This window comes from Streptomyces sp. NPDC004647, from assembly GCF_040609575.1.
In the GTDB taxonomy this organism is placed as follows: domain Bacteria; phylum Actinomycetota; class Actinomycetes; order Streptomycetales; family Streptomycetaceae; genus Streptomyces.
In genome coordinates this window covers 1-56,962 of sequence record NZ_JBEXKU010000014.1, presented here as the reverse complement: position 1 = coordinate 56,962, position 56,962 = coordinate 1, and the positions used below count along the sequence as shown (strand labels likewise).

The window sequence follows — 56,962 nt, the reverse complement described above, 5'->3', positions numbered from 1 at the left end:
GGACGCGATGCTCGCCGAGCTGCTGGTCGGCATCAGCGGCCGGCTGCTGGCGGGCGGCAAGCGATGCGTCACCGGGGCCGCGGGTCCGCCCGCGGCCGTACTCGACTCGCTCATCGAGGGCCATATCGACTTCGCTCTCGACGACCGCTCACTGATCACCCTGCACGACCGCGAGCTGGACCGCCTCCGGGACAGCGACCGGAAGCTGGTGCGCCAGCTCCAGCGGCAGTACGTGGAGCTGTGGGTCGAGGTCGTACGCGAGGTCTACCCCGGGCTGGCCGAGAGCGAGGTCCGGGCGTGCGTGCACGCCGTCTTCGGCCTGCTGAACTCGACCCCGCACCTGGGCCGACCAGGCGCGCTTCCGGGCCGGGCGGCGACCGCGGCCCTGCTCCACCGCCTCGCTCGCGGCGCCTTCGCCGCGGCGTCCGGCTCGGCCGACGGCGGCGCTCCGGACCCCCTATCGCCGAAGGTCTGACCCGGCTCACCGCCAGGTCGGCCGAGTGGTGCCGTGAGATCCGTCACTGGACAGGTCAGCTGACCGCCGGGTAACTTTTGCTGAGCAAGCGCTTAGACAGTGAGAGAGACGGCTGCTCGGCCGGTCAGCAGAGGGAGGCGCACGGATGCGGCGCACGGTGTTCAACGAGGACCACGAGGCGTTCCGGGAGACCGTCCGCGCCTTCATCGAGGCCGAGGTCGTGCCGGTGTACGACGAGTGGTTCGCCGCGGGCCAGGCGCCGCGCGACTTCTACTACAAGCTCGGCGAGCTGGGCATATTCGGCATCAACGTCGCCGAGGAGTTCGGCGGCGCGGGCCTGGACACGCACAAGTTCGAGGCCGTGCTCTACGAGGAGACCTCGCGCGCGGGTGTGAACTTCGGCGGCTCAGGCGTTCACGTGCTGCTCGCCCTGCCGTACATCAAGACGCTCTCCACCGACGAGCAGAAGAAGCGCTATCTGCCGAAGTTCGTCACCGGCGAGGAGATGTGGGCGCTGGCGATGACCGAGCCGGGCACCGGCTCCGACCTCGCGGGCATGAAGACCACCGCCAAGCTCTCCGAGGACGGCACGCACTACGTCCTCAACGGCTCCAAGACCTTCATCACCGGCGGCGTCCACGCCGACCGCGTGATCGTGTGCGCCCGCACGTCGGCCCCGCGCGAGGACGACCGCCGCTTCGGCATCTCCCTGTTCGCGGTGGACACCAAGTCGGAGGGCTACTCCATCGGCCGCAAGCTGGACAAGCTCGGCCTGCGCACCTCCGACACCGCCGAGCTGGCCTTCGTCGACGTCAAGGTCCCCGTCGAGGACCTGCTCGGCGAGGAGAACAAGGGCTTCTACTACCTCGGGCAGAACCTGCCCTCCGAGCGCTGGGGCATCGCGTTCGGTGCGTACGCGCAGGCCAAGGCCGCCGTCCGGTTCGCCCAGGAGTACGTGCAGGAGCGCACGGTCTTCGGCAAGTCGGTCGCGTCCTTCCAGAACACCAAGTTCGAGCTGGCCGCCTGCCAGTCCGAGGTGGACGCTGCCGAAGCCGTCGCCGACCGCGCCCTGGAGGCCCTGGACGCGGGCGAGCTGACCGCCGCCGAGGCCGCCTCCGCGAAGCTGTTTTGCACCGAGGTCGCCCACCGCGTCATCGACCGGTGCCTCCAGCTGCACGGCGGCTACGGCTACATGAACGAGTACCCGATCGCGCGTCTGTACGCGGACAACCGCGTCAATCGCATCTACGGCGGCACCAGCGAGGTCATGCGCTCGATCATCGCCAAGTCGATGGGCCTCTGAGGGGCCAGTGAGGACCGGTACCTCCGCCAGATGAGTGCACCACTGCAGAGCCTCCTCGATTTGCTCGACGTCGAGCGGATCGAGGAGGACATCTTCCGCGGCGACAGCCGCCCCGCCGTCGTACCCCGCGTCTTCGGCGGGCAGGTCGCGGCCCAGGCCCTGGTCGCCGCGGGGCGCACCGTCCCGGAGGACCGTACGGCGCACTCGCTGCACGCGTACTTCCTGCGGATCGGCGACCCCGGGGCACCGATCGTGTACACGGTCGACCGGATTCGCGACGGCCGCTCCTTCACCACCCGCCGCGTGGTCGCGGTCCAGCACGGCCAGCCGATCTTCCACCTCTCCGCGTCGTTCCAGACGTACGAGGAGGGTCTGGAACACCAGGCTCCGATGCCGTCCGCACCCGACCCCGAGTCGCTGCCGACGGCCGCCGAGATGCTGCCCCGGCACGCCCATCTCTTCCGGGACCCGGGGGTGGGGGAGCGGCTGCTGGAGGCGCGCGCGGCGGTCGATCTGCGGTACGTCGAGGAGCCGCCGTACGCCACCGCGGCGCAGGGGCCGCGTGAGCCGAAGTCGCAGGTCTGGTTCCGGACCAACGGCAAGCTGGCCGACGATCCGCTGCTGCACGTCTGCCTCGCCACGTACGTCTCCGACATGACGCTGCTCGACTCGGTGCTCCTCGCCCACGGCCGGGGCGGCTGGGCGGTCGGGGACGTCGTCGGCGCCAGTCTGGACCACGCCATGTGGTTCCACCGCCCCTTCCGGGCCGACGAATGGCTGCTCTACGACCAGCACAGCCCGTCGGCGTCCGGTGGCCGCGGACTCGGTCAGGCCCGGATCTACACCGCCGACGGGAAGCTGGCGATCTCCGTCATCCAGGAGGGCGTGATCCGGGTTCCGCGCACCGAGGGCGCACGCGGGCCCGGCGGAGCGCAGGAGCAGTAGATCCGGCCCCAGCGAGGGACCCTACGCTCCCCGCTCCTGCCCGATGGGCGAGTCAGCGGCAGCAGGCAGAGGTAGCAGCGGCGGCAGCGGCAGCGGCGGCAGTGGACCGGTCGGTTCCTGGGATGGGCTCGTCGCCGTTCCGGCCACCAGCCGCGTACGGCTGCGTTGCGCCGCCGCCGCGGATCCGGCCGACGAAGCCGGCCCGGCACCCACAGGCCGCGGCCCGTCCCGGTGCGCCGCCGGGACCCGACGCCCGCACCCGGGGCTCTCGCGCAGGGGTCAGGGCTGCGCCGTGAGCCCCGCCGCGTCGATCACGTATGCGGTCATCGGGTCGTAGTAGCGCGGGTCCACCACGTGGTCGTCCAGCGGGACCGTGACGGCCAGCGTGCCCTCTGCCTCGCCGATGAACAGCGCCGGGTCGTTGCAGTCCGCGAAGCCCACCGCGTCGATCCCGCGCTGCCCCGCGCACCCGGCCCAGCCGTGGTCGGCCACGACCAGATCCGGCAGCGGCCGCCCCTCCCGCGCCAGCCCGTCCAGAATCGCGGCCATCGGCTCGGGGGAGTGGGTGTGCCACAGCGTCGCGCCGCGCTCGAGCATCGCCACATCGCAGAACTGGAAGACATAGCCCCCGTCGGCCTGCAGCCCGGACGGGATCACCATGATCTCGCAGCCCGCGGCGCGCAGTGCGGCCGCGACCCCGTGGTGGACATCCAGCAGTCCGCCCGGGTGGCCGGTCGCGAACAGCACCCGCTGCCCGCCCTCGGCCGCCTTGCGCAGTACGGTCGCCATCCGGTCCAGGGCGTCCACGGTCAGCTCCGGGTCGATCGTGTCCTGACCCGTCCGGTGCTCGGGGTCGTCGACCACACCGCAGCGCTCCGCCATGACCGCCAGCACGTCCTGCTCGTCGGTCCACCGGTCGCCCAGCTCCAGGCCCAGCCAGTAGTGACGGTCACCGTTCGCGAGTTTGCGGTAGTGGGAGAGGTTGTTGTCCCGGGGGGTGGCGACGTCGCCCGCGATGCGCGTACGGACGAAGTGGTCGATCAGTTCGGCACGGCTGGGTATCGGTGGCATGCGTTCATTGTGGCGTGAACCGGAGCGCGATGGACGCGGTGTCCAAATAGCGGGGCCCGTCCGTCGGGAACGTACATGTGCGGAATCCGCGGCCCTGCCTACCCTCGGATCCGTACACCCTTACCCCGCACCGCCGAGAGGCAGCAGCCGCATGAGCACCGAGTCCCGCACACCAGTGGGCCCCATCGACTCGTCCCGTATCCCGCGCTACGCCGGCCCCGCCACCTTCGCGCGGCTGCCCCGGCTCGACGAGGTCGGGAACGCCGACGTAGCCGTGGTGGGCGTGCCGTTCGACAGCGGTGTCTCCTACCGGCCCGGCGCCCGTTTCGGCGGCAACGCGATCCGCGAGGCCTCCCGCCTCCTGCGCCCGTACAACCCGGCGCAGGACGCCTCCCCCTTCGCGCTCGCACAGGTCGCCGACGCCGGTGACATCGCCGCGAACCCGTTCAACATCAACGAGGCCGTCGAGACGGTCCAGGCCGCGGCCGACGACCTGCTCGACACCGGCGCCCGGCTGATGACCCTCGGTGGCGACCACACCATCGCCCTGCCACTGCTCCGCTCGATGGCCCGCAAGCACGGCCCGGTCGCGCTGCTGCACTTCGATGCGCACCTGGACACCTGGGACACCTACTTCGGTGCCGAGTACACCCACGGCACCCCGTTCCGGCGGGCCGTCGAGGAGGGGATTCTCGACACCTCCGCGCTCTCCCACGTCGGCACCCGCGGCCCGCTGTACGGCAAGAAGGACCTCGACGACGACGAGAAGATGGGTTTCGGCATCGTCACCTCCGCCGACGTGATGCGGCGCGGTGTCGACGAGGTGGCCGACCAGCTCCGCCAGCGCATCGGCGACCGGCCCCTCTACATCTCCATCGACATCGACGTCCTGGACCCGGCCCACGCGCCCGGCACCGGAACCCCCGAGGCGGGCGGCATCACTTCCCGCGAGCTGCTGGAGATCCTGCGCGGTCTCGCCTCCTGCAACCTGGTCTCCGCCGACCTGGTCGAGGTCGCCCCCGCGTACGACCACGCGGAGATCACCTCCGTCGCCGCCTCCCACACGGCGTACGAACTGACAACGATCATGTCCCGGCAGATCGCGGAGTCCCGGGCCGGCGCCTGACCGCCACGCGAGCCGAGCAGAGCCGCAGAGCCGAGCAGAGCCGCAGAGCCGGCCGGACCGGGGCCGGGCGGGCCTGGGCGGGGCCCGGGCGGGGGCTCCTGGACCCCGCCTAGGTCCCCGGACGGACGCCGTGCGCGACATATTGCGTATGCGCTGCTGAAACAAAACAAGGGACGCCCGGCGTTCTTGATCGTGGCGCTGCGGACTTCCGTAGCGCCATGAGGGCAGGGACGACGGAGGCAGCCGGTGGGCACCAGTGACGAGAGCGATCGGCGGGCGGGCGGCTGGGCGCGCCGGCTGAGCCGGTACGCCTGGCGCTACCGCCGCCATGTCCTGCTCGCCCTCGGCTCCTCGCTCGCGGGTATGGGCGTCATGGCCCTCATCCCCCTCGTCACCAAGCTGATCATCGATGACGTCGTCGTCGCCCACACCCGCGACCTCGCCCCCTGGGCGGCGCTGCTGGTGGTCGCCGCGATCGGCGTCTACCTCCTCACTTACGTCCGCCGCTTCTACGGTGGCCGGCTCGCCCTCGACGTCCAGCACGACCTGCGGACCGAGATGTTCCGTTCGCTGTCCGGGCTGGACGGCAAGCGGCAGGACGAGCTCAGCACCGGCCAGGTCGTCGGCCGCGCCACCAGCGACCTCCAACTGATCCAGGGCCTGCTCTTCATGCTGCCGATGATGATCGGCAACGTCCTGCTCTTCCTGATCTCGCTGATCGTGATGGCCTGGCTGTCGCCGCTGCTCACCGTCGTGGCCCTGGCCGTGGCCCCCGCCCTGTGGATCATCGCCTTGCGCAGCCGTAAGCGGCTCTTCCCGGCCACCTGGTACGCCCAGGGGCAGGCCGCCGCCGTGGCGGGCGTGGTCGACGGGGCCGTCACCGGGGTCCGCGTCGTCAAGGGCTTCGGCCAGGAGGAGCAGGAGGGCGGCAAGCTCCGGGAGGTCAGCAGAAAGCTCTTCGCGGGGCGGCTGCGGACCGTTCGCCTCAACTCCCGCTACACCCCCGCCCTGCAGGCCGTGCCCGCTCTCGGCCAGGTCGCGATGCTCGCGCTCGGCGGCTGGATGGCCACCCGCGGCCAGATCACCCTCGGCACCTTCGTCGCCTTCTCCACCTACCTCGCCCAGCTCGTCGGCCCGGTCCGGATGCTCACCATGGTCCTCACCGTCGGGCAGCAGGCGCGGGCGGGCGTCGAGCGGGTGCTGGAACTCATCGACACCGAGCCCGCGATCAAGGAGCGGGCGGACGCGCACGAGCTGCCGGCCGATGCCGCCGCGACCGTCGAGTTCGACTCCGTGACCTTCGGGTACGACCCGGAGCGCCCGGTCCTGTCCGACTTCTCGCTGCGCGTCGAGGCGGGCGAGACCGTCGCCGTCGTCGGCACCTCCGGCAGCGGCAAGTCCACCGTCTCGCTGCTGCTGCCGCGCTTCTACGACGTCACGGGCGGCGCGGTACGGGTCGGCGGGCACGACGTACGCGACCTGACGTTCGACTCGCTGCGCGCCGCCATCGGGCTCGTACCGGAGGACAGCTTCCTCTTCTCCGACACCGTCCGCGCCAACATCGCCTACGGACACCCGGAGGCGACGGACGAGCAGATCCGTCTCGCCGCGCGGGCCGCCCAGGCCGACGGCTTCATCTCGCAACTGCCCGACGGATACGACACCACTGTCGGGGAGCAGGGGCTCACCCTCTCCGGCGGCCAGCGCCAGCGCGTCGCCCTCGCCCGGGCCATCCTCACCGACCCCCGGCTGCTGCTCCTGGACGACGCGACCTCGGCTGTCGACGCCCGCGTGGAGCACGAGATCCACGAGGCGCTGCGGGGCGTGATGGCAGGGCGTACGACCGTGCTGATCGCCCACCGGCGCTCCACTCTCTCCCTCGCCGACCGCATCGTGGTCCTCGACGGCGGGCGGCTGGTGGATGTGGGCACGCACGAGGAACTGGAGCAGCGCTCCGCTCTGTTCCGGCGGCTGCTCACCGACCCGGACGAGCTGGCGGACGTGGAACACGACCCGGTCGGCCGCCTCGTCGACGCGGCCGCGGAGTCCCCTGCCGGAGACGCCGGAGCCGCCGGGGCTGCCGCGGGCGATGTGAGCGCCGGGGGCTTCGGGGGCGAGGCGTCGGCCACCGGGCTCGTCACGCCGGAGATCGACGGGGCGAAGCCGCGCCCCGACGGGCCGGGCGGCAGCCGGCCGGGCGACGCGGCCGGCGGTCGCTACGGGACATCGGATCTCGCCCGGAGATTCCCCCGTGTGACCGGGATGCCGGTCCGCGGTTCCGACGAGCGCGACCTCGATGTCGACATCGAGTACGAGGCCGAGATCGACTGCGAGCCGGTCAACGCGCGGCGGCGCGTCGTCGACGGCGTGACACCGGAGCTCTGGGGCCGTGGCGACGGCTCCCGTACGGATCTGCGCAAGGGGCCCGGAGCGGGCGGCGCCGCGGCCCCGGACAAAGATGCCGGTACCGCAGCACCGGCCGAAGATGCCGGCACACCGGCCTCGAAGCCGACCGCTGATGCTCCCGCCGGAACCCGCCCCGGCGGAGCCGCGGTCGCCCCCGCCGCACCCCCCGCCGCACCCCCCGGGCCTCCCGCGGCAGGTTTCGCCGGCGCGCTCGCCGGGATGCCTGCCACCCCCGAGCTGCTGGCGCAGGTCGCCGCCCTGCCACCCGCCACCGACGTCCCCGACGTCGACGAGGACCGGGCCGCCCACCCCGAAACGGCGTACGGGCTACGGCAGTTGCTGCGCGGATTCCGCACCCCGCTGCTGCTCAGCCTGCTGCTCGTGTCCCTCGACGCACTCGCCGGACTGCTGCTGCCCGTCCTCATCCGGAACGGAATCGACGACGGGGTCCAGCGGCTCGCCCTCGGCGCCGTCTGGACCGCGTCCGGACTCGCGCTCCTGGTCGTCCTCTCCCAGTGGGCGGCACAGATCGGCGAGACACGTATGACCGGCCGCACCGGCGAGCGCGTTCTCTACAGCCTGCGCATCAAGATCTTCGCGCAGCTCCAGCGGCTGGGACTCGACTACTACGAGCGCGAGCTGACCGGCCGGATCATGACCCGGATGACGACGGACATCGACGCGCTGTCCACCTTCCTCCAGACCGGTCTGGTCACCGCCCTCGTCTCCGTCCTCACCTTCTTCGGCATCCTCGTCGCACTCCTGGTCATCGACGTCGAGATGGCTCTGGTCGTCTTCGCGACACTGCCGGTGCTGGTGATCGGGACGGTCTTCTTCCGCAGGAAGAGCGTCAAGGCGTACGAGCTCGCGCGCGAGCGCATCAGCGCGGTCAACGCCGACCTCCAGGAGAGCGTCGCGGGGCTGCGCATCGTGCAGGCCTTCCGCCGCGAGGGCAGCGGTGCCCGGCGGTTCGCCGAGCGCAGCGACAGCTACCGGCAGGCCCGGGTGCGCGGCCAGTTCCTGATCTCCGTGTACTTCCCCTTCGTCCAGCTGCTGTCCTCCGTGGCCGCCGCCCTCGTCCTGATCGTGGGCGCGGGCCGGGTCGGCGAAGGCAGCCTGACGGCGGGCGCGCTGGTCGCGTACCTCCTCTACATCGACCTGTTCTTCGCACCCGTGCAGCAGTTGTCCCAGGTGTTCGACGGCTACCAGCAGGCGACGGTATCGCTGGGCCGTATCCAGGAGCTGCTGCGCGAGCCCACGACGACGGCGGCGGCGGACCGGCCGCGCAAGGTCCAGTGGTTGCGCGGCGAGGTCACGTTCGAGGATGTGCACTTCCACTACGGGAGCGCAGAGGAGACGGAGGCCCTGTCCGGGATCGGGCTGAGCATCCCGGCCGGCCAGACGGTCGCCTTCGTCGGCGAGACGGGCGCGGGCAAGTCGACCCTCGTCAAGCTCGTCGCCCGCTTCTACGACCCGTCCTCCGGCGCCGTACGCGTCGACGGGACCGACATCCGCGAGCTCGATCTCACCGGCTACCGGCACCGGCTCGGTGTCGTACCCCAGGAGCCGTACCTTTTCCCGGGCACCGTGCGCGATGCCATCGCCTACGGCCGCCCGGACGCGACCGAGGCCGAGGTGGAGGCGGCGGCCCGGGCGGTCGGGGCGCACGAGATGGTCGCCTCCCTCGACGGCGGCTACCTCCACGAGGTCTCCGAGCGGGGCCGCAACCTCTCAGCCGGACAGCGGCAGTTGATCGCACTGGCCCGCGCGGAGCTGGTCGACCCCGACATCCTGCTCCTCGACGAGGCCACGGCCGCACTCGACCTGGCGACCGAGGGCCTGGTCAATCGGGCCACGGACCGGCTGGCGGGCAAGCGTACGACGCTGGTCGTCGCGCACCGTCTGACCACCGCGGCACGTGCGGACCGGGTGGTGGTCATGGACCACGGCCGGGTCGTCGAGGACGGCACCCACGCCGAACTCCTCGCCGCGGACGGCCATTACGCCCGCCTGTGGCGCACTTTCGTCGGCGAGCCGGAGGCCACGGCGGTCTGAGTGCCGGGCGTCATCTGCCACGCGGAACGCAACGCTCAGCATGCGGCACGCGACGCGCAGCACGGACCAGGAACCACCGTCCGCCCCCCGGGAACCAATACCACCTTCAGCCGCGTGTAGCTTGTCGATCGCCCGTATGTCCGAACTCCGGGCGCATGACCCATAGGAGGCTGAGGTGCGTGGTGCCGCGGCACGCCGTCGAATAGCTCTGGGGGCAGCGTTCGTCGTGGCCTTCGGCATGGCCGGGCTGGCCAGTCCCGCTTCGGCCGACGCAGCCGAAGCGCGGTGCAACGGCCGCAAGATGAAGACGCTGAACTTCGCCGCCGGCCGGGTCCACGTCTACAAGAGCAACGCCGTCATGTGCGCCGTCACCGTCGCCAAGAACCCTGGCGCGAAGCGGGAGATGAGCGTCAGCATCCAGGCGCGCGGCAGCCGCCCCCGCTCGGACAGCGGCCGGTACACGCGCCACGCGGGCCCGGTCCGGGTCACGGTGGGACACCGGTGCGTCTTCATCCGGGGCTCGGTGGGGAAGAGTTCCGTCAGTTCCGGCTGGACTCTTTGCTGACTCCGCCCTTATCGAACACATTCGCTCTTGAGGTCTGGCGGCGGCGGGAGTTGCGCCGGTAGGTTCGCGGCGACCTTTGCGAACCCAGGGGAGGGCGCATGCGCAAGTCGCTCAGATGGCTGCTGTCGCTGGTGCTGCTCATAGGCACACTCGGCATCAGTGGCGCGTCGGCAGGTGCGGCCACAGCCGCGAAGCCGGAGAGCACCGACATCAAGGACCGGATCCTCGCGATAGCCGGTATGAGCTTCATCGAGGAGAAGCCGGACGGATACCGGTACTTCGTCCTCAACTACACCCAGCCGGTCGACCACCGGCACCCGTCCAAGGGCACCTTCAAGCAGCGGATCACCCTGCTGCACAAGGCGACCGACCGCCCGACCGTGTTCTACACCTCCGGGTACAGCGTCTCGACGAACCCCACCCGCAGCGAGCCGACCAAGATCGTGGACGGCAACCAGGTCTCGATGGAGTACCGCTTCTTCACCCCGTCCCGCCCGGAGCCGGCCGACTGGTCCAAGCTCGACATCTGGCAGGCCGCCAGCGACCAGCACCGCGTCTTCAAGGCCCTGAAGAAGGTCTACGGGAAGAACTGGCTGGCGACCGGTGGCAGCAAGGGCGGGATGACCGCGACCTACTTCCGCCGCTTCTACCCGCACGACATGGACGGCACTGTCGCGTACGTCGCCCCGAACGACGTCGACAACCGCGAGGACTCGGCGTACGACCGTTTCTTCTCCAAGGTGTCCACCCAGGAGTGCCGTACGGCCCTCGACGCGGTCCAGCGTGAGGCGCTCGTACGCCGCGGTGAGATGACCGACCGCTACCGCAAGTGGGCCGACGAGAACCACACCACCTTCAAGACGGTCGGCAGCCTCGACAAGGCCTACGAGAGCGTGGTCCTCGATCTGGTGTGGGCGTTCTGGCAGTACAGCTCCGAGAAGGACTGCGCCGACGTTCCGAAGCCGACCGCCTCGACCGATGCCCTCTACGCCTTCGTCGACAAGATCTCCGGCTTCTCCTTCTACACCGACCAGGGGCTGGAGCCGTACACGCCGTACTACTACCAGGCCGGCACCGAACTGGGCGCCCCGACCGTCGAGTACCCGCACCTCAAGGGCCTGCTGCGGTACCCCGGATACTTCACTCCGCGGGCGTACGTGCCGCGCGACATCCCGATGAAGTGGAAGAACGGCGCCATGCGCGACGTCGACCGCTGGGTCCGCCACCGCAGCGAGCAGATGCTTTTCGTCTACGGTCAGAACGACCCGTGGGGCGCCGAGCCGTTCCGGCTCGGCAAGGGCTCCGACGACTCCTATGTCTTCACCGCGCCGGGTGCCAACCACGGAGCGAAAATCGACGGTCTGACGGCCGACCAGAAGGCCAAGGCCACCGCCGAGGTACTGGAGTGGGCGGGCGTCGCACCGGCCGCCGTGGAGCGGGGCGGGGCCGCGCCCAAGCCGCTGGCGAAGTCGGACGCGAAGCTCGACCGGCAGTCCAACGTGCGGGACCTGCGCCCGTAGCGGGACTTGTGCCGGTGGCGGGGACTGCGCCGTGGCGGAACCTGCGCCGTAGCGGAACCTGCGGCTGAGGCGGCCCGGTGACCCGACCATGGGCCCGCCGCACGCAAGACAGGCCGGCCGGCCCACCGACATCCTCGTCGGTGGGCCGGCCGGACGCCTTTCGGGCCGGGTCCGCCTCCGACACCGTTCGGGTCCGCCTCCGGCACCGTTCGGGTCCGCCTCCGGCACTGTCGGGGCCCGTGTCCGGCACCGTTCGGGCCCGCTTCCGGTGCTACACGCGCCGGGCACACCCGACAGGTGTCCCGCCGCCCAGCTGTACGTACAGCGCCGTCGCCGGCGGGCACTGCGCACGTGTCCGCACCGCCGCCGTCACCCTGAACCGCGGCTCCTCCCGCCCGGACCCGTCGCACGCGGTCTCCCTCACCCGGCCGCGCCGGGAGCCCGCGCTCTCGTCGAGTGACGCGACGCAGTCCCCGACGACCGTGCGCGGACCGCCTCCTCCGCCCGGGTCGCCCGGGTGCGGCTCCTCGAGGTTGCGCATGCAGGCGTAGCCCTGCCGTACCGCGCCGTCGCCGTCCTCGTCCACATCCGGCCGGTTCTCCGAGATGTGCAGCACGAAGTCGGTACGGGGCGGGCAGCGCGGACCGGCCGTCGGCCGTTCGCCGTGCCGGGCCAGCACTCTCGCCACCGCCTTCTCGCTCGAGCAGGACACCTCCAGGAAGTCTGTCCGGTCCCGGGCGGCCCGGGTGCCGCACTCGCCCTGCGCGAGGAAGGCCGCGCCATAGCCGGACGGACTCGGCGATCGGCTCTCCCCGGCCGGGCTCCCCGGCCCCGCGAAGCCCTGGTGCTGCTGGCACGCGGCCAGCGCCAGCAGCGCCGCGCACACCCCGACGGAACGCCAACCGCGCATGCCGAACCCCCGACCCCGTACCCCCGAAAAAACACACCCAGCGTGACCCGCGAAAGCGGGGCCACGCCAGGTGTGCGAGGCGCTTTGCGCCGGTTGGCGGTGGTGCGCGGGGGGCGCACCGTAGGGTCAGTACGACAGTCCGTAGCCGATCGGGTACAGCACCTGGGCCGGGTCGTCCGCCCGCGGTACGGGCACCGGCAGCCGACCCGCGGGATCGGCCTTGCCCGCGATGACCCGGGCGGCGGCGCGCAGTTCGACGTCCGTCCAGGAGTAGCCGGCCAGCGACGCCCGGAGGCCGGTGCCGCCGAGCCGCGCGATGTCGTACGGGTTGCGGATCGCGAGGTGCACCACGGGCACGCCGGTCGCCGCGAGTTGCGAGACCAGGGTCCGCTGCGAGGACGTGCCGGAGACGTTGTACGTCGCCACCACCACCGCGTCCCGGCCCTTCGCCGCCGCGACCGCCTCGTCGATCTTCGCCTGTGTCGGGTTGGGCTGGGTGCCGGTGGAGGTCGACAGCGCGGTGGCGGTGAAGCCCAGTGCGGTCAGAGACTTGGCCAGGACGGTGGTCGGCGGGCCGCCGGTGCCGGACGGCGCGGCCGGATCGACGCCGACGACCAGGATGTTCCGCTGTTTCTGGCGGGACAGCGGCAGCAGTCCGCGCTCATTGACCAGCAGGGTGGTGGTGCGTTCGGCGATCCGGTCGGCGGCCGCGAGATGAGGCCGGACGCCGACCGTCCGGTCCACGCCCTGGTGACTGACGTACGGATCCCGGAACAGCCCCCGGCGGGCCTTGAGTTCGAGGATCCGCAGCAGGGACACGTCGAGCCGCTTCTCCTCGATCTCGCCCTCGCGCACCGCCTTGACGACGGCGTTCCAGGCGACGGGCAGGTCCGGCGGGTTCAGCAGCTGGTCGACGCCCGCCTTCAGCGCCAGCACGGGCACCCGGTCGTCGCCGTACTTCTGCCGGACGCCCGCCATGCCGAGCGAGTCCGTGACCACCACACCGTCGTAACCGAGCTTCTCGCGCAGGATGCCGGTGAGGATCGGCCGGGAGAGCGTGGCCGGGTCGTCGGCCGGGTCGAGCGCCGGGAAGAGCAGGTGTGCCGTCATGACCGAGTCGATGCCGGCGGCGATCGCGGCCAGATACGGCGGGGCGTCCAGCCGCTCCCACTCCTCCGCGCTGTGGGTGATCAGCGGAAGGCCGTAGTGGCTGTCGGTGGCGGTGTCTCCGTGGCCGGGGAAGTGCTTGGCGGTGGCCGCGACTCCGGAGCTCTGGTAGCCCTGCACCTGGGCGGCGACGAGACGGGAGACCGCCTCGGGGTCGGCGCCGAAGGACCGTACGCCGATCACCGGGTTGGCCGGGTTCACATTGACGTCCGCGACCGGCGCGTAGTTCTGCTTGATGCCCAGCGCTGCCAGTTCGGCCCCGGCGATCCGCGCGGCCGTACGGGCGTCGGCCCGCGAGGCGTGCGCGCCCAGCGCCATCGCCCCGGGCATCAGGGTGGCAGGCGCACCGACCCGGGCCACTATTCCGTGCTCCTGGTCCGTGGAGATGAGCAGTGGCACGGGCGTGGGCTGGGCGAGTCCGGCCTTCTGGATGCCGTTGGACAGATCGGCGATCTGGTGCGGGTCGCGGGTGTTGTGCGCCCAGGAGAAGTAGATGATGCCGCCGACGTGGTACTTCGCGATGAGCTCGGCGGCGTTGGAGACGCCGATCTCCTTCTGGTTCAGGGCGACGTCGGCGGGGTCGGGGTGGGCGGCGGAGTGCCCGTAGACCCGCATGACGAACAGCTGTCCGACCTTCTCCTCCAGGCTCATCCGGGAGATGAGCCGGCGCAGTCGCGCGCGGTCGATGGGGGTCTCGGTTCCTGCGGCGTGGGCGGTGGTTCCGGTCGCGGCCAGTGAGGCTGCGGCAGTGACGGCGGTGGCTCCGGCCAGTACGGAACGTCTGGACGGTCTCGGTCCGGCGGCTTCTTCGTGGTGCACGTGCACTCCTTCCGGGAGGAGGTGCGTGGCCCTCGGGGGCGGGGTGAAGGAAACTTCCAAGAATGGCCCGAAGACACCGATAGCCGGAAAGTTATCGCCAGTCAATGGGAAGCGCCGGGCGCGGCGCCGCCACCGGCGCTGTCTTGAGGGGTGCGCGCCGGTGGCGGTGTGCTGCCGGCCGCAGGCGGTGGAGAGGGGTCATCGGCCGACGCGGCCGGCAGCGCGAGGCCGATACCGCTCTGCGGTGACTCACCGGCAGTACGGCGCTTGGACGGAAGGCGTCGCGCCCAGGTTCCTCACATTTCCCTGATTCCGGGGAAATGGTGCAAGAGGGGATTACTGGGTCTTGGGAGTCGCGTGGCGCCGGGCCGGCAGACGCATCGTCAGCAGCTTGGCGCGCGGGGCCAGGCGGCGGCCCATCGCGAAGACCGAGTCCGTACGGGACCGGTCCGCGTCGAGCACGGTGAAGAGGTTCACTCCGAGGTAGAAGGCGATCGCGGCATTGGCCAGCTCCCGGGGCGGGGTGAGCCGGGCGAGCGCGGTGCCGCCGATCACCCGCTCCAGGGTCGCCTCGACGAACGCCAGCCAGGGCTCGGCCCGCTCGGCCAACGGCTCGCGCAGTTCGGGCTTGGCCACGGCGGCGGCGACCAGCTCGGAGAAGAGTGCGATGTACCCGCCGTCGAGGTCGTCGTGGTAAATCCGGTTCGCGGCCTCGGCCAGCTCCTCGAGGGTCCGGACCTCGGCGATGGTGGCGGTGTGCCGGGCCATTCGATCGGCGGAGGAGCGATCGAGGGCGGCGAGCAGCAGCGGGTCCACTCCGCCGAAGTGATAGAAGACCAGAGCCGAGTTGACTCCGGCCTCCTTGGCGATCGTGCGGGCGCTGGCACCGCCGTAACCATGGGCCCTCAGGACAGCTGTCGCCGCCGTGACCAGCCGGTCCTTGGTATCCGTCGTCATGGAACCCCCCTCGCCGAGGATTCATCATACGGTTTGATCGAGTGGTTAATCGGCTGATGCCGATGTTGGTGGCAGGGGGTGCGCGAGTGACGCGTCGCGGTCTGACCGACTCGAGTTCGCGGCTTACAGGGGCTGGTCCGGAGAGTCCAGCACCTGCCCCTCCGAACCGACGGTCAGCCCGAAGCGCTCCGGACCCGGTTCGCCCGCCCTCCGCCACCATCGGTACGTGGCTTCGACCTCGTCCCACAGCCGGCGGGCCCCGTGCTGCCACACCGTGAACCGGTCTCTGAGCTCCCCGTCCCAGTCGACGGCTGCCCACGAGGTGGCGTCGGTGGTGGCAAGCCACAGCCGGGACTGCACGCCGTCGACCTCCGGATCGTCGTGCCAGGCGTTCCAGACGTCGACGAGCCGCAGGCCGACGGCGAACCGGAGGGAATGGCCATCGCCCGAGACCGCCCACGGTGACAGCCCAGTGGCCGACTCCTCAGGGACATGTTCGTCGCGGACGACGTCACGGAAGATGCGGAGGCCGGTGCGCTGCCCACGCATGAGCATGAACGCCGAGTGCGGAGAGAATCGGCCGGATGCGGTGCCGTTCCCGCCTACATGGAGCCGCAGCAGGCCGTAGCAGAACCACGGCGTCTCCCACGGCGTAAGGATCATCATTGGGACAACCGGTCGGAGTGGTGGCGCCCGTTCCACCAGCAGATCGCGGACGCGGTTGCCCGGGGTGTCCACGTACGTCGTGCGCGGATCATCTCGGAGCCTGTCAGCGCGTACATCCGCTGGGAGCACTACGTCACCTCGGCCAACATGGCGGCTGGCGAGCAGGTGCGTTGGCTGCCGCGTCGCCGCACGTCGGACCTCATGCTGCCGGGCAACGACTGGATCTTCGACGACGCGGTTCCCACCTCCATCACTTCTCTGGAGACGGAGACATCGTGGAGCACGAGGTGACAGACGAACCCCGGCTCGTGGGGCCGTGCGCCTCCGCGTTCGAGGCGGTGTGGAAACGCGCCACGCCGCATGAGGACTACGAAATCCACTAGCGCGACCGTCAGGCAACACAACCATGCTCCCTCCCTTCCCGTCGTCCAGCGTTGGTGCAGCGCGGCAGGCACTTGCCGCGCGGCTGAGGGAGATTCGGCTGGACGCAGGGATTACCAAGCGAGAGATCGCCGCCCAGTGCGGCTGGAGCGATGCGAAGTCCTCGCGCATTGAGAACGCACGCACGGCACCCTCTGATGCGGACATCCGCCTCTGGTGCCGTGCGTGTGAGGCAGAGGATCAAGCGCCGGATCTCGTCGCGGCAAACCGCCAGGCCGACTCCATGTACGTTCAGTGGAAGCGGCTCCAGCGCACCGGGCTGCGGCAACTCCAGGAGTCCAGCGTCCCCCTCTTCGAGCGGACCAAGCACTTCAAGGTCTACTGCTCCAACGTGGTGCCCGGCTTCCTCCAGACTCCCGGATACGCCAAGGCCCTGCTCACATCCATCGCCGTTTTCCGTGGACTTCCCGATGATGTGGCAGCGGCCGTCGACGCACGCATGAACCGCTCCCATGTCATCCGCGAAGGAGATCACCGGTTTGCGATCGTCGTCGAGGAAACGGTACTGCGCTACCGCATCGGGGATGCCGGTGTAATGGCTGGCCAGCTGGGATATCTTCTGTCCGCGATGAATCTGCCGTCTGTTTCGCTGGGTATCATCCCGGCCACGGTCGCACGTCCGATGTGGCCTCTGGAGACGTTCACGATCTTCGACGACCGCCGGGTGGACCACGAACCACTGTCAGCCTCCGTCAAGATCACCGCGCCGGGCGAAGTCTCGCTTTACTTGAAGGCGTTCGGGAAGCTGTCACACCTTGCGGTACACGGTGCCGAGGCGCGGGGGCTCATCGTAAAGGCCATCGAGGCACTGGAATGACAGGGCTGTTGAGTTCGCCATCAGGTGGCAGCCCCCGGCGGGGTGCACGCCGGGGCCGCCTTGAGGTGGTGGTGTCAGTCGACGGCCGGAAAGTCGCCTGACTTCACGCCCGCTATGAATGCTGTCCACGATTCTGCGGGGAAGGCCAGTGCGGGGCTGTGCGGGTCCTTGCTGTCCCGGACGGGGACGATGCCGGGGAAGCCGTCGGCGACCTGTACGCACTCCCCTCCCGCGTTGTTGCTGTAGCTGCTCTTGCGCTCCAGGATTAGCCCTCAGTTCCGGGATGGTTCGCAAGGCTTGCAGTCCTCCATTGCCGCTCGGATCACCGCCTCGGGGTCGTGAGGCGAGAGGTCAAGATCCCCCGAGGAGGCCGTAGTCAACGCTCTTCTGCTACCACTGTCCCTACCCGTCGGGTGGGCCCGGTTCCGGCACTTGGCGCTAATGAGAGGCGACTTCCGGGGAAGCTTCGACCGGAATGCTCCGGGACCACAGTTCCTCGGCATGTTCCAAGAATCGGGAGAACATTCCTCGGTCACCCAATCGCCGCAGATGCAGGAGTGGCGAATCATGGCCGACAAGTCTCGCCAAATGCGGCGTCACGAGTGCTTCGTCATCGAAGCTGAAGACAGACAGGGAGACGTGATTCATAGCGTCGACCGGCGCCGAGAACCGCGTTTCCAGCCCTTCCACCTCCCCCATCTTGGCGAGCTGTTCCAGGGTCATCCTGATGCGTGTGGAGACCGTGAGGGTGACATCCTCGATTTCTTCCCGCTGGCGGGTCACCGCTCCATCAGGGTCGCCGAGGAGGAAGCGGACTCGGCAGCCGCTCGCCGCCTTCCGGCGCAAGACGTCAGGAAGGGCGGGCACTTGGGTCCACAGGAAGTAGGACGTGAAGCCACCGAAGAGTAGGTCATCGGTTGCGTCGCTGATGAGATCGCCCCACACCGTAGATGGACACGCGGACCGATACGGATAGCTTTGAACAATTTCCCGGTCGCCACCGGTCTTAAGCCGGTCTCTGACCGCCTTCGGCCACAACATCTCTGCTTCCACTCCCAACGCCATCGAGGCGTCTTCCCGGTTTCTGGCGTGCGGGATCAGGTCTTCATCCGCAATCCACCGTTCTACCGTCTTGCCGGAGACCCCCAGGCGGACCGCCAGCTGTCGTGGTGACAAGCCAGCATCCCCCATAGCTGATCGTAGGGCCTTATTCAAGGTTCCCCCTGTGGACGTTTGGGCGTTCTTCGACAGTAGCGCCCAAACGACCCAACTGTCCCCGCAAGGACGCAGATACGTCCATCACGGACCGGCAGGCTCTCGCTGCAGAGAACCCCGGCGACCGCGCGACCGGCTATGGGGTATGGCCAACGCTTGCTGAGGAGCGTCGATATGGCGGAGCATATTGTCCATTGCCTCGACTGGGTGAGGACCGTTCTCACCCCGCATGGACCCGGGTGCCACTGGGTCACCCCATGGAGCCATATGCCCCGTGCCGGCCGCACGTTCATCGTGCGGGCCTGGGACCCGCCGCGCCTTCACGGCGCCCGCCGCAGGCCGCCTGAGCAGCCGATCGCTGGTGACGCCACCGTCATGGTGCGTCCCTACGTAATTGCCGACGAACTGCGGCGCCGCGACTTGGTGTCGGCCGCTATGGGCGGCGATGCCGCGGGGCCGTACTGGATCCATCGCGAGGAGGTGGCCTGACGGATGAGTGCCGCCAGGCAGCCTGTGCCCGTCCGGATGTGCGTCCGCTGCGAGCGGATGACCACTGCGCCCGTCCTCGTCCGCGAGGTGCACAGCAACAGCGGCCCCGGCTGGAACGTGTACGCCTGCCCCGACTGCGCACCGTACTTTCCGCCCGGGCCGGACCCGCTGGAAGTCATCGAGGCCGCGCGGCGCCGCCGTGCCGAGGAGGCGGACCGGCGAGTGATCAGTCGGCGAAGGCCAGGTCCCGATGACCCGAGCCCGATGACCCGAGCCCGGTAACCGGCCTGTCGTCGGGCTTCCCTCAGCCTTCCTCGTCGGCGGTTCCGGACAGCACTGCCCAGGAACAGGTGCCTGACGGGACCTGGTACACCCCGTGATCCTGGGCGAGGGCGCCAACGAGGAGGAGCCCTCGGCCGCTTTCCGCGACGTCGTTGTCACCGGGCGGGACCGGGTCCCGCCACACTCCGTTGTCGACGGTCTCGATGCGTATCTGCGTACCGGACCGGGTCAGCCGAAGGCTGACGTCCGGGGCGCCGCTGTGCAGGATCGTATTCGTGACCAGTTCCGAGACCACGGTGCAGGCTGCGAACGTCACGCCGTGGCCGACCTGCCAACTGGCCAGTTGCGCTTCGGTGAAGGACCGGGCCCAGGACGCCGCGCGCCGTTCAGTGGGCAGCACGCACCGCGCGACGGCACTCGGGCTCTCCGGCTCATGGATGGGAGCCGGAGCGGTCGCGGCGGCGGGGGCCGGTTCACCGGCTCGCGGTGATTGGCCGGGATGCGCGGCTTCGGGGGAAGGGATGCGAGCGGTCATACGTCCGTCCTCCCGTCCGCCGCCCCCTCCTGCTCCCGTCGCTGTCGGCCGGGGGATGGAGCGGGGGGTCGGCGGGGCGGGGCGGTCAGCGGTGACAGAGCGGCGAGACGCGTGGAGATCGGGAGTCGGTCCGCGAAGGGGGAGAAATCCGTGGGAGTACATGCGGCCCTCCCTTAAGGGTTTGGTCAGACCATAGATTGAGTAGTTCACGACGTTAGTCAGGGGGATTCGCATTGTCCAGACTCTGTGTGAAAAAATTGAGATTGGTCTGACCAATGAATAGGCGCCTGTAAAGGGATCCCAGGTGGGAGCGGCTGCGTCCGCCCTCCTCGGAGCCCCGGCCGTCAGATCACCGTTGGAGGCGGCAGAGGCGGCAGAGGCGTCGGAGGCGGCAGAGGCGGTGGATCCAGCAGGGGCGCCGCGCGCCTCACGCCGCGAGGAGTGGATAGCGCTCACGCAGGACGCGGACGGCCTCGATGATGGCCGGGCGGCGGGCCGCTCCCGGCCGCCACAGCGCATACAGCCGCCGGAGCGGCGTCGGTTCGAGGGGGAGGGCGACCGCCCCGTCCGGCAGCGCGCCGCGGCCCAGCCGCGGTACGAGCGCGACACCGAGACCGGCCGCCACCAGCGCCAGCTGGGTCGAGTACTCGGCCACCTGATAGGCGAGATCCGGCTCGTGCCCGGAGGAGCGCAGGGTCCGTACGAGCCAGTCGTGACAGACCGAACCGGAGGGCTGGCAGATCCACCGCTGCCCCGCCAGATCCGTACGGCGCAGGCTGCCGCGCTCCGCCAGCGGATGGCCGGCGGGAACGACCACGTCCGACGGGTCGTCCCCGATCATCGTCCGCTCGACCCCCTCGGGGGCGGGCAGCGGCGAGATATCCCAGTCGTGCGTCACCGCCAGATCCACGACGCCCTGGGACACCAGGCTCGGCGAGAGATGAGGGTCCACCTCGGTGAGCCGGGTGTCCAACGACGGGTGGCGCTGGGCGAGTTCCGCCAGGACGCCCGGCATCAGACCGCGTGCCGCCGAGGCGAACACCGCCACGAGCAGCCGGCCCGTGGGCTGCCCGCGGTGCTCCTCGAGCGTGGTCTCCGCCCGCTCGACGATGGCCAGTAGCTGCTCGGCGGTGGCGGCCAACTGCTGGGCCGCGTCAGTCAGTACGATCCCGCGGCCCTGCCGTTCCAGCAGCGGCGTACGGGTTTCCCGTTCGAGCTTCGCGATTTGCTGTGACACCGCGGACGGGGTGTAGCCGAGCGCCAGCGCGGCGGCGCCCACCGAGCCGTGCACGGACACCGCGTGCAGGGCCCGCAGCCGGGACAGATCCAGCATCGTTCCCGCTGCCTCTCTCTGCGTCTCCCCTGAACTCTTCAGCGTTGCTGCATCCAACCATGAAGAGATCGGTGCTGGTGCTTCACGGTCGTGGCCCGGGATCCTCGACCCATGCGACCTGCACACATCGCCCTGGCCGTCCTCGTCGCCGCTGTCTGGGGCGTCAACTTCGTCGTCATCGAGATCGGACTCGACCACTTCCCGCCGCTGCTCTTCAGCGCGCTGCGCTTCCTGGCGGCCGCGCTGCCCGCGGTCTTCTTCGTCCGCCGTCCGCCGATCGCCTGGCGGTGGATCCTCGCGGTGGGCCTGGTCCTCGGCGTCGCCAAGTTCGGACTGCTGTTCACCGGTATGCACCTGGGCGTGCAGGCCGGGCTGGCCTCTCTCGTGCTGCAGATCCAGGCGGTGTTCACCACGGTCGTCGCCGCGCTGGTACTGGGCGAACGCCCGGGCCACGCGCGCGTGGCGGGCATGGGCGTCGCGCTCGCGGGCATCGCGGTGGCCGCCGTCGACGAGGGCGCCTCCGGCCCGCTGCTCGGCTTCGTCCTGTGCGTCGCGGCCGCCGCCTTCTGGGGGGCGTCGAACGTCATCACCAGAATCGCCGCCCCGCCCGACGCCCTGGCCTTCATGGTCTGGGTCAGCCTCGTCCCGGTGCTTCCGCTGCTCGCCCTCTCCCTGCTCCTGGAGGGCCCGGACGCCGATCTCGAGGCGCTGCGTTCGATCGATTGGAGCGCCGCCGGGACGATCGTCTACGTCGCCTGGGCCACCACCGTCTTCGGCTTCGGCGCCTGGGGCTTCCTGCTCCGCACCTACCCCGCCTCGTCCGTCGCGCCCTTCTCGCTGCTCGTGCCGGTGTTCGGGATGTCATCCGCTGCGCTGCTGCTCGGGGAGGGGATGAGCCTCCTGCGGTGGTGCGCCGCGGGCCTGTTGGTCGGCGGAGTCGCCGTCACCTCGCTCGGCGGGAGGGGGCGGCGGCCCGGGATCAGGCGGACTGTGCGAGCAGCCAGGACAGATGGTCGCGGGCCGGTTCCAGCAGCCCGTCGAGCTCCGGGACTTGCGGGTACCAGCGCTTCTCGTACTCCCAGCACAGCCAGCCGTCCCAGCCCGCCCGGCTGAGGAGTTCGATGCTCTCGGCCAGCGGCAGGATGCCCGCGCCGAGGGGCAGCGGGGTGGTGTCGTCGGCGGAGGCGATGTCCTTCACCTGGACGTAGCCCAGGTGCGGGGCGAGCACGGCGTATGTGGCGGCGGGCTCCTCTCCGCCCAGCCAGGGGTGCATCACATCCCAGACCGCACCTACGCTCCGGTGACCGACGGGGCCCAGCACGCGGGCCGCGTCCACCCCGCGGCGGTGCGAGTCATGGGTCTCGAGGAGCAGCCGTACGCCCAGGTCGGAGGCGTGCGGGGCGGCGGCTGCGAGGCGGCGGGCGGCGATCGCGTCCGCATCGTCGGCGGGCTGGTCGCCGCCCCCGGCGAAGACCCGTACGTACGGGGCACCCAGGTCGCGGGCGAGGGCGAGCAGCGCGTGCAGCTCGTCGATCACCGGCTCGTCGTCGCCGGGCTCGGCGACCTTCACGTAGCCCGCGACGGCGAGGATCTCCACCCCGGCGGACTTGAACTGCTCGACCACGTCCACGCGTTCGTCGAGCCCGATGCCCGGGTGCACGGGCTCCTCGGGGTGCGCCCGCAGTTCCACGCCGTGATAGCCGCGGTCGGATGCCAGCCGTACCACGTCGGTGACGGGCATGCCGGGCACTCCGAGGGTCGAGAAGGCGAGTTTCACGGCTACTCCAAGGCGGGCGGGGTGGGCGGGCAGGGCGGTGGCGGCGATTCCGCGGGACGGGTGGGGCTTGTGGGACGTGGGCTTGTGGGACGGGTGGGCGTGGCTTGCGGGCTGCCTGTGGCTGGTCGGGATGCTCCGGGGGGGCGGACCCTGGCAGCGACGGACTGTACGGGTCAACCCTGCCGGGCCACGGTACGCAGCGCATCCGGACTGGGAGCCTGCCCCGCAGAGGCCGGTTCACCGGCCTGGTTGCCTACAGGTTTCGGCGCCCGCCCGTATGGGTTCTACAACGGCCCGCGTGTCCGGTCCCTGCGGTGTGCGACTCCTACGTGTCACGCTGCTGCCGGGGCCGGGCTCCCGGGGGTTCATACGGGGTCGGGTCCTGGCCCTGCCCTGGTCCTGTCCTGTCCTGTCCTGTCCTGTCCTGCAGAGTCAGGCAGGCCTACAGAATCAGGCGCCAGTCCTGGCCCACAAGATCGGCGCCGTAGCTGTGATGCGGTTTTTCGGCGACGAGCACGAAGCCCGCCCGGGTGTAGATCTTGCGTGCCATGGTGAGGACATCGTTGGTCCACAGCACGAGCTCCCGGTAACCGGCCTCGCGGGCGAAGCGGACGCATGCGTCGACAAGCCGGTCCCCGAGGCCGTGCCCGCGCGCGGAGGGGTCGACGAGCAGCAGCCTGAGCCGGGCTGTGGCCGGCGCCGTGTCCCGTACGCACATCACGCAGCCGGCAGGCCTGCCGTCCAGCTCGGCGATCCACACCCGTTCCAGCAGGGGGTCGTGGTCCTCCGCGAAGTCCGCGACGATACGGGCCACCAGGGCCTCGAAGCGGGTGTCCCAGCCGTACTCGGCGGCGTACAGCGCGCCGTGCCGCTGCACGATCCAGCCGAGGTCACCGGGCTCGGGCTCGCGCAGTACGGGAGGCGCCGGCCGGGCGGGCTCTGCGGTCGTCATACCGGCTGCCCGCCGCTCAGCGGGGCGGCGCCCGCCGACGCGTCCCGCGCGCCGTCTGCCGTCGGGGCATGCATACGGCCTCCTGTAGCCGTCACCGGAACCCGTGTGCCGGGGGCGATCGAGGTGGCTCCACCGTAGCGCGGGGGTAAGCCCGGAGCGGGAGGGCCGCAGGGGAGGAACGTGGTCGCTCTCCGCCGCCGGGCGGGCCGGTGGCACGGACGAGAGGAACCCGCGTGACACGCGAGACGGTGCGGATCGCCATGAACGGCGTCACCGGCCGCATGGGCTACCGCCAGCACCTCGTACGCTCCGTCCTGGCCATCCGGGAGCAGGGCGGCGTCGACCTGGGCGAGGGCACCGTGCTGTGGCCCGAACCGGTGCTCGTCGGCCGCCGGGAGCACGCCCTTCGGGAGCTGGCCGACCGGCACGGTCTGGAGCACTGGTCCACCGACCTCGACGCCGTCCTCGACGACCCGTCGGTCGACATCTACTTCGACGCGCAGGTCACCTCCGCCCGCGAGGAGGCGCTCCGGAAGGCCATCGCGGCGGGCAAGCACATCTACTGCGAGAAGCCGACGGCCACCGGCCTGGAGGGCGCGCTGGAGCTCGCCCGGCTCGCCCGCGCCGCCGGGATCAAGCACGGCGTCGTCCAGGACAAGCTCTTCCTCCCGGGCCTGCTCAAACTCAAACGGCTGATCGACGGCGGCTTCTTCGGACAAATCCTGTCCGTGCGCGGGGAGTTCGGCTACTGGGTCTTCGAGGGGGACTGGCAGAAGGCGCAGCGCCCGTCGTGGAACTACCGGGCCGAGGACGGCGGCGGCATCGTGGCGGACATGTTCCCGCACTGGGAGTACCTCCTGCACGAATTGTTCGGCGCCGTACGGACCGTGCAGGCACAGGTCGTCACCCATGTCCCGACGCGGTGGGACGAGGGCGGCAGGCCGTACGACGCGACGGCCGACGACGCGGCGTACGGGATCTTCCAGTTGGAGGGCGGGGCGGTCGCTCAGATCAACTCCTCCTGGGCGGTGCGGGTGAACCGCGACGAGCTGGTCGAGTTCCAAGTGGACGGCACGGAGGGCTCGGCCGTCGCCGGGCTCCGCGGCTGCCGGGCGCAGCACCGCTCCGCGACGCCCAGGCCGGTCTGGAATCCGGACCTCCCGGTCACCGACCGGTTCCGTGAGCAATGGCAGGAGGTCCCGGACAACGCTGTATTCGGCAACGGCTTCACGGCGCAGTGGGAGCTCTTCCTGCGTCATGTGGCGCTCGATGAGCCGTGGAGCTGGGACCTGCTCGCCGGTGCCCGCGGGGTGCAGCTCGCGGAGCTGGGTCTCAGGTCCTCGGCGGAGGGCCGCCGGCTGACCGTCCCGGAGCTGGCGCTGTGACGGGCACTCGCGCGTGCACGTGGGCTCTCGTCACGCGTGCGCACCGCCTGTCTTCACGCGTGCGTGCCCGTGGCCCGTCCTCACGCGCGCGTGCCGGCCGCCTGTGGCCGGACCGCTGATCAGCCGCTGTCCCAGGGAGCGAAGGAGGATGCGCTGTGATCCGACTGCCGGACGCCCGAGGCCTGTTGCGGGTCTACGAACCGCGCCGTGAGCCCGCGCCGTCCACCACCCGGTCACCCGCGGAGAGCGCGACACTCGCGTGCCGCACGGTGTTCTCGGCCGCCCACGTCGTCGCCGACCCCTTCGCCGACACCATGCCCGACGGCCCCGCCGCCGTCGACTGGGAAGCCACTCTCGCCTTCCGCCGCCACCTCTGGTCGTACGGGCTCGGCGTCGCCGAGGCGGTGGACACCGCGCAGCGCGGTATGGGCCTGGACTGGGCCGGGGCCGCCGAGCTGATCCGGCGCTCGTCGGCCGAGGCGAAGACGGTGGGGGGCCGTATCGCCTGCGGCGCGGGAACCGACCAGCTGACCCGCCCCGACCCCCCGCTCGCCGACGTACGCCGGGCCTACGAGGAGCAGCTCGCGCTCGTCGAGGAGAGCGGCGCCCAGACGATCCTGATGGCCTCCCGCGCGCTCGCCGCCACCGCCCGCGGCCCGGAGGACTACCTCGAGGTCTACGGTCATCTGCTCCGGCAGGCCACTGCGCCCGTCATCCTGCACTGGCTCGGCCCGATGTTCGACCCGGCGCTGACCGGCTACTGGGGCAGCGACGACCTCGACACCGCAACGGACACCTTCCTGGAGGTCGTCGCGGCGCACCCGGACAAGGTGGACGGCGTCAAGGTCTCGCTGCTCGACGCGGAGCGCGAGACCGCCCTCCGCCGCCGGCTGCCGAGCGGCGTGCGCTGCTACACCGGCGACGACTTCAACTACCCCGGGCTGATCGAGGGCGACGAGTACGGCTTCAGCCACGCCCTGCTCGGAATCTTCGACCCACTGGGCCCGCGCGCCGCCGAGGCGGTAAGGGTCCTCGGCACCGGCGACTCCAAGGGCTTCCGCGAGCTCCTCGACCCGACCGTCGAGCTGTCCCGGCACCTTTTCCGGGCCCCGACGCGCTTCTACAAGACGGGCGTGGTGCTCCTCGCCTGGCTGGCCGGCCACCAGGAGCACTTCACGATGGTCGGCGGCCTGCAGTCGGCGCGCTCCCTGCCGCACCTCGCGCGGGCCTACGAACTGGCGGACGGGCTCGGCCTGTTCCCCGACCCGGCGCTCGCCGAGGCCCGTATGAAGTCCCTGCTCACGGTGTACGGAGGAGTGGACGCGTGAGCGGCCTCGCCAGGTTCAGCCTCAACCAGGAGACCATCAAGCAGTGGTCGCTCCCCGAGCTCGCCAGGGGCTGCGAGGGAGCGGGCGTGCCCGGGGTGGGCCTGTGGCGCACCCCGGTCCAGGAGTACGGCGTCGAGCGTGCGGCCCGGCTCGTACGGGACGCGGGTCTGGCGGTCACCAGCCTGTGCCGCGGCGGCTTCCTCACGGCGATCGACCCGGCCACGCGCGCGGTGGCGCTGGACGACAACCGGGCGGCGGTGGACGAGGCCGCGACGCTCGGCACGGACACCCTGGTCCTGGTCTCCGGAGGCCTCCCGGACGGCAGCCGCGACCTGCCGGGAGCGCGGGAGCGGATCGCCGACGCGCTGGGGGAGTTGGCGCCGTACGCCGCCGAGCGGGGCGTCCGCCTGGCGATCGAGCCGCTGCACCCGATGTACGCCTCGGACCGCTGCGTCGTCTCGACCCTCGCGCAGGCACTCGACCTGGCCGAGCGCTTCCCGCCCGACCGGGTGGGCGTGGTCGTCGACACCTACCACGTGTGGTGGGACGACACCGTGGCCGCGCAGATCGAACGCGCGGGACGGGGCGGCCGGATCGCGGCCTTCCAGCTCGCGGACTGGATCACGCCCCTACCGGAGGGCGTGCTGCTGGGGCGCGGCCGGCTGGGGGACGGCTGTGTGGATCTGCGCTGGTTCCGGGAGCGGGTCGACGCGGCGGGCTACGACGGCCCCGTCGAGGTCGAGATCTTCAACCCGGGGCTGTGGGCACGCGACGGCGCCGAGGTGCTGGCCGAGGTCACCGGCCGCTACTGCCTGCACGTCCTGTAGACCGGCCGCTGGACCGGCCGCGCTCCTCCCGGTGGCGCTCGGCGAGCACCGACAGGACGACGGGGAGCAGGAGTTCGAGAGCTCGGGAGACATCGGCGAACGGCAGTCCGGTCCGCGACGACACGGCCTTGGCGGTGGGAGCGGTGAGCCTGTCGAGGACGCCCGCCAGCGTGCCGTCGCCGATGGGGCCGGGCAGGGCGGCGACAGTGGCCTCGACGAACGTGACGGCCCCGGCGGCGCTCGTGCCGAGCTCCCGGGCCAGCTCCTCGATGCGGTCGTCGCCGAGCTCGTCCAGCACATCCTTTTGCAGCGATTCATCGCTCATGCGGCAAACGCTACGACTCGCCCGGCTTATCGGCACGTCGGGTAAAGCACGAATAACTGCGAGGAACCGTGCAACCCTTCCGCCGGATCGAGGGTCGTACAGGGCATCAGGCTTCCCCACGGGGGACCCGGGGGGATCCGGGGAGGCCTGCCGAGGGGGGACCCGCGAGGGGGCCCGGTCCACGGACCGGGCCCCCTCGATTTACGTTCAAGGAGGTCGGGGTCCTTCCCCCCACTGCGGCAGGCCGCAGCCGAACAGCAGCTTCGCCTACGGGACACGTCTCACCCGTACGGACCACCACCGAAGGTGCCTGCCCGTCCCTTGATCAGGGTTCCGGCGCCCCATCAGGGGTTCCGGCGCCCCATCAGGGGTTCCGGCACCCCCTCAGGTTCCGGCACCTCAAACCTCTCCCCAGGGCTCCGGCAGCTCCTCCGCAGCCGGGAACGACGCCTGCGCCCCCGGCCGGGTGACCGCCGCCGCCCCGACCCGCACGGCGAACCGTACGGCCGTCTCCAGATCGTCCCCGGCGCCGAGCCGCCAGCCGAGGGCCCCGGTGAACGCGTCGCCCGCGCCCGTGGTGTCCACCGCCCTCACGGGAGGGCTCGGCACCCGTACGGACGACCCGTCCGCGGTGGCGACGAGCGCACCCTCCGCACCGAGGGTCACCACCACCGAGCGCGGGCCGCGGGCAAGCAGCGCCGCGGCCCACGCCTCGGGAGTCGAACTCCCGGCCGCCGCCGGATCGTCGCTCAGCAGGAACCGCGCCTCGTGCTCGTTGACCACCAGCGGGTCGCACAGGGCCGGCACACCGTCGGGGAGCGGAGCGGGCGGCGAGGGGTTGAGCACCACCCGGGCGCCCGCCTCCGCGGAAGTACGGACCGCCGCCGCCACTGTGTCCGGCGGGATCTCCAACTGGAGGGAGACCACCCGGGCCGCGGCGAACAGCGCGCCGGCGTCCCGTACATCGTCGGGGGTGAGACGGGCGTTGGCGCCGGGGGAGACGACGATGCTGTTGTCGCCGGACGGGTCCACGGTGATGAGCGCGACTCCGGTGGGCGCGCCGCCGACCAGCACGCCGGCGGTGTCGACCCCCGCCGCGCGCTGCGCGTCCAGCAGCAGCCGTCCATGGGCGTCGTCGCCGACCCGGGCGAGCAGCGCGGTCCGGGCACCGAGCCGGGCGGCGGCGACCGACTGGTTGCCGCCCTTGCCGCCCGGGTGGACGGCGAGATCCGAGCCGAGAACGGTCTCGCCGGCCGCCGGGCGGCGGTCCACACCGATCACCAGGTCGGCGTTGGCCGATCCCACGACCAGCAGGTCGTAGCCGTGCATCCGGGTTCCTTCCAGGTGGCGGCACTCGCAGAGGCACCATGTTGTACGGAGACGGCAGCGCCCATTTCCACCGGGACCGAAAAACAGTGCGCCGGGGGAGTCGTCCACGTCCACAGGGCCGGACGGGGTGTCGGTGCGCGGCGGTACCGTCACTCCATGGTGCAACCGGCGGTGGTCGAAGGTGTTCTGGAGCGGATCACCTACGCCAATGAGGAGAACGGGTACACCGTCGCACGGGTCGACACGGGCCGGGGCGGCGGAGACCTGCTGACGGTCGTCGGCTCGCTGCTGGGCGCGCAGCCCGGCGAGTCCCTGCGCATGGAGGGCATCTGGGGCTCGCACCCGCAGTACGGCCGCCAGTTCACGGTGGAGAACTACACGACCGTGCTGCCCGCCACGGTCCAGGGCATCCGCCGCTATCTCGGCTCCGGGCTGATCAAAGGGATCGGGCCGCGGATCGCCGAGCGGATCGTCGAGCACTTCGGCATCGACACCCTGGACGTCATCGAGCAGGAGCCGAAGCGGCTCATCGAGGTCCCGGGCCTCGGCCCCAAGCGCACCAAGCTGATCGGCGCGGCCTGGGAGGAGCAGAAGGCCATCAAGGAAGTGATGGTCTTCCTCCAGGGCGTCGGCGTCTCCACCTCCATCGCCGTCCGCATCTACAAGAAGTACGGCGACGCCTCCATCTCCGTCGTCAGGCGCGAGCCGTACCGGCTGGCCGCCGACGTTTGGGGCATCGGCTTTCTGACCGCGGACCGGATCGCCCAGGCGGTCGGCATTCCGCACGACAGCCCCGAGCGGGTCAAGGCGGGCCTGCAGTACGCCCTCTCGCAGTCGGCCGACAGCGGCCACTGCTATCTGCCCGAGGAGCAGCTCATCGCGGACGCGGTGAAGCTCCTCCAGGTGGACACCGGACTCGTCATCGACTGCCTGGGCGAACTGGCGGGCGAGGAGGAGGGAGTGGTCCGCGAGACGGTGCCGGGCGGGGCGACGGGAGAGCCGGTCTCCGCGGTCTATCTGGTGCCCTTCCACCGCGCCGAGATCTCCCTGGCGAGCCGGCTGCTGCGGCTGTTGCGCACCGAGGAGGACCGGCTGCCCTCCTTCGGGGCCGTGGAGTGGGACAAGGCGCTGGCGTGGCTGGCGGACCGTACGGGCGCGGATCTGGCGCCCGAGCAGCAGCAGGCGGTACAGCTGGCCCTGACCGAGAAAGTCGCGGTGCTGACCGGCGGCCCGGGCTGCGGCAAGTCCTTCACGGTGCGGTCCGTGGTCGAGCTGGCGCGGGCCAAGAAGGCCAGGGTGGTCCTGGCCGCCCCGACCGGCCGTGCGGCCAAGCGGCTGTCCGAGCTGACCGGAGCCGAGGCCTCCACCGTTCACCGGCTGCTGGAACTCAAGCCCGGGGGCGACGCGGCGTACGACGCGGACCGGCCGCTGGACGCCGACCTGGTGGTGGTCGACGAGGCGTCGATGCTCGATCTGCTGCTCGCCAACAAGCTGGTGAAGGCGGTGCCGCCGGGCGCTCATCTGCTGATGGTGGGAGATGTGGACCAACTCCCCTCCGTGGGCGCCGGAGAGGTGCTGCGGGATCTGCTGGCGCCCGACAGCCCGGTGCCGGCCGTCCGGCTCACCCGGATCTTCCGGCAGGCCCGGCAGTCGGGCGTGGTGACCAACGCGCACCGCATCAACTCGGGGGCGCCGCCCATCACACAGGGGCTGCCCGACTTCTTTCTGTTCGCCGAGGACGACACCGAGGAGGCGGGGCGGCTGACGGTCGATGTGGTGGCCCGCCGCATCCCGGCGAAGTTCGGCCTCGACCCGCGCCGGGACGTACAGGTGCTCACTCCGATGCACCGTGGGCCCGCCGGGGCCGGTGCACTCAACGGGCTCCTCCAGCAGGCCGTCACCCCTGCCCGCCCCGACCTGCCGGAGCGGCGCTTCGGCGGCCGGATCTTCCGCGTCGGTGACAAGGTCACCCAGATCCGCAACAACTATGACAAGGGCGCCAATGGGGTCTTCAATGGCACCGTGGGTGTCGTGACCTCGCTGAACACCGTGGACCAGCGGCTGACCGTCCTCACGGACGAGGACGAGGAGATCCCGTACGAGTTCGACGAGCTGGACGAACTCGCGCATGCCTATGCGGTGACGATCCACCGCTCGCAGGGCAGTGAGTACCCGGCCGTGGTGATCCCTGTCACGACAGGGGCGTGGATGATGCTGCAGCGCAACTTGCTCTATACCGCGGTGACGAGGGCGAAACGCCTGGTCGTACTGGTCGGCTCGCGCAAGGCACTCGGCCAGGCGGTGCGTACGGTCTCGGCGGGACGCCGCTGTACGGCCCTGGACCACCGACTCAGCGGGGTGGTCGGAGGTGGCTCCATGGCCCGCCGCGTTTCCTAAACGGAGCGAAGGGGAGCAGGATGGGGCCGCGCGCGGCACTGCGTGCCACACATGGGCCTCGCGGCCGACCCCGAGTGCACGACAGCGTGCCAAATGGGGGAAGGTAGAGATAGTCAGGGCACCTCGAAGAAGAGGCACAACGTCGGTGAGGGATGACGTGAGCGACAACTCTGTAGTACTGCGTTACGGGGACGGCGAGTACAGCTACCCGGTGGTCGAGAGCACGGTCGGTGACCAGGGCTTCGACATCGGCAAGCTCCGGGCCGAGACCGGTCTGGTGACCCTGGACAGCGGGTACGGCAATACCGCTGCGTACAAATCCGCGGTCACCTACCTCGACGGCGAATCCGGCATCCTGCGCTACCGCGGCTACCCCATCGAGCAGCTCGCCGAGCGCAGCACCTTCGTCGAGACCGCATTCCTGCTGATCAACGGCGAGCTCCCGACCGTCGACGAGCTGGCGGCCTTCAAGAACGAGATCACCACCCACACGCTGCTGCACGAGGACGTCAAGCGGTTCTACGACGGCTTCCCGCGCGACGCGCACCCGATGGCCATGCTGTCCTCCGTGGTCAGCGCGCTGTCCACGTTCTACCAGGACAGCCACAACCCGTTCGACGAGCAGCAGCGCCACCTGTCGACGGTCCGGCTGCTCGCCAAGCTGCCGACCATTGCCGCGTACGCCTTCAAGAAGTCGGTCGGCCACCCGATCGTCTACCCGCGCAACGACCTCGGCTACGTCGAGAACTTCCTCCGGATGACCTTCTCCGTGCCGGCCGCCGAGTACGACCTGGACCCGGTCGTCGTCAGCGCCCTCGACAAGCTGCTGATCCTGCACGCCGACCACGAGCAGAACTGCTCGACCTCGACGGTGCGCCTGGTCGGCTCCTCGCAGGCGAACATGTTCGCCTCGATCTCCGCGGGCATCAGCGCCCTCTGGGGCCCGCTGCACGGCGGCGCCAACCAGTCGGTGCTCGAGATGCTCGAGGGCATCAAGAACTCCGGCGGCGACGTCGACACCTTCATCCGCAAGGTGAAGAACAAGGAAGACGGCGTGAAGCTCATGGGCTTCGGGCACCGCGTCTACAAGAACTTCGACCCCCGGGCGAAGATCATCAAGGCGGCGGCGCACGACGTCCTCTCGGCGCTCGGCAAGTCCGACGAGCTGCTGGACATCGCGCTGAAGCTCGAGGAGCACGCGCTGGCCGACGACTACTTCGTCTCCCGCAAGCTCTACCCGAACGTGGACTTCTACACCGGTCTGATCTACCGGGCGATGGGCTTCCCGACGGAGATGTTCACCGTGCTCTTCGCGCTCGGCCGGCTCCCTGGTTGGATCGCCCAGTGGCACGAGATGATCAAGGAGCCGGGTTCCCGTATCGGCCGCCCGCGCCAGATCTACACCGGCGTCGTCGAGCGCGACTTCATCCCGGTCGAGCAGCGCTGACCGGCCGTGGTCGGTAGCCGGCGGCCGGGCCCGTAGCCGGCACCGGCGGCTGACGTCGGCAGCCCACGTCCGTGACCGCGCCGGTGCAGCCCGCGTCCGCGCCGGTGCAGCCCCCGCCGGGCAGCGGACGGCCTTGGCAGCCAGGCAGCAGGCACACGGAAAGCGCCCCGCGATCGATCCCCCCACGGGTCGATCGGCGGGGCGCTTCCCTTCCCCGGTTCGGATTCCCCCCACGGGATCCGGCCGGGCGTCTGCTGGCCGCAGAAGCTCAGTGCTGCGTGCCCGCGCGATCCGCCGGGACGCGTATGGACGGGAGGGCCGCTCAAAGCTCCCCGAGTACATCGCCCCGGCCACGCACAACCTGGTTCATCCCCCAAAGATGTACCGGGCCTGGCCGATGCCTCACTCCGCCGGGAGTGCGGCATCGCAAGTTAGACTCACGACCCCCCGCAATGGTTACGTTCAGATCGATGTGATCTGGGTCTCTTGCCATATGCAGACCAACACGGGCAAGAGCCTCGATTTGAAGATCGAGGCTCCCACGTAAGAGTGTTGTGAGTCATATGGGGATTATGTAAAAGTCTCCGCGCTATGTGAAGGACCTCAACCGGAGACTATTGGTTACGACGAAGACCGACGAGAAGGCCATCGCCGCTCCGGCGATCATCGGGTTGAGGAGACCGGCGGCGGCCAGCGGCAGCGCCGCCACGTTGTAGCCGAAGGCCCAGCACAGGTTTCCCTTGATCGTGGCCAGTGTTCTGCGGGAGAGCCGGATCGCGTCCGCCGCCACCCGCAGATCACCCCGGACGAGCGTGAGGTCGCCCGCCTCGATCGCCGCGTCCGTGCCCGTTCCCATCGCGAGTCCCAGGTCGGCCGTCGCCAGCGCGGCCGCGTCGTTCACCCCGTCGCCCACCATGGCGACCGTCCTGCCCTCGCCCTGGAGCCGCCGGACCACCGCCACCTTCTCCTGGGGCAGCACCTCGGCGATGACCTGCTCGATCCCCACGGCGCGGGCCACCGCCTCGGCCACGGCCCGGTTGTCGCCGGTGAGCAGCACCGGGGCCAGCCCCAGTGCGCGCAGCTCCGCAACAGCGCGCGCGCTCGACTCCTTGACGGCGTCGGCGACCGTGAGCACACCGCGCGCCCGGCCGTCCCAGGCGACGGCCACGGCCGTACGGCCCTCCGCCTCGGCGGCCGCCTTGGCGTGCGCGAGGTCCTCGGTGAGTTCGATGTCCGACTCGCTGAGCAGCTTCTCGCGGCCGACCAGCACCGAGTGCCCGTCGACGACGCCCAGCACGCCCAGACCGGGGACGTTCTCGAAGCTCCCCGGCACGGGCAGGGAGCCTTCCCGCTCGATGGCGCCGGCCGCGATAGCCCGGGCGATCGGATGCTCGGACGCATGCTCCAGGGCACCCGCCAGCCGCAGCAGGTCCCGCTCCGCCACCCCGTCGGCCGTGAAGACGTCCGCCAGGGCCATCCGTCCGGTGGTCACCGTGCCCGTCTTGTCCAGCACGACGGTGTCCACGCGACGCGTCGACTCCAGCACCTCAGGGCCCTTGATGAGGATCCCCAGCTGGGCGCCGCGGCCCGTACCGACCATGAGCGCGGTGGGGGTCGCGAGTCCCAGAGCGCACGGGCAGGCGATGATCAGCACCGCCACGGCGGCGGTGAAGGCCGCGGTCGGATCGTCGGTGAGCAGCAGCCAGACCACCAGGGTGCCGAGCGCGATCAGCAGCACCACCGGCACGAAGATTCCGGAGATCCGGTCGGCGAGCCGCTGCACCTGGGCCTTGCCGTTCTGTGCGTCCTCGACCAGCTTCGCCATCCGGGCCAGCTGGGTGTCGGCGCCGACCCGGGTGGCCTCGATGACCAGCCGGCCCGCCGCGTTCACGGTCGCTCCGGTCACGCCGTCGCCGACGGTCACGTCCACCGGCACGGATTCGCCGGTCAGCATCGAGGCGTCCACGGCGGAGCTGCCCTCGCTCACCCGGCCGTCCGTGGCGATCTTCTCGCCCGGGCGTACGACGAAGCGGTCGCCGACCGCCAGCCGCGCGACGGGGATGCGCTCCTCGCGCCCGTCCGGCCGCAGCACCGCCACGTCCTTGGCGCCGAGCTCCAGCAGTGCGCGCAGTGCGGCGCCCGCTCTGCGCTTGGACTTCGCCTCCAGACAGCGGCCGAGCAGGATGAAGGTGATCACCCCGGCGGCGACCTCGAGATAGATCACCGACGACCCGTCCACACGGGAAGGCGAGCCCCCGGCAAGAACCGACGGATCGAAGCCGTGCCGCATCCCGGGCATCCCCGCGTCCCCGAGGAACAGCGCCCACAGCGACCACCCGAAGGCGGCCAGCGTGCCGACCGAGACCAGGGTGTCCATGGTCGCCGTGCCGTGCCGGGCGTTGGTCCAGGCGGCCCGGTGGAAGGGCAGCCCGCCCCACACCACGACCGGCGCGGCCAGCGTCAGTGACAGCCACTGCCAGTTGTCGAACTGCAGGGCGGGCACCATCGCCATCAGCACCACGGGCACGGCCAGCACGAGGGATACGAGCAGCCGCTCGCGCAACGAGCTGAGCTCACCGTCCTCGGAGGGCGCTTCGCCGGGCGCCGAGCGCACCTCGGGCTCCGGCTCCGGCGGCGGGGGCTGCTCGGCGGTGTAGCCGGTCCGCTCCACCGTGGCGATGAGATCGGCGATGCCGACCCCGGAGTCGTAGGACACCCTGGCCTTCTCGGTGGCGAAGTTGACCGTGGCCGTGACGCCGTCCATCCGGTTGAGCTTCTTCTCGACGCGCGCCGCGCAGGACGCGCAGGTCATGCCCCCGATGGCGAGTTCGACCTGGGAGCCGTCCCGGCGTGCGTTCCGGGGAGGCGTGGTGCGGGGAGCCGTACTGGTCATTGCCTGTCTCCTGGGAGCAGCCGGGAAGAGGTCAGGCCCGGCCCGCGAGTTCGTAACCGGCCTCGTCGACGGCTGCGCGGACGGTCTCCTCGTCCAGCGGGGCGGCGGAGGTGACGGTGACCAGGCCGGTGGCCGCGACGGCCGCGACGGAGCTGACGCCGTCGAGGGCGGAGACCTCCGCCGAGACCGCTCCTTCGCAGTGGCCACAGGTCATTCCGCTGACCCGGTAGGTGGTGGTGACGGGGTCGGTGGTCGTCTCCGCGGTCATGGCGCTCTCCTCGTGGGGGTGTGCTCGCGATCTTCGCGATCTTCGAGATGTGTTCGGGTTTTTCGGGGTGTTCGGGTTTCGCGGTGTTCGGGACTTGCGATGCGATTGCCGACCAGGGCACTACGGACTGCACCCCTCAGCGTCCTCGCGACATGGATAACATTATACCCCTAGGGGGTATTCCCTCGCCGTGGGCTCCTTCCTCGCGCACGGCGTGTTCCCGCAGGGGTGCTCCCGGGCTCCCTCGGCTTCCGGCGAGTACGATTTATCAGACAGGCCCGCATCTGTTCGCTTTCGTCCCCCGAGGTCGACGTACAGGTGGCGCGGCACCTGACGAGCGACGGCCGTGATGCATGTGCTGTGGACCTACGCGCTGCTGGCGCTCACGACCCTCCCGCCTCTGGTGCCGAACTCCGGACTCCTGGTGGCGGCGGGCGTGCTGGCCTCGCGCGGCAGTCTGGACATCGCGCTCGTCCTGCTCGTGGTGGTGGGAAGCGCGGTCCTCGGCGATCTGCTGATCAATCTGTGCGGGCACCGTTTCAGCGGACCCGTGCAGCGCTGGATGAACCGCAACCCCAAGCGCCGGGCGCTGCTGGAGTGGACGACGCTGCGGATGCAGCGGCATGGTGTGCCGTTCGTCGTGGCTGTGCGGTTCCTGCCCAGCGGGCGGCTGATCGGCGGGCTCGCGGCGGGCGTCGTCCGCTACCCCGTGCGGCGCTACCTGATCGGCGCGGGCATCGCGGAGACGGTCTGGGCGGCCTACACCGTCGGCCTCGGCTATCTCGGCAGTGCGGCCGCGGGAGATCCGTTCTACGCCGCCGGCATCGGTATCGGGGCGTCGGCGGTGGTGGCCGGGGTGGGCGGTCTGGTGCAGATGGGGGTGCGCCGGAGGGGGCGCCGGCCGGTTTCGGCGGCGCCGGTCGTGGTGGCCTGCGGTGGCCCGGCCGACACTGGCCCCGCCAGTATCCGCGCGGTCGTCGCCGGAGTCCGGCTGCGTCAGGAGCGCGCGGCGGAGCGCTGCGAGGAGGCCGGGTCGGGGTCGAGCCGCGGGCCGAGGTAGCCGAGGAGAGCGGCCTTCAACTCGGCGGCATACGCGTCCCGTTCGGTGCCCTCGTGAGCGAGGACGAGTTCCAGGCCGGATGTGAAGAGGGCGAAGGCCATCTCGGCGGTGCGGGTGCGGCCGTCGGCGGGCAGTCCGGGGGCGAAGACGGAGATCAGCCCCTCGACGCGGGCCAGCAGGGCGGCGTGCAGTGCGTCGTGCTCCTCGACGACCTTGCCCGGCACGTCGGAGCTGTGGATCAGCGCGAGGAAGACCGGGTTGCGGCAATTGAACTCGATCAGGGGGTCGACGATCGCGTCCATCATGTCGGGCAGCGGCAGCGAGGCATTGGCCTCGGTGAAGACCTGGCTGTGCGCCTCGTGCATCTGATGGCTCAGCCGCTCGCCGAGCTCGACGGCGATGGCTTCCTTGTTCGGGAAGAACTGGTAGAGCGTGCCCGGCGATACGCCCGCCTCGCGGGCGATGGCGTTCGTGCTGGCGGACGTGTATCCGACCTTGCAGAACACGCTGGCGGCGGCCTCGAGCAGCTGCGCCATGCGGCGCTCGCCGCGGGCCTGCCGTCGGCGGGGCTTCTCGGGCTCCGCCGGCTTGGTGTCCGACACGCACAACCCCTCGGTCTCTGGGGACGGTTGACAAATACGAGTGATCGCTCGCATTCTTGAAGAACGCGAGCTGTCGCTCGTATTTGCCATTCTATGGCAACCAGGGGAAGGGGACACCTGCGCCATGTCAGCTGGCAACCAGCGGATCGGGGGCTGGACCAGGGCGGTCACCGCCCGGCCGAGACTCTCGCTGCTGCTCACTCTGCTGTTCACCGCACTGGCCGTGTTCGCCGGAAGCGGGGTCGCGGACCGGATGGGCAGCGGCGGCTGGGAAGCCCCGGACGCTGAGTCCTCGTACGCGACCAAGGCGCTGGAGCGGCAGTTCCCGGCCTCCCGGCCCAACGTGATACTTCTGGTCGGCAGCGGCAAGGCCCGGGTCGACGACCCGGCTGTCGCCGCCGAGGCGGAAAAGCTCGCCGCGCGGCTCGGCGAGGAGAAGTCCGTCACGGGCGTCACGTCGTACTGGGCGACGCGCTCGCCCGCACTGCGCGCCGCCGACGGCCACGAGGCGATGATCACCGCGCGGATCGAGGGCGATGAGAGCGCGGCATCGAAGGTCCTCGGACGGATAGGGCCCGAGTACCGGGGGGAGCACGGCCCGTTGGAGGTGTCGCTCGGCGGGCCGGTCGCCGTCCGGCATGAACTGCAGGCCACCATCCAGGAGGACCTGCTCCGGGCCGAACTGATAGCCCTGCCCGTCACGCTCGTCCTGCTCGTCATGGTCTTCGGCAGCGCGATCGCCGCCCTGCTGCCCCTGTGCGTCGGAATGGTGGCCATCCTCGGCACCAACGCGGTGCTGCGCGGCATCACCGAGTTCACCGATGTATCGGTCTTTGCGCAGAACCTGACCACCGCGCTGGGCCTCGGACTCGCCATCGACTACGCCCTGTTCATTGTCCGGCGGTTCCGTGAGGAGCTGGCCGGCGGGGCCGAGACGCTGCCGGCGGTGGCCGCGACACTGCGCACCGCGGGGCGCACGGTGCTGTTCTCCGCGCTCACCGTCGCCGTCTCGCTCGCCGCGATGCTGGTCTTCCCGCAGTACTTCCTGCGTTCCTTCGCCTATGCCGGTATCGCCGTGGTGCTGCTCGCCTCGGCCGCCGCGCTGATCGTCCTGCCCGCCGGGCTGGTGCTGCTCGGCGACCGGGTGAACGCGCTGGATCTGCGGAAGGCGCTGCGGCGCGGACGTCCGGCGGGGCGCGAGATCGGGGCGGGGCGCGAAGGCGGGGCGGGCTGGGCGCGTACCGCCCGGCTGGTGATGCGGCGGGCGCCGTTCTTCGCGGTCGCCACCGCCGCGGTGCTGGTGGTGCTCGGGCTGCCCTTCCTCGGGGTGAAGTTCGGCACCGCCGACGACCGGCAGCTGCCTTCGACAGCCGAGTCCCATGTGGTGCAGCAGCACATCCGGGACGGCTTCCCGGGCAGTCCGGGCGGCGCGGTGGAGGTGCTCGCCGAGGGCGGGCCGTCCACTGCGGAGCTGGCGGACTACACCCGCCGGATATCCGAACTGCCGCGAGTGCTGCGGGTGGACGGCCCGACGGGCCAGTACGTCCGCGGTGAGCGCACTCAGCAGCCGGGGCCGGCCGAGGCCGCCAGAAGCGCCGGCGGCGCGGCCCAGATCAGTGTGCTGCCGGAGGGGGAGGCGGTGGACGCCGCCGGCCAGGAGCTGGTCCGGGAGATACGGGCCGAGGAGGTCCCGTTCGACACCTCGGTCACCGGCAACGCCGCCGTGCTGGTCGACTCCAAGGACGCCATCGGTGACCGGTTGCCCTGGGCCGCCGCCATCATCGCCGTCGTCACCCTGGTGCTGGTCTTCCTGCTCACCGGCAGTGTGCTGATACCCCTTCAGGCCGTGATCCTCAACGCCCTCAGCCTCACCGCGATGTTCGGTGCGGTCGTCTGGGTGTTCCAGGACGGCCATCTGTCAGGGCTGCTGAACTTCACCTCGACCGGGGACATCGAGACCACGCTCCCGGTGCTGATGTTCTGCGTCGCCTTCGGGCTGTCCATGGACTACGGCGTCTTCCTGCTGTCCCGGATCAAGGAGGAGTACGACCGGACGGGCGACCATCAGGGTGCGGTGGTCTTCGGCCTCCGGCGGACCGGCGGGCTGATCACGGCGGCAGCGGTGATCCTCGCCGTCGTCATGGTGGCCATCGGCACCTCGCGGGTCACCAACACCAAGATGCTGGGACTCGGGATCGCCCTGGCCGTGCTCATGGACGCGATGGTGGTGCGAAGTCTGCTGGTTCCCGCGGTGATGCGGCTCACCGGCCGTGCCACCTGGTGGGCGCCCGGCCCGCTGCGCCGATTGCACGCCCGGATCGGACTGAGCGAGGGGGAGAGCCCGGCGGCGGACGACGCCGTGCCCCGCCCCGGGACAACCGCGGAACCGGACCCGGTGGGCGCCGGACACCGGTAGCCCCGGGTTGCGCGGACGCTGCTGCTCGATGCGCTCGATGCGCTCGATGTCCTCCGGGGGGGTCGGGGGCTGGGAGTTGGGGGTTGGGGGTTGGGGTGCTCGGGGGTTGGGGCTGGTCCTACGGGTCGCGGCGACCGCGGTTTCCCGGCCGTCTGGCCACCCAGGCCCGGATGGTGTCGGCGAACCAATAGGGCTTGCCACCCTCCACATGATCGGGGGGCGGCAGATGCCCGTGCTTGCGGTACGAACGGACGGTGTCGGTCTGCACGCGGATATGTGCGGCGATCTCCTTGTACGACCACAGCCTCCGGTCGGTCATCCAACGCACCTCCTCGCGGGCGCCGCAGAGCCGGCCCGGGGGGAGCCGACGAGGCATCTGCGGTGCAGCCGCTGGTGTCAGTGAGCCTGTGACAGGACAACGACTCTGAGTGATCGCCAAGGGGGGCTGTTGATCAGCTGTGACGCGAAGCCTGCTCAACTGTGACAACTGTGGCGAAAGTCAGACGAGATCCGCGATCAGTTCCTTGATCTCCGTCAGCCGCACCGGCCGGTGCTCGGCCCGGGACAGCTCGCAGGCCTCGGCGACCAGCAGGGCGTGCAGGGCCTCTTCGCCGGAGCAGGGGTTGGCCGCGGAACCGCTCGCGGCCTGGACGAAGGCGGCCAGCTCGGCGCGGTAGGCGGGTGCGAAGCGTTCGAGGAAGCCGGTCCAGGGGCGCGCAGGGGCGGCGGGGCCGCCCGGCTCGGCGGAGGTGAAGGGGGTACGGGCATCGAGACCGACCACGAACTGGTCACGCTCACCGGACAGTTCCATGCGCACGTCGTAGCCGGCGCCGTTGTAGCGGGTGGCGGTCGCGGTGACGAGCGTGCCGTCGTCCAGGGTCAGCAGCGCCGCAGCCGTGTCCACATCGCCTGCCTCCCGGAAGAAGGCAGCCCCGCCGTTGGCGCCGGTCGCGTACACCTCGGTGACCTCACGACCCGTCAGCCACCGTACGGCGTCGAAGTCGTGCACCAGGCAGTCCCGGACGAGCCCGCCCGAGAGGGGGAGGAACGCGGCAGGGGGCGGTGCGGCGTCGGAGGTGATGGCCCGGATGGTGTGCAGCCGTCCGAGCCTGCCCTCCCGGAGGGCCTGCCGGGCGGCCCGGTATCCGGCGTCGAACCGCCGCTGGAAGCCCATCTGGAGGGTCGTCCCGGCCGCTTCGACCTCCCGGAGGGCCCGTACCGTCCCCGCCAGGTCCAGCGCGATCGGCTTCTCGCAGTAGGCGGGCAGCCCGGCGCGCGCGGCGCGGGTGATCAGTTCGGCGTGCGAGGCCGTCGCGGTGGCGATCACCACCGCGTCGATGCCCGCGGCGAAGACGGCGTCGACCGACTCCGCCGCCCGTGCCCCGATCCGGTCGGCGAGTTCGGTGGCCCTCCTGCTGTCCGCGTCACCGACCACCAGTTCGCTGACACCGGCCGTGCCGAGCAGGGCTTCCGCATGGAAGGCGCCGATCCGGCCCGCGCCGAGAAATCCGATGCGCATGAGAGGAGTCCCGTCTGCGAGAGGGGGTCAGCGGTAGAGGGCAGGGCGCTCGATCAGGCTGGTGACCGTACGCGCTCCGGTGGCCTGGGCCCGGACGCCGGCCTCGCAGACCGCGGCCGCCGCGTAACCGTCCCAGGTACTGGGCCCCTCGACCGTTCCGCGCCGGGTCGCGTCCACCCAGCGCTGCACCTCCCGGTCGTACGCGTCCTCGAAGCGTGTCACGAAGTCCTGGTCGATGTCGCCGCCCCAGCGCCCGGCCGTGTTGCTGACCAGAGCGTGGCCGTCGCCGACCCGCGCGCTGCCGGACTCGCACACGGCCTCGCACTGCACCTGGTAGCCGAAGCCGCAGTTGACGAAGATCTCCACATCCACGACCGAGCCGCCGGACGTCTCGAAGAGCACCAACTGCGGATCGCTGAGCGCCTCGGGCGCACCCGAGGACGGTGTCGGGCGGAGCACGGTCACGGCCGTGATCTCCTGCTCCAGCAGCCAGCGGGTGGTGTCGATCTCGTGCACCACCGAGTCGTTGATCATCATCTGGTTGGTGAAGCCGGGCGGCGTGGAGACATTGCGGTGCTTGCAGTGCAGCATCAGCGTCCGGCCGAACCGCTCGCTGTCCAGCAGCGCCTTGAGCTTCAGATACTCCGCGTCGTAACGCCGCATGAAACCGACCGATACCAGCCGGTGCCCCGCCTTCTGCTCCGCCTCCATGACCCGCAGCGCGGAATCGGCGTCCGGGGTGAGGGGCTTCTCGCACAGCACGGGGAGGTCCCGCTCGAACGCCTTGAGGAGTGCTGCCTCGTGCGCCGGTCCGGGCGACGCGATGAGTGCCGCATCGACGTCCGGGGATCCCATGGCGGCGGCCGGGTCGGTGTAGGCCGTGCAGCCGTCGATCCGGTCGGCGAGCTGTTTGGCGCGCTCGGCGTCGATGTCGACGACGGCGGCGACCCGGGCGCCGCTGGTCACCTCGTTGATCCGGCGGACGTGGTCGGCGCCCATCCTGCCGGTGCCGATGACGGCTACGCCGAGTGTTCCCTGCTTGGTCATGTTGTCCCTCGAGGAGTGCGGTCCCCCGTGCCCGAGGCCGGGGGAGTTCGACGGTCGTGTCCAGGCTGAGGCCCGTGTCGTATCCAGGCTGCGGCCCGCAGGCCCGGCCGCGGCGACCGGCGGACTCGTGTCGCGCCGGCCGTCACCCGCCGTTCCTGCCCGGCAGCCCGGTTCTACGCACCGCAGGTGCGCAGGAACCGCCGAGTGCGCTCGGCGATGGGGAAGGGCTTGTCCGGCGGGCACGGGTACATGTCCTGCTCGACGATCGCGAACAGATCGATGCCCAGCCTCTGTGCCGCGGCCAGTACGGGCTCCAGCTCCGGTACCCCGTTCGGCGGCTCGCACATCACTCCCCGCCCGACAGCGGGCCCGAACGGCACCTCGTTCCGGACGACATCGGCCAGGATCTCCGGGTCCACCTGCTTGAGGTGGAGGTAGCCGATCCGCTCGCCGTAGGTCTCGATGAGCTTGAGGTTGTCGCCGCCGCAGTAGGCGTAGTGGCCGGTGTCCAAGCAGAGTCCCACCAGGTCGGAGTCGGTCGCGTCGAGGAAGCGGGCGACGTTCTCCTCACCGTCGATATGGGTGTCGGCGTGCGGGTGGACGACGATGTCGAGTCCGAACCGCTCCCGCACCTTGCGCCCGAGCCGCTCCATGCCGCCGGCCAGATCGCGCCACTGCGCAGCCGTCAGTTCCGGGCTCTCGATCAGCTCGGCGGTCTTGTCGTCGCGCCAGAAGGCCGGGATGACGACGAGGTGCTTGGCGCCCATGGCCCGGGTCAGCTCCGCGACCTGCGCGACGTGCTCCCAGGTGGCGTCCCAGACGGATGGGCCGCGGTGTAGCGCGGTGAAGACCGTACCGGCCGAGACCTGGAGCTCGCGGCGGCCGACCTCGTCGGCGAGCCGGGCGGGGTCGGTGGGCAGATATCCGTACGGCCCGAGCTCGATCCAGGAGTAGCCCGCCTGCGTGACCTCGTCCAGGAAACGCTCCCAGGGGACTTGCCGGGGGTCGTCGGGGAACCAGACTCCCCAGGAGTCGGGGGCGGAGCCGACCCGGATCCGGTCGAGGGCGGGGGCGGAGGACAGGGGCTGGGTGGCTGTCATGCCGCGTAGCCTCCACCTCGCTCCGAGGAGTGTCAAGATTTCGTCCTGACATAAGGACGTAACGTCAATTCATGGAAGATGGCAGGTCCGAATGTAAGGACAAACTATTGACAGCGTGCGACGGGCGCGGTTAGACCTGTGACGGGGCCAGCCCGGCCGAGCGAACCGAAGGGGCGCGCATGCTGCACTCTCCCCGGGGGGATTCATCCGAACCCTCCGAGCCGTACGACCTGATCACCATGGGCCGGATCGGAGTGGACGTCTACCCGCTGCAGACCGGCGTGTCGCTGGCGCAGGTCGAGACCTTCGGGAAGTTCCTGGGCGGCTCCCCGACCAATGTCGCCGTCGCCGCCGCCCGGCTCGGCCGCCGTACGGCGATCGTCAGCCGCACCGGCCAGGATCCCTTCGGTGACTACATCCACCGGGCCCTGCGCGAGTTCGGCGTCGACGACCGCTGGGTGACGCCGGTGCGCCAGTACCCCACTCCGGTCACCTTCTGCGAGATCTTCCCGCCCGACGACTTCCCGCTGTACTTCTACCGGCAGCCCAAGGCGCCCGACCTGGAGATCGAGGAGGGCGAGCTGGACCTGGACGCGATCCGCACGGCCCGGATTTTCTGGGTGACGGGCACCGGCCTGTGCGAGGAGCCCAGCCGCGGCGCGACGCTCGCCGCGCTCGCGGCCCGCGCCGAAGCGGGCACCACGTACGGCGCCACCGTCTTCGACCTCGACTGGCGGCCCATGTTCTGGCAGGGCGAGGACCTCATGGGGACGGCCCGCCCGTACTACGCCGAGGCCCTGGCACACGCCACCGTCGCCGTCGGCAACCTCGAGGAGTGCGAGGTCGCCACCGGCGTACGGGAGCCCATGGACTGCGCCCTCGCCCTGCTCGACGCGGGCGTGGAACTCGCCGTCGTCAAGCAGGGACCCAAGGGCGTGCTCGCCGTGCACCGCGACGGCACCACCGCCGAGGTCCCGCCGCTCCCCGTCGAGGTGGTCAACGGACTCGGCGCGGGCGACGCCTTCGGCGGCTCCCTGTGCCACGGGCTCCTGGCGGGCTGGGAATTGGAGCGCACGATGCGGTACGCCAACGCCGCCGGCGCCATCGTCGCCTCCCGCCTGGCCTGCTCCTCCGCGATGCCGACCGCGGCCGAGGTCGAAGACGTCCTCGCCCGCCCGTGACCACCGCGGCCCACGACACCCGAGAGAGAGCCACCCCGTGAGCATCCGTATCTCCGACCTCGTGAAGGTGCGGACCCGGCATCCCGAGGCCATAGGCGAGGCCGCGGCCCGTCGCCTCCGCCGACCCCTGATCGGGGACAGCGGCCGACTGATGATCATCGCGGCCGACCACCCCGCGCGCGGCGCCCTCGCCGTGGGGGACCGGGATCTGGCGATGGCCAACCGTACCGACCTGCTGGAGCGGCTGTGCCTGGCCCTGTCGAGACCCGGCGTGGACGGTGTACTCGGCACCGCCGACATCCTGGACGACCTGCTCCTCCTCGGTGCCCTCGACAACAAGGTCGTCATCGGCTCCATGAACCGCGGCGGGCTCGCCGGAGCCGTTTTCGAGATGGACGACCGCTTCACCGGCCACCGCGCCCAGGACCTGGCCCGGCTCGGCTTCGACGCGGGCAAGCTCCTGCTGCGTATCGACTACGACGACCCGGGCTCGCTCGCCACCCTGGTCTCCTCCGCCCGTGCCATCGACGAGATGGCCGAGCGCCGCCTGCCGGTCTTCGTCGAACCCTTCATCTCCCGCCGTGTCGGCGGGAGGGTGGAGAACGACCTGAGCGCCGAGGCGGTCACCAAGTCGATCGCCATCGCCTCCGGCCTCGCGGGCACCTCCGCGTACACCTGGCTGAAGGTGCCGGTGACCAGGGACCCCGAGGAGATGGCGGCCGTGATGGAGGCCTCCACCCTCCCGGCGGTCCTGCTGGGCGGTGAGGTGGGCAGCGCCGCCGAGGACCAGGCCGAGGCGTACGAGAAATGGCGCAAGGCGCTCCGGCTGCCGACGGTGCAGGGCCTGGTGGTCGGCCGGTCGTTGCTCTACCCGGCCGACGGCGACGTCACCGCAGCCGTCGACACCGCCGTCGCACTCCTCTGAACCGCCGCCGAGCGGCCGCATCCTCGCAGGAGACTTGATCGCATGACCGTCACACAGGACTTCCACCTCAAGGCCGGGAGTACGGCCGACGGGCCGTACGCGCTGCACATCGACCCCGAGCGGGCCGGCTGGGGCTACTCCAGCCTGCGCATCCTCGAGCTGCCGCCCGGCGGCTCGCACGCGCTCGCCACCGGTGACAGCGAGTGGATCGTGCTGCCGCTCAGCGGAGGCTGCACCGTCCTCGTCGACGACCGCACCTTCGATCTGCACGGCCGGGAGAGCGTGTTCGACGGCGTCACGGACTTCGCCTACGTACCGCGTGACGCGCATGCGCAGATCGCCTCCGGCGCGGGCGGCCGCTTCGCGCTCACCGGCGCACGCTGCGAGCGCCGCCTCACCGCCCGCTACGGGCCCGCTTCCGGTGTGCCCGTGGAACTGCGCGGCACCGGAAACTGCTCCCGCCAGGTCAACAACTTCGGCGCCGCGGGGGTTTTCGAGGCGGACCGGCTCATCGCCGTCGAAGTGCTGACCCCCGGCGGCAACTGGTCCTCCTACCCCCCGCACAAGCATGACGAGTGCCGCCCCGGCGCGGAGTCCGAACTGGAGGAGATCTACTACTTCGAGATCGCCCCCGCCCCAGCCCCCGCCTCCGATCCCGGCGGCCGTGGTGCGCAGGGCCTCGGCTACCAGCGGGTGACCCCCTCCGGCCCCGGCAAGGACACCGACGTCCTCGCCGAGGTCCGCAGCGGTGACGCCGTGGTCATCCCCGACGGCTGGCACGGCCCGTCCATCGCCGCGCCCGGCCACGACATGTACTACCTCAACGTCATGGCGGGCCCCGGCGCGGAGCGGGAGTGGCTGATCTGCGATCACCCCGACCACACCTGGATCCGCGGCACCTGGCCCGGCCGGCCGGTCGACCCCCGGCTGCCGCTCTACCAAGCTCCGGAGGCAACCCGATGAACAGCCGGCCCGACACTCGCAGACTCACCGTCGCCCAGGCCCTGGTGGAGTTCCTGTCCCGGCAGCACACCGAGCGCGACGGGCAGCGGCAACGGCTCATCGGCGCCTGCTGGGGCATCTTCGGCCACGGCAATGTCGCGGGCATCGGGCAGGCGCTGCTCGAATCCGGGCCCGCCAGGCTGCCGTACCTCCAGGGCCGCAACGAGCAGGCGATGGTGCACGCGGCCGTCGGATACGCCAGGCAGTCGGGCCGGATGTCCGCGCACGCCGTCACCACCTCCATCGGACCCGGCGCCACCAACCTCGTCACGGGTGCGGCGCTGGCCACCGTCAACCGGCTCCCCGTGCTCCTCCTCCCCGGCGACATCTTCGCCACCCGCCCCGCCGACCCGGTCCTCCAGCAGCTCGAAGTCCCGTACGCGGGGGACATCTCGGTGAACGACTGTCTGCGCCCCGTCTCCCGCTACTTCGACCGGGTCGTCCGCCCCGAAGCGCTGATCCCCGCCGCCCTCCAGGCCATGCGCGTCCTCACCGACCCCGCGGAGACCGGCGCCGTCACCCTCGCCCTGCCGCAGGACGTGCAGGCCGAAGCCTTCGACTGGCCGGAGGAGTTCTTCGCCGAGCGGGTGTGGCACGTCCGCCGGGCCGCGCCCGACCCGGAAGCGCTCGCCGGCGCCGCGCGGGCCGTACGGTCCGCGGCCCGCCCGCTGATCGTCGCGGGCGGCGGCGTCCACCACAGCGGAGCCGAGGACGCCCTGAAGGAACTGGCCGAGGCGACCGGCATCCCCGTCGCCTCCACCCAGGCGGGCAAGGGCTCGCTGCGCCACGACCACCCGGCGGACGTGGGCGGCATCGGCCACACCGGCACGGCCGTCGCCGACGACCTCGCCCGCGAGGCCGATCTGGTCATCGGCGTCGGCACCCGCTACACCGACTTCACCACCGCCTCCGGCACCCTCTTCGCCACCCCCGGCGTCCGCTTCGTCAACCTCAACATCGCTTCCTTCGACGCGCACAAGATGGGCGCCACCTCCCTCGTGGCCGACGCCCGTACCGGGCTCGAAGCGCTGACCGCCGCCCTGCCCGGGCACCACGTCGATGCCGTGTACGAGGCGGAGTACCGCACCGGCAAGGCGCGTTGGGAGCAGGCCGTCGACCGGGCGTACGCCGCCGAGGACGACAGCGCCCGCCCCAGCCAGACCCAGGTTCTCGGCGCCCTGGACGCGGTGGTCGGCGACGAGGACGTGATCATCAACGCGGCCGGATCCCTCCCCGGCGACCTCCACAAGCTGTGGCGGGCCCGCTCACCGCGCCAGTACCACCTGGAGTACGGCTACTCCTGCATGGGCTACGAGATCCCGGCTGCCATCGGCGTACGCCTCGCCGCCCCGGACCGCCCGGTATGGGCCCTGGTCGGCGACGGTACGTATCTGATGATGCCGACCGAGATCGTCACCGCCGTCCAGGAAGGGATCAACATCAACCTGGTGCTGATCCAGAACCACGGCTACGCCTCCATCGGCGGGCTCTCCGAGGGCACCGGCGGCGAGCGCTTCGGCACCGCCTACCGCTTCCGCGGCGCCGACGGCACGTACACCGGCGACCCGCTGCCCGTCGATCTCGCCGCCAATGCGGCCAGCCTCGGGATGGCGGTGATCCGCGCCGGGAGCGTCCGCGAGTTGCGGGAAGCGCTCGCGGTCGCCCGGGCCTCCGACCACCCCACATGTGTCTATGTGGAGACGGAAACAGCCGACACAGTGTCCGGCGCGCCCCCCGCCCAGGCGTGGTGGGATGTTCCTGTGGCCCAGACCGCAACCCGCCCCGCGGCCGTCAAGGCGCGGGAGGAGTACGAGCGCCACGCGGCAGGCCGACGCCGCCACCTCTGACCCGCCCTCCCGCCCGTCGCCCACCACCACCCTCAAAGGACCCGCATGATGAAGACCATCGACCACTGGATCGGCGGCAAGACCGTCGAGGGCGCGTCCGGCAACTACGGTCCTGTCACCGACCCGGCGACCGGCGCGCAGACCACCCGGGTCGCGCTCGCCTCCGTCGACGAGGTCGACGCCGCCGTGGCCGCGGCCAGGTCCGCGTACGAGACCTGGGGCACCTCCTCGCTCGCGGCGCGCACCGCCGTCCTCTTCGCCTACCGGGCGCTCCTCGACGCCCACCGCGACGAGATCGCCGAGCTGATCACCGCCGAGCACGGCAAGGTGCACTCCGACGCGCTCGGCGAGGTGGCCCGCGGCCTGGAGATCGTCGAGCTGGCCTGCGGCATCACCACGCAGCTCAAGGGCGAGCTGTCCACCCAGGTCTCCACCCGCGTGGACGTCGCCTCGATCCGGCAGCCGCTCGGCGTCGTCGCGGGCATCACGCCCTTCAACTTCCCGGCCATGGTGCCGATGTGGATGTTCCCGCTCGCCATCGCCTGCGGAAACACCTTTGTCCTCAAGCCGAGCGAGAAGGACCCGTCGGCCGCGTTCCGGCTCGCCGAGCTGGCCGCCGAGGCCGGACTGCCGGACGGCGTACTGAACGTCGTCAACGGTGACAAGGTCGCCGTCGACCGGCTGCTGGAGCACCCCGACGTCGTCGCCGTCAGTTTCGTCGGCTCCACCCCGATCGCCCGCTACATCCACACCACCGCCTCCGCGAACGGCAAGCGCGTCCAGGCGCTCGGCGGAGCCAAGAACCACATGCTGGTCCTCCCCGACGCGGACCTCGACGCGGCCGCCGACGCCGCAGTCTCCGCGGCGTACGGCTCGGCCGGCGAGCGCTGCATGGCCATCTCCGCCGTCGTCGCGGTCGGCCCGGTCGGCGACGAACTCGTGGCGAAGATCCGCGATCGTGCCGAGAAGATCAAGATCGGCCCCGGCAACGACCCGACCTCCGAGATGGGCCCGCTGATCACCAAGGCCCACCGCGACAAGGTCGCCGGTTACGTCACGGGCGCGGCCGCCCAGGGCGCCGAGGTCGTACTCGACGGCACCGGCCACACCGTCGAGGGCTTCGAGGACGGCCACTGGATCGGTCTCTCCCTCCTCGACAAGGTGTCGACGGACGCGGACGCGTACAAGGACGAGATCTTCGGCCCGGTGCTGTGCGTGCTGCGCGCGGAGACCTACGAGGAGGGCATGGCCCTCATCAACGCCTCGCCGTTCGGCAACGGCACCGCGGTCTTCACCCGCGACGGCGGCGCCGCGCGGCGCTTCCAGATGGAGGTCCAGGCGGGCATGGTCGGCGTGAACGTGCCGATCCCGGTCCCGGTGGGCTACCACTCCTTCGGTGGCTGGAAGGACTCGATCTTCGGCGACCACCACGTCTACGGCAACGACGGCGTGCACTTCTACACCCGCGGAAAGGTCGTCACCACCCGCTGGCCCGACCCGTCCGACGGCGGCGTGGACCTCGGCTTCCCGAAGAACCACTGACGCCGGAGGCGTTGAACGAGTACGGCCCGGCGGCGCGCCGGGCCGTACGTCGTTCCCGGAGGTGGGCTCCGTGGTCAGCTGAGCGAAGGGGGCCGACCGAGGAGGAGAGAGTGACCGGACCCGCCGGCGACGGACAGGCACCGCGGCGCTTCGACGACCTGCGCGCGCTGTTCATCAACTGCACCCTGAAGCCGTCCCCCCGGACGAGCAATACCCAGGGCCTGGTCGACATCAGCCGCTCCATCATGGAGCAGGAGGGCGTGCACGTGGACCAGATCCGTGCCGCCGACCACGACATCGCCACCGGAGTGTGGCCCGACATGACGGAGCACGGCGCCGCGAGCGACGAGTGGCCGCAGCTCATCGGGCGGGTGATGGCCGCCGACATTCTGGTCCTGGCCGGTCCCATCTGGCTGGGTGACAACAGTTCCGTGACGAAACGCATCGTGGAACGCCTCTACAGTTGCTCGTCACTCCTCAACCACGCCGGGCAGTACGCCTACTACGGGCGGGTCGGGGGCTGCCTGATCACCGGCAACGAGGACGGGATCAAGCACTGCGCGATGAACCTGCTCTACAGCCTCCAGCATGTCGGCTACTCCATCCCGCCACAGGCCGACGCCGGCTGGATCGGTGAGGCGGGCCCGGGACCGTCGTATCTCGACCCCGGTTCCGGCGGCCCGCAGAACGACTTCACCAACCGCAACACCACCTTCATGACCTGGAACCTGCTCCATCTGGCCCGGCTGCTCAAGGACGCCGGCGGGTTCCCGGCACACGGCAACCAGCGCTCGGAGTGGGACGCGGGCTGCCGCTTCGACTTCGAGAATCCCGAGCACCGCTGATATCCCGTTTCTCCGGCTCTTCCGATTCTCCGGACTCCTCCCGTTTTCGCTGTTGTTGTGAGCGGGTGACCACGCGCGGCGAACCGGCACCGGGGGAGGGCTGCGCACAGCGGGGCATACCGCAGCCGCGGTATGCGCCGGGCGCGCGTACTCCCGTGGGAGACACCCGGACTCCGACCCCGGGCCCGTGGAGATGTCATCGCACATCCGTAGTATCCGGGATATGGATCTCCGATTGCCCCGGCCCCGGATGCCCCGACGGCGCGGGCGGCTGCTCGCCGGCGCGGCCGCCGTCGCCCTGCTCGCCGGGGCCGGCACCTGGACGGCCGCGTCCGGCGACCAGCCGCCCGTGCATCGCGAGGACCGTATCCTCGCCGCCCCGGAGTCCCCGGGCAGCAAGAAGGAGGTGCGGATCGACACCTCCTTCTTCACGTCCGGCCCCGCGTCCGACCGCCGCCCGGCCGTGCTGCTCGGGCACGGCTTCGGCGGCAGCAAGGAAGACCTCCGCACGGAGGCCGAACAGATGGCAGGCGAGGGATACGCCGTACTGACCTGGTCGGCGCGCGGCTTCGGCCGGACCACCGGACGCATCGGCGTGAACGACCCCGGCCGTGAGGTCTCCGACGTCCGCAGGCTCATCGACTGGCTGTCCCATCGCCCCGAGGTGAAGCTCGACGCCGAGGGTGACCCGCGCGTCGGGCTCGCCGGTGCCTCGTACGGGGGCGCGATCTCGCTGCTCGCCGCCGGGAACGACCGGCGCGTCGACGCCATCGCCCCGCAGAACACCTACTGGAACCTCGCCGACGCGCTGTTCCCGGGCGGGGTCTTCAAGAAGCTGTGGGCCGGGATGTTCTTCACCACCGGCTCGTTCCCGGTCGGCGCCGGGGCGGGAGGCGGGGGAGAGGCCGAGCAGGGCACGGGCGCGGGCGCGGCGGACGGCGGCGGACCCGAGGGCGGCGGCGGGCCCGCCGGCGGAGCCGGCCAACAGCCCGAGGCAACCGGCGCACCCACCGTTCCCTCGCCCGCACAGGCCACCGGCTGCGACCGCTTCGAGAAGCCGCTGTGCGCGATGTACGAGCGCGTCGCGGTCGCCGGTGAGCCCGACGCGGCAGCGCGCAAGTTGCTGGCCGAGCGCAGCCCGTCGGCCGTCGGCAACCGCATCAAGGTCCCCGCGCTGATCCTCCAGGGCCAGACCGACTCTCTCTTCCCGCTCGGCCACGCCGATGCCATGGCCAAGCGGATCTCCGCCAACGGCGCGCCGGTCTCCGTCGACTGGCTCGCGGGCGGACACGACGGCGGCGACCAGGAGACCGACCGGGTCCGGCAGCGCGTCACCGACTGGTTCGACCGCTACCTCAAGGGCGAGAAGGGCACCGACACCGGACCGCCCTTCCGCGTCTCCCGCACCGGCGGCATCGACAGCACGGACGGACGGGCCCAGCTCCGCGGCGCTTCCGGCGACCGCTACCCCGGCCTGGGCGGCACCGAAGCGCGTACGGTCCGGCTCGCCGGCCGCGAGCAGCGGTTCGCCAACCCGGCCGGGGGCAGTCCGCCCGCCATCTCCGCCGTCCCGGGCGCAGGAGGCCTCGGGCAGCTGTCCACCTTCGGCTTCGGAGTCTCCCTCGACTTCCCCGGCCAGCACGCGCGCTTCGATTCCGCGCCGCTGAGCTCGGGGACGCGGGTCACCGGCTCCCCGACGGTGCGTGTCAAGGTCAAGGCCGACTCCGACGACGCCGTGCTCTTCGCCAAGGTGTACGACGTCAGCCAGAGCGGCAGCCAGCTGCTGCCCTCGTCGCTCGTCTCCCCGGTCCGGGTGACCGGCGCAAAGGAAGGCAGAACCGTCGAGCTGCGGCTGCCCGCCGTCGACCACAACTTCGAGGCAGGGCACCGGATGCGGCTCGTGCTGTCCGCCACGGACCTGGCGTTCGCCTCCCCGGAGAAGTCCGCGGCGTACAGCGTCTCTCTCGCCGGGAACGGGATGACGGTGCCCACCGACCCGGACGTGCAGACCGCCTCCAGCGCCCTGCCGTGGTGGACCTGGGGCCTGCCGCTCGGTGGCGCCGCCGTGGCCGCCGCGCTGCTGCTCACCGGCCGCCGGCGCACCGCCACCCCGGGCCCCGACCCGGCGCTGACGGACGTGCCCCTGGAGATCACCGATCTGAGCAAGCGCTACGCCAAGTCCGCCGACCGGTATGCCGTACGCGATCTGTCCTTCCGCGTCGAGCGCGGCCAGGTCCTCGGCCTGCTCGGGCCCAACGGCGCGGGCAAGACCACCACCCTGCGGATGCTCATGGGCCTGATCCGGCCCGACGGAGGTGAGATCCGCATCTTCGGACAGGCCGTCCGGCCGGGAGCGCCGGTGCTGTCGCGGGTCGGTGCGTTCGTCGAGGGCGCGGGCTTCCTGCCGCATCTGACCGGCCGCGCCAACCTGGATCTGTACTGGCTGGCCACCGGCCGGCCGGTGGCGGACGCGCACATCGAGGAGGCTCTGGAGATCGCCGGACTCGGCGATGCCCTGGAGCGCCCCGTGCGGACGTACTCGCAGGGCATGCGGCAGCGGCTGGCCATCGCCCAGGCCATGCTCGGCATGCCGGACCTGCTGATCCTCGACGAGCCGACCAACGGCCTCGACCCGCCGCAGATCCGGGAGATGCGCGAGGTCCTGATCCGGTACGCGGCCGCCGGGCGGACCGTCATCGTCTCCAGCCACCTCCTCGCCGAGGTCGAGCAGAGCTGTACGCACCTGGTGGTCATGGACCATGGGCGGCTGGTCAGCGCGGGCCCCGTCGCGGAGATCACCGGCAGCGGCGACACGCTGCTGGTCGGCATCGCGGGCGGTGTGCCGTCCGACGTCGTGGTGGACAGGGTCACGGCGCTGCCGGGCGTCGGCTCCGCCGTGCGCACCGCCGAAGGGCTGCTCGTACGGCTCGACGGTGCGACCGTCCCCGAACTGCTCGTGGAACTCGTCCGGTTGGAGATCCCGGTGGAGAGCATCGGCCCGCACCGCCGCCTCGAGGACGCTTTCCTCACCCTGATCGGAGGCACGCCGTGACTGCATCCACGGACTCGGCCCAGCGGGTCTCGGCGTCCGGCTACCGGGCCCGGCGCACCCTGCCGCTGCGGGTGGAGGCGATGCGTCAGCTGCGGCGCCGCCGCACGATGGTGGTCGCCGGGATACTCGCCGCGCTGCCGTTCATCCTGATCGCCGCCTTCGCGATCGGCGGCGAACCCGGCCGCGACAACGGCCAGGTGACGCTGATCGACACCGCCACGGCCTCCGGCGCGAACTTCGCCGCGACCTGTCTGTTCGTATCGGCGGGCTTCCTGCTGGTCGTGCCGGTGGCCCTGTTCTGCGGCGACACGGTCGCCTCGGAGGCGAGTTGGGCCTCACTGCGCTATCTCCTGGCGGCCCCTGTGCCGCGCACCCGGCTGCTGGTCAGCAAGCTGACCGTGGCGCTCGCCTTCAGTGCCGCCGCGATGCTGCTGCTCCCGCTGGTGGCGCTGCTCGCGGGTACCGCGGCGTACGGGTGGGGGGATCTGCAGATCCCCACCGGGGGAGTTCTCCCGCCGGGCGCCGCCCTGCCGCGGCTCGCGATCGTCGTTGCGTACATCTTCGTGGGCCAGTTGGTCACCGCGGCCCTCGCGTTCTGGCTGTCCACGCGCACCGACGCTCCGCTGGGTGCGGTCGGCGGCGCGGTGGGCCTCACGATCGTCGGCAATGTGCTGGACGCGGTGACGGCGCTGGGCTCCTGGCGCGATTTCCTGCCCGCCCACTGGCAGTTCGCGTGGGCGGACGCGCTCCAGCAGCATGTGGAGTGGGGCGGCATGATCAAGGGGACGGCGGTTTCGGTGGCGTACGCCCTGGTGCTGTTCGCCCTGGCCTTCCGCGGCTTCCGCACCAAGGACGTGGTGTCCTGACGCGGGACCGGCCGGCGTCGGGGTGTGGCGCGGACGCCGAGTGCCTCGGGGCCGCCGTACGGTCGAGGCATGGAGCTCGATCCGGCTGAGGCGCGTCGGCGCTTCGCCGCGGCGCGCGTGGCCCGGCTGGCCACGGCGAGCGGCGGCGGGGTGCCGCACCTGGTGCCGGTGACCTTCGTCCTGGACGGCGACACGGTGTACTTCGCCGTCGACCACAAGCCCAAGAGCACCTGGCAGCTCCGGCGTCTGCGGAACATCCGCGAGAACGACCACGTCGCACTGCTGGCGGACCACTACTCCGACGACTGGTCCGCGCTCTGGTGGGTCCGCGCCGACGGCACGGCCGAGCTGGTGGAGGACGACGCGCGCCGGGCCCGGTCGGTCGCGGGCCTGCAGGCCCGGTACGCGCAGTATCGCGGACGGCCCCCGCAGGGCCCGGTCGTCGCGGTCACGGTGAACCGCTGGTCCGGCTGGTCCTTCAGCTGACCTCGCCGCTGCCCCCACCCCATGACGTGATCCGTGCTGTCCCGTGTTCTGGACCAGGTCGCCGTTGACCGGGGCCTCGGGCGACGCAGGGGGATGTCGTCCACGATCCCCGACAGGACAGCGAGACGCCCAGCAGCAGCCGGGCCGCCGCTTTCCCCGCCAACCCGGGCTGTGCCGCCCGGGGTTCGTGGCCTGCCTGCCTGTCTGGGCCGGCCTCCGGGGTCGCCCGGGCCCATGGGCGTCAGCGGCGCTCGCGCGAGTGCCCGAACAGCAGCCGGTACCCGATCAGCAGGACCAGTGATCCGGATATGGCGGCCACCCACATCGCCGGGTCGAAGAAGTCCTTGTCGACCGGCCGGTCGAGGAACTTCGCGGACAGCCAGCCTCCGATGAATGCCCCGGCCACACCGATGAGGGTCGTGCCGATCAGCCCGCCGGGGTCGCGTCCCGGCAGGAGGACCTTGGCGACGACTCCGGCGACGAGGCCCAGGATGATCCAGCTGACGATGCCCATGTCGGGGTCCTCCAGGAGATTGCCGTTCACGCGGGTCACGCGGGTGATCCGCTTCCGAATGTCAGGTCCGGACACTACAACGACGCTTTCGATCGCCCTCTTGGTTCTTCCGGTCGGGTTCCGTATGGCTCGGCGCAAATGTGGTGACGCGTGGTGGCGAACGATGACGGGGAGTAGCGTCGTGCGTGGATCGCGGTCCTGCGCTGCATGCCTGTCGACGGTGGCGGCACCCGACCGCCGTGGCAGGGCGCGCACCGCCCGATGGCTGGTCGTGACGGAGGTCGAGGTGACGGTGCCATGAACGCGGATGTGGCGGATCTGCCGCAGGAGGCGCGGTTGCTGGAGCTGCTCTTCGCGAGGGAGGACGTACCCACGCTGCGGTTGCGCATCATCGACAGCGTGACACGCGCGGGGCTCGACGAGCCGCGTAGAAGCGACTTCGTGCTCGCCGTCCACGAGGTGGCGTGCAACGCGGTCGAGCACGGCGGCGGCGAGGGCCGTCTGCTGCTCTACCGGAACGGCGGCAGGCTGCACTGCCGGGTCACCGACAACGGGCCCGGGTTCAGCGAGGAGGTCATCCCCCGTGAGCCGCCGGGACTGTTCGCGGGGGAGGGCGGCCGGGGCCTGTGGCTGACCCGGCAGCTGACGGACCGGCTGGAGATCGCCGCCGGGGCCGTGGGCGCGGTGGTGACGCTGGTCGTCGCCCTCAGCTGACGCCGGCCCGAGACGTACGTGCTGAGCCGGCCGCGGCACCCGAGACGTACGTGCTGAGCCGGCCGCGGCACCCGAGACGTACCTGCTGAGCCGGCCGCGGCACCCGAGACGTACGTGTCTGTCGGCGCGGCCGGTGCCGACATCGCGGGACAGCCGGACAAGCGCCGAACGGGGTCATCCAAGCGCAGTCGGCGGGCTGTTCGTCGGCCGACGAAATCC

General features: G+C 71.1%; 47 protein-coding genes and 3 pseudogenes (1 of these 50 cut by a window edge). 29 read left to right on the top strand and 21 right to left on the bottom strand.

Annotated elements, in window-relative coordinates; all coding sequences use genetic code 11:
* From ABZW18_RS08775 to ABZW18_RS08765, 3 genes are all read left to right on the top strand, one after another.
* On the top strand, nt 1-475 hold the 3' portion of the coding sequence (locus tag ABZW18_RS08775) for a TetR/AcrR family transcriptional regulator (RefSeq protein ID WP_356184094.1). 170 nt of this gene lie to the left of the window's left edge; 475 of the gene's 645 nt are visible here — the last part of the coding sequence; its start codon lies beyond the left edge, outside the window; its stop codon occupies nt 473-475.
* A 145-nt stretch (nt 476-620) separates the two neighbouring features.
* Nucleotides 621-1,778: an acyl-CoA dehydrogenase family protein gene (locus ABZW18_RS08770; protein ID WP_356184091.1), complete on the top strand. Its 1,158-nt coding sequence runs from the start codon at nt 621-623 to the stop codon at nt 1,776-1,778.
* A 30-nt stretch (nt 1,779-1,808) separates the two neighbouring features.
* On the top strand, nt 1,809-2,723 hold the full coding sequence (locus ABZW18_RS08765) for an acyl-CoA thioesterase II (RefSeq protein WP_356184089.1): 915 nt from the start codon (nt 1,809-1,811) through the stop codon (nt 2,721-2,723).
* 279 nt (nt 2,724-3,002) lie between these two features.
* Here ABZW18_RS08765 and ABZW18_RS08760 read toward each other — a convergent pair whose 3' ends face one another.
* Nucleotides 3,003-3,794 carry a phosphatase gene (locus tag ABZW18_RS08760; protein ID WP_356184087.1) on the bottom strand — a complete coding sequence of 264 codons (792 nt, stop codon included), beginning with the start codon at nt 3,792-3,794 and terminating at the stop codon, nt 3,003-3,005.
* Nucleotides 3,795-3,945: 151 nt separating this feature from the next.
* Between ABZW18_RS08760 and speB the strand changes: the two genes are divergently transcribed.
* The 4 genes from speB (at nt 3,946) to ABZW18_RS08740 (ending at nt 11,466) form a co-directional block, all read left to right on the top strand.
* Complete coding sequence (speB, locus tag ABZW18_RS08755; protein WP_356184085.1) at nt 3,946-4,920, top strand: agmatinase; 975 nt, start codon at nt 3,946-3,948, stop codon at nt 4,918-4,920.
* 246 nt (nt 4,921-5,166) lie between these two features.
* Nucleotides 5,167-9,381: an ABC transporter ATP-binding protein gene (locus ABZW18_RS08750; RefSeq protein ID WP_356184082.1), complete on the top strand. Its 4,215-nt coding sequence runs from the start codon at nt 5,167-5,169 to the stop codon at nt 9,379-9,381.
* Between the two features lie 175 nt (nt 9,382-9,556).
* Complete coding sequence (locus ABZW18_RS08745; RefSeq protein WP_356184081.1) at nt 9,557-9,946, top strand: hypothetical protein; 390 nt, start codon at nt 9,557-9,559, stop codon at nt 9,944-9,946.
* Between the two features lie 98 nt (nt 9,947-10,044).
* Nucleotides 10,045-11,466 (top strand): S28 family serine protease, encoded by a 1,422-nt coding sequence (locus ABZW18_RS08740; RefSeq protein ID WP_356184078.1) that lies wholly within the window; start codon nt 10,045-10,047, stop codon nt 11,464-11,466.
* 271 nt (nt 11,467-11,737) lie between these two features.
* Here ABZW18_RS08740 and ABZW18_RS08735 read toward each other — a convergent pair whose 3' ends face one another.
* The 4 genes from ABZW18_RS08735 to ABZW18_RS08720 form a co-directional block, all read right to left on the bottom strand.
* Nucleotides 11,738-12,376, bottom strand: a complete 639-nt coding sequence (locus ABZW18_RS08735; protein WP_356184076.1) for a hypothetical protein — start codon at nt 12,374-12,376, stop codon at nt 11,738-11,740.
* A 126-nt stretch (nt 12,377-12,502) separates the two neighbouring features.
* Nucleotides 12,503-14,362, bottom strand: a complete 1,860-nt coding sequence (locus ABZW18_RS08730; protein WP_356184074.1) for a glycoside hydrolase family 3 protein — start codon at nt 14,360-14,362, stop codon at nt 12,503-12,505.
* 336 nt (nt 14,363-14,698) lie between these two features.
* On the bottom strand, nt 14,699-15,319 hold the full coding sequence (locus ABZW18_RS08725) for a TetR/AcrR family transcriptional regulator (protein WP_356184071.1): 621 nt from the start codon (nt 15,317-15,319) through the stop codon (nt 14,699-14,701).
* 123 nt (nt 15,320-15,442) lie between these two features.
* Nucleotides 15,443-15,985, bottom strand: a complete 543-nt coding sequence (locus ABZW18_RS08720; RefSeq protein WP_356184223.1) for a hypothetical protein — start codon at nt 15,983-15,985, stop codon at nt 15,443-15,445.
* On the opposite strand from ABZW18_RS08720, the pseudogene ABZW18_RS08715 reads away from it, so the two are divergent.
* Nucleotides 15,986-16,368, top strand: a pseudogene (locus ABZW18_RS08715) (DUF6879 family protein); the annotation flags it as partial.
* Between the two features lie 23 nt (nt 16,369-16,391).
* Entirely contained in the window at nt 16,392-17,243 is an 852-nt protein-coding gene (locus tag ABZW18_RS08710) for a helix-turn-helix transcriptional regulator (RefSeq protein WP_356184069.1), read from the top strand.
* Between the two features lie 74 nt (nt 17,244-17,317).
* Here ABZW18_RS08710 and ABZW18_RS08705 read toward each other — a convergent pair whose 3' ends face one another.
* Both ABZW18_RS08705 and ABZW18_RS08700 read right to left on the bottom strand, forming a co-directional pair.
* Nucleotides 17,318-17,506, bottom strand: a complete 189-nt coding sequence (locus ABZW18_RS08705) for a DUF397 domain-containing protein (RefSeq protein WP_356184213.1) — start codon at nt 17,504-17,506, stop codon at nt 17,318-17,320.
* Between the two features lie 175 nt (nt 17,507-17,681).
* Complete coding sequence (locus tag ABZW18_RS08700; RefSeq protein WP_356184066.1) at nt 17,682-18,434, bottom strand: XRE family transcriptional regulator; 753 nt, start codon at nt 18,432-18,434, stop codon at nt 17,682-17,684.
* A 198-nt stretch (nt 18,435-18,632) separates the two neighbouring features.
* Here ABZW18_RS08700 and ABZW18_RS08695 point away from each other — a divergent pair, with 198 nt between their 5' ends.
* Nucleotides 18,633-18,947 (top strand): hypothetical protein, encoded by a 315-nt coding sequence (locus ABZW18_RS08695; protein WP_356184064.1) that lies wholly within the window; start codon nt 18,633-18,635, stop codon nt 18,945-18,947.
* A gap of 57 nt (nt 18,948-19,004) precedes the next feature.
* On the top strand, nt 19,005-19,229 hold the full coding sequence (locus tag ABZW18_RS08690) for a hypothetical protein (protein WP_356184061.1): 225 nt from the start codon (nt 19,005-19,007) through the stop codon (nt 19,227-19,229).
* A gap of 22 nt (nt 19,230-19,251) precedes the next feature.
* Here ABZW18_RS08690 and ABZW18_RS08685 read toward each other — a convergent pair whose 3' ends face one another.
* Nucleotides 19,252-19,764, bottom strand: coding sequence for an ATP-binding protein (locus tag ABZW18_RS08685; protein ID WP_356184060.1), 513 nt, complete (start codon nt 19,762-19,764; stop codon nt 19,252-19,254).
* A 427-nt stretch (nt 19,765-20,191) separates the two neighbouring features.
* Nucleotides 20,192-21,097, bottom strand: a complete 906-nt coding sequence (locus ABZW18_RS08680; protein ID WP_356184058.1) for a LysR family transcriptional regulator — start codon at nt 21,095-21,097, stop codon at nt 20,192-20,194.
* 111 nt (nt 21,098-21,208) lie between these two features.
* Here ABZW18_RS08680 and ABZW18_RS08675 point away from each other — a divergent pair.
* Nucleotides 21,209-22,051, top strand: a pseudogene (locus ABZW18_RS08675) (EamA family transporter); the annotation flags it as partial.
* A gap of 25 nt (nt 22,052-22,076) precedes the next feature.
* On the opposite strand, the gene ABZW18_RS08670 reads toward ABZW18_RS08675, so the two are convergent.
* A complete protein-coding gene (locus tag ABZW18_RS08670) occupies nt 22,077-22,874 on the bottom strand; it encodes a sugar phosphate isomerase/epimerase family protein (RefSeq protein WP_356184056.1) in 798 nt (265 codons plus the stop codon).
* A 442-nt stretch (nt 22,875-23,316) separates the two neighbouring features.
* Nucleotides 23,317-23,790 (bottom strand): annotated as a pseudogene (locus tag ABZW18_RS08665) (GNAT family N-acetyltransferase); the annotation flags it as partial.
* A gap of 269 nt (nt 23,791-24,059) precedes the next feature.
* Between ABZW18_RS08665 and ABZW18_RS08660 the strand changes: the two are divergent.
* The 3 genes from ABZW18_RS08660 to ABZW18_RS08650 all read left to right on the top strand — a co-directional run bounded on the left by ABZW18_RS08660 (nt 24,060) and on the right by ABZW18_RS08650 (nt 27,366).
* Nucleotides 24,060-25,211, top strand: a complete 1,152-nt coding sequence (locus ABZW18_RS08660; RefSeq protein ID WP_356184053.1) for a Gfo/Idh/MocA family oxidoreductase — start codon at nt 24,060-24,062, stop codon at nt 25,209-25,211.
* Between the two features lie 155 nt (nt 25,212-25,366).
* Entirely contained in the window at nt 25,367-26,539 is a 1,173-nt protein-coding gene (locus tag ABZW18_RS08655) for a dihydrodipicolinate synthase family protein (protein WP_356184050.1), read from the top strand.
* The gene (locus ABZW18_RS08650; RefSeq protein ID WP_356184048.1) at nt 26,536-27,366 is read left to right on the top strand and encodes a sugar phosphate isomerase/epimerase family protein; all 831 of its coding nucleotides are present in this window, start codon (nt 26,536-26,538) and stop codon (nt 27,364-27,366) included. The genes ABZW18_RS08655 and ABZW18_RS08650 overlap by 4 nt, the downstream gene beginning before the upstream one ends.
* Here the strand turns inward: ABZW18_RS08650 and ABZW18_RS08645 are convergent.
* Both ABZW18_RS08645 and ABZW18_RS08640 read right to left on the bottom strand, forming a co-directional pair.
* Nucleotides 27,335-27,691 carry a hypothetical protein gene (locus ABZW18_RS08645; RefSeq protein ID WP_356184046.1) on the bottom strand — a complete coding sequence of 119 codons (357 nt, stop codon included), beginning with the start codon at nt 27,689-27,691 and terminating at the stop codon, nt 27,335-27,337. The genes ABZW18_RS08650 and ABZW18_RS08645 overlap by 32 nt on opposite strands.
* A gap of 399 nt (nt 27,692-28,090) precedes the next feature.
* Complete coding sequence (locus tag ABZW18_RS08640) at nt 28,091-29,020, bottom strand: ribokinase (RefSeq protein WP_356184043.1); 930 nt, start codon at nt 29,018-29,020, stop codon at nt 28,091-28,093.
* Nucleotides 29,021-29,176: 156 nt separating this feature from the next.
* Between ABZW18_RS08640 and ABZW18_RS08635 the strand changes: the two genes are divergently transcribed.
* Nucleotides 29,177-31,417: an ATP-dependent RecD-like DNA helicase gene (locus ABZW18_RS08635; protein ID WP_356184041.1), complete on the top strand. Its 2,241-nt coding sequence runs from the start codon at nt 29,177-29,179 to the stop codon at nt 31,415-31,417.
* Between the two features lie 157 nt (nt 31,418-31,574).
* A complete protein-coding gene (locus ABZW18_RS08630; RefSeq protein WP_356184038.1) occupies nt 31,575-32,864 on the top strand; it encodes a citrate synthase in 1,290 nt (429 codons plus the stop codon).
* A gap of 589 nt (nt 32,865-33,453) precedes the next feature.
* On the opposite strand, the gene ABZW18_RS08625 is transcribed toward ABZW18_RS08630, so the two are convergent.
* A complete protein-coding gene (locus ABZW18_RS08625; protein WP_356184035.1) occupies nt 33,454-35,757 on the bottom strand; it encodes a heavy metal translocating P-type ATPase in 2,304 nt (767 codons plus the stop codon).
* Nucleotides 35,758-35,788: 31 nt separating this feature from the next.
* Nucleotides 35,789-36,025 carry a heavy-metal-associated domain-containing protein gene (locus ABZW18_RS08620; RefSeq protein ID WP_356184032.1) on the bottom strand — a complete coding sequence of 79 codons (237 nt, stop codon included), beginning with the start codon at nt 36,023-36,025 and terminating at the stop codon, nt 35,789-35,791.
* A gap of 349 nt (nt 36,026-36,374) precedes the next feature.
* On the opposite strand from ABZW18_RS08620, the gene ABZW18_RS08615 reads away from it, so the two are divergent.
* Complete coding sequence (locus ABZW18_RS08615) at nt 36,375-37,085, top strand: DedA family protein (protein ID WP_356184211.1); 711 nt, start codon at nt 36,375-36,377, stop codon at nt 37,083-37,085.
* Here the strand turns inward: ABZW18_RS08615 and ABZW18_RS08610 are convergent.
* Entirely contained in the window at nt 37,022-37,687 is a 666-nt protein-coding gene (locus ABZW18_RS08610; protein ID WP_356184029.1) for a TetR/AcrR family transcriptional regulator, read from the bottom strand. The two genes, ABZW18_RS08615 and ABZW18_RS08610, sit on opposite strands and share 64 nt — an antisense overlap.
* 124 nt (nt 37,688-37,811) lie before the next feature.
* Between ABZW18_RS08610 and ABZW18_RS08605 the strand changes: the two genes are divergently transcribed.
* Nucleotides 37,812-40,103, top strand: a complete 2,292-nt coding sequence (locus ABZW18_RS08605; RefSeq protein WP_356184026.1) for an MMPL family transporter — start codon at nt 37,812-37,814, stop codon at nt 40,101-40,103.
* Between the two features lie 118 nt (nt 40,104-40,221).
* On the opposite strand, the gene ABZW18_RS08600 is transcribed toward ABZW18_RS08605, so the two are convergent.
* From ABZW18_RS08600 to ABZW18_RS08585, 4 genes are all read right to left on the bottom strand, one after another.
* Nucleotides 40,222-40,422, bottom strand: coding sequence for a MerR family transcriptional regulator (locus tag ABZW18_RS08600; RefSeq protein WP_356184023.1), 201 nt, complete (start codon nt 40,420-40,422; stop codon nt 40,222-40,224).
* A gap of 180 nt (nt 40,423-40,602) precedes the next feature.
* On the bottom strand, nt 40,603-41,622 hold the full coding sequence (locus tag ABZW18_RS08595; RefSeq protein ID WP_356184020.1) for a Gfo/Idh/MocA family oxidoreductase: 1,020 nt from the start codon (nt 41,620-41,622) through the stop codon (nt 40,603-40,605).
* 27 nt (nt 41,623-41,649) lie between these two features.
* Nucleotides 41,650-42,669 carry a Gfo/Idh/MocA family oxidoreductase gene (locus ABZW18_RS08590; protein WP_356184017.1) on the bottom strand — a complete coding sequence of 340 codons (1,020 nt, stop codon included), beginning with the start codon at nt 42,667-42,669 and terminating at the stop codon, nt 41,650-41,652.
* Between the two features lie 173 nt (nt 42,670-42,842).
* Nucleotides 42,843-43,769 carry a sugar phosphate isomerase/epimerase gene (locus ABZW18_RS08585; protein WP_356184014.1) on the bottom strand — a complete coding sequence of 309 codons (927 nt, stop codon included), beginning with the start codon at nt 43,767-43,769 and terminating at the stop codon, nt 42,843-42,845.
* Nucleotides 43,770-43,948: 179 nt separating this feature from the next.
* Here ABZW18_RS08585 and iolC point away from each other — a divergent pair, with 179 nt between their 5' ends.
* The 9 genes from iolC (at nt 43,949) to ABZW18_RS08540 (ending at nt 55,515) form a co-directional block, all read left to right on the top strand.
* Nucleotides 43,949-44,950 carry a 5-dehydro-2-deoxygluconokinase gene (gene iolC / locus ABZW18_RS08580; RefSeq protein ID WP_356184011.1) on the top strand — a complete coding sequence of 334 codons (1,002 nt, stop codon included), beginning with the start codon at nt 43,949-43,951 and terminating at the stop codon, nt 44,948-44,950.
* Between the two features lie 37 nt (nt 44,951-44,987).
* Nucleotides 44,988-45,875, top strand: a complete 888-nt coding sequence (locus tag ABZW18_RS08575; RefSeq protein ID WP_356184008.1) for a deoxyribose-phosphate aldolase — start codon at nt 44,988-44,990, stop codon at nt 45,873-45,875.
* 42 nt (nt 45,876-45,917) lie between these two features.
* On the top strand, nt 45,918-46,838 hold the full coding sequence (gene iolB, locus ABZW18_RS08570) for a 5-deoxy-glucuronate isomerase (RefSeq protein ID WP_356184005.1): 921 nt from the start codon (nt 45,918-45,920) through the stop codon (nt 46,836-46,838).
* Nucleotides 46,835-48,724 (top strand): 3D-(3,5/4)-trihydroxycyclohexane-1,2-dione acylhydrolase (decyclizing), encoded by a 1,890-nt coding sequence (iolD, locus tag ABZW18_RS08565; protein ID WP_356184002.1) that lies wholly within the window; start codon nt 46,835-46,837, stop codon nt 48,722-48,724. The genes iolB and iolD overlap by 4 nt, the downstream gene beginning before the upstream one ends.
* A gap of 45 nt (nt 48,725-48,769) precedes the next feature.
* On the top strand, nt 48,770-50,266 hold the full coding sequence (locus tag ABZW18_RS08560; protein WP_356183999.1) for a CoA-acylating methylmalonate-semialdehyde dehydrogenase: 1,497 nt from the start codon (nt 48,770-48,772) through the stop codon (nt 50,264-50,266).
* Nucleotides 50,267-50,376: 110 nt separating this feature from the next.
* A complete protein-coding gene (locus ABZW18_RS08555; RefSeq protein ID WP_356183996.1) occupies nt 50,377-51,111 on the top strand; it encodes a flavodoxin family protein in 735 nt (244 codons plus the stop codon).
* Between the two features lie 223 nt (nt 51,112-51,334).
* Nucleotides 51,335-54,163, top strand: coding sequence for an alpha/beta fold hydrolase (locus ABZW18_RS08550; RefSeq protein ID WP_356183994.1), 2,829 nt, complete (start codon nt 51,335-51,337; stop codon nt 54,161-54,163).
* Nucleotides 54,160-55,029 (top strand): ABC transporter permease, encoded by an 870-nt coding sequence (locus ABZW18_RS08545; RefSeq protein ID WP_356183991.1) that lies wholly within the window; start codon nt 54,160-54,162, stop codon nt 55,027-55,029. Before ABZW18_RS08550 ends, ABZW18_RS08545 begins: the two co-directional genes overlap by 4 nt.
* Before the next feature lie 69 nt (nt 55,030-55,098).
* Nucleotides 55,099-55,515: a TIGR03668 family PPOX class F420-dependent oxidoreductase gene (locus ABZW18_RS08540; RefSeq protein ID WP_356183988.1), complete on the top strand. Its 417-nt coding sequence runs from the start codon at nt 55,099-55,101 to the stop codon at nt 55,513-55,515.
* Nucleotides 55,516-55,756: 241 nt separating this feature from the next.
* On the opposite strand, the gene ABZW18_RS08535 is transcribed toward ABZW18_RS08540, so the two are convergent.
* Nucleotides 55,757-56,029 carry a GlsB/YeaQ/YmgE family stress response membrane protein gene (locus ABZW18_RS08535; RefSeq protein WP_356184208.1) on the bottom strand — a complete coding sequence of 91 codons (273 nt, stop codon included), beginning with the start codon at nt 56,027-56,029 and terminating at the stop codon, nt 55,757-55,759.
* Between the two features lie 297 nt (nt 56,030-56,326).
* Between ABZW18_RS08535 and ABZW18_RS08530 the strand changes: the two genes are divergently transcribed.
* Nucleotides 56,327-56,743 carry an ATP-binding protein gene (locus tag ABZW18_RS08530; RefSeq protein WP_356183985.1) on the top strand — a complete coding sequence of 139 codons (417 nt, stop codon included), beginning with the start codon at nt 56,327-56,329 and terminating at the stop codon, nt 56,741-56,743.
* The last annotated feature ends 219 nt before the right edge of the window (nt 56,744-56,962 follow it).

What these genes read in the sequence shown, in the direction of transcription:
- ABZW18_RS08685 (WP_356184060.1), bottom strand. Translation starts at nt 19,764, where the DNA reads ATGACCGCTCGCATCCCTTCCCCCGAAGCCGCGCATCCCGGCCAATCA.
- ABZW18_RS08595 (WP_356184020.1), bottom strand. Translation starts at nt 41,622, where the DNA reads ATGCGCATCGGATTTCTCGGCGCGGGCCGGATCGGCGCCTTCCATGCG.
- ABZW18_RS08735 (WP_356184076.1), bottom strand. Translation starts at nt 12,376, where the DNA reads ATGCGCGGTTGGCGTTCCGTCGGGGTGTGCGCGGCGCTGCTGGCGCTG.
- ABZW18_RS08645 (WP_356184046.1), bottom strand. Translation starts at nt 27,691, where the DNA reads ATGAGCGATGAATCGCTGCAAAAGGATGTGCTGGACGAGCTCGGCGAC.
- ABZW18_RS08530 (WP_356183985.1), top strand. Translation starts at nt 56,327, where the DNA reads ATGAACGCGGATGTGGCGGATCTGCCGCAGGAGGCGCGGTTGCTGGAG.
- ABZW18_RS08535 (WP_356184208.1), bottom strand. Translation starts at nt 56,029, where the DNA reads ATGGGCATCGTCAGCTGGATCATCCTGGGCCTCGTCGCCGGAGTCGTC.
- ABZW18_RS08560 (WP_356183999.1), top strand. Translation starts at nt 48,770, where the DNA reads ATGATGAAGACCATCGACCACTGGATCGGCGGCAAGACCGTCGAGGGC.
- ABZW18_RS08590 (WP_356184017.1), bottom strand. Translation starts at nt 42,669, where the DNA reads ATGACCAAGCAGGGAACACTCGGCGTAGCCGTCATCGGCACCGGCAGG.
- ABZW18_RS08770 (WP_356184091.1), top strand. Translation starts at nt 621, where the DNA reads ATGCGGCGCACGGTGTTCAACGAGGACCACGAGGCGTTCCGGGAGACC.
- ABZW18_RS08585 (WP_356184014.1), bottom strand. Translation starts at nt 43,769, where the DNA reads ATGACAGCCACCCAGCCCCTGTCCTCCGCCCCCGCCCTCGACCGGATC.
- ABZW18_RS08540 (WP_356183988.1), top strand. Translation starts at nt 55,099, where the DNA reads ATGGAGCTCGATCCGGCTGAGGCGCGTCGGCGCTTCGCCGCGGCGCGC.
- ABZW18_RS08695 (WP_356184064.1), top strand. Translation starts at nt 18,633, where the DNA reads ATGGCGGAGCATATTGTCCATTGCCTCGACTGGGTGAGGACCGTTCTC.
- ABZW18_RS08690 (WP_356184061.1), top strand. Translation starts at nt 19,005, where the DNA reads ATGACCACTGCGCCCGTCCTCGTCCGCGAGGTGCACAGCAACAGCGGC.
- ABZW18_RS08760 (WP_356184087.1), bottom strand. Translation starts at nt 3,794, where the DNA reads ATGCCACCGATACCCAGCCGTGCCGAACTGATCGACCACTTCGTCCGT.
- ABZW18_RS08680 (WP_356184058.1), bottom strand. Translation starts at nt 21,097, where the DNA reads ATGCTGGATCTGTCCCGGCTGCGGGCCCTGCACGCGGTGTCCGTGCAC.
- ABZW18_RS08620 (WP_356184032.1), bottom strand. Translation starts at nt 36,025, where the DNA reads ATGACCGCGGAGACGACCACCGACCCCGTCACCACCACCTACCGGGTC.
- ABZW18_RS08765 (WP_356184089.1), top strand. Translation starts at nt 1,809, where the DNA reads ATGAGTGCACCACTGCAGAGCCTCCTCGATTTGCTCGACGTCGAGCGG.
- ABZW18_RS08615 (WP_356184211.1), top strand. Translation starts at nt 36,375, where the DNA reads ATGCATGTGCTGTGGACCTACGCGCTGCTGGCGCTCACGACCCTCCCG.
- ABZW18_RS08605 (WP_356184026.1), top strand. Translation starts at nt 37,812, where the DNA reads ATGTCAGCTGGCAACCAGCGGATCGGGGGCTGGACCAGGGCGGTCACC.
- ABZW18_RS08700 (WP_356184066.1), bottom strand. Translation starts at nt 18,434, where the DNA reads ATGGGGGATGCTGGCTTGTCACCACGACAGCTGGCGGTCCGCCTGGGG.
- ABZW18_RS08625 (WP_356184035.1), bottom strand. Translation starts at nt 35,757, where the DNA reads ATGACCAGTACGGCTCCCCGCACCACGCCTCCCCGGAACGCACGCCGG.
- ABZW18_RS08720 (WP_356184223.1), bottom strand. Translation starts at nt 15,985, where the DNA reads ATGATGATCCTTACGCCGTGGGAGACGCCGTGGTTCTGCTACGGCCTG.
- iolC (WP_356184011.1), top strand. Translation starts at nt 43,949, where the DNA reads ATGCTGCACTCTCCCCGGGGGGATTCATCCGAACCCTCCGAGCCGTAC.
- speB (WP_356184085.1), top strand. Translation starts at nt 3,946, where the DNA reads ATGAGCACCGAGTCCCGCACACCAGTGGGCCCCATCGACTCGTCCCGT.
- ABZW18_RS08550 (WP_356183994.1), top strand. Translation starts at nt 51,335, where the DNA reads ATGGATCTCCGATTGCCCCGGCCCCGGATGCCCCGACGGCGCGGGCGG.
- ABZW18_RS08710 (WP_356184069.1), top strand. Translation starts at nt 16,392, where the DNA reads ATGCTCCCTCCCTTCCCGTCGTCCAGCGTTGGTGCAGCGCGGCAGGCA.
- ABZW18_RS08640 (WP_356184043.1), bottom strand. Translation starts at nt 29,020, where the DNA reads ATGCACGGCTACGACCTGCTGGTCGTGGGATCGGCCAACGCCGACCTG.
- iolD (WP_356184002.1), top strand. Translation starts at nt 46,835, where the DNA reads ATGAACAGCCGGCCCGACACTCGCAGACTCACCGTCGCCCAGGCCCTG.
- iolB (WP_356184005.1), top strand. Translation starts at nt 45,918, where the DNA reads ATGACCGTCACACAGGACTTCCACCTCAAGGCCGGGAGTACGGCCGAC.
- ABZW18_RS08600 (WP_356184023.1), bottom strand. Translation starts at nt 40,422, where the DNA reads ATGACCGACCGGAGGCTGTGGTCGTACAAGGAGATCGCCGCACATATC.
- ABZW18_RS08740 (WP_356184078.1), top strand. Translation starts at nt 10,045, where the DNA reads ATGCGCAAGTCGCTCAGATGGCTGCTGTCGCTGGTGCTGCTCATAGGC.
- ABZW18_RS08725 (WP_356184071.1), bottom strand. Translation starts at nt 15,319, where the DNA reads ATGACGACGGATACCAAGGACCGGCTGGTCACGGCGGCGACAGCTGTC.
- ABZW18_RS08635 (WP_356184041.1), top strand. Translation starts at nt 29,177, where the DNA reads ATGGTGCAACCGGCGGTGGTCGAAGGTGTTCTGGAGCGGATCACCTAC.